This window comes from Micromonospora sp. DT231 (assembly GCF_049847025.1).
In the GTDB taxonomy this organism is placed as follows: domain Bacteria; phylum Actinomycetota; class Actinomycetes; order Mycobacteriales; family Micromonosporaceae; genus Micromonospora.
Window position 1 is genome coordinate 1 of the sequence record NZ_JBNCNO010000010.1, and the last position, 46,719, is coordinate 46,719.

Sequence of the window (46,719 nt, forward strand, 5' to 3'; positions counted from 1 at the left end):
GTCGGTCGTCACAAACTGATCCTCAACACCCTTCGTCTATCTCCACCACCCAGGGCCGTTAGGACTTACTCGTCTAGCTGGTGGCTGGCTGCGGCCGCTCGGCGGGCGACCTGGTCGAGTGCGCTGCGGGCTGTCGCCGGCGTGACCTCAGGCGAGCCGGATCGTCGGCCCCGTTTGACCGCTGCGTCGGGCACGCCGAGGCGGGCGGCCGCTACGGCCGGTCGTCTGAGGGTTGTGCCGCGTCGCGCCGTCGCAGTTCGACACGTGTCAGCCAGGCGAGCCCGCCGAGCGCGGCAAGCATGATCCAGCCGACGGGGTTCGTCGGAGCGATCACCAGGGCGGCGATGGCGGCCACCGCCCCGAACGCGCCGAAGAGCCACATCGTGCGGAGCGGCATCTCGCGCGGCGGTTGCGGCTCACTCGCGGCAGGCGCCGGAGGGTCTTCGGTGGTCATGCGCTGATCTTTGCCGTGGCCGGGTGCCCCGTCAACGCACGGGCTGCCGAGACCTCCCGTTGTGATTCCATCTCGGCAGGAGAGGCAGTCACCGTTCGGTGGTCCATCCGAGTGCCGCGAGGCGATTGATCAGTCGATCGACATTGAGTGTCCGAAACATCCACAGCTCACCATGATCGGCAACCTCGAACTCCAACCCGGCGCTGCGCCATCGTCGGATCGCCATCAGATTGTCGGCGGTGATCACCAGAGTGCCGGCCCAGATCTCCCGCAGCGTGATGGAGTGCGAGTCCGCCCGCAGCCTCGCCATCGGCCAACCCGAGTCCGCACGAACACCACCCCCGACCGTGGGAAGCATGCGGATGCCGCCACGCAACGAAAACCCATCTACGTCAGTCAACCTTCGATCCTCCGTGTCACGGCAGCATCCACACTGGCATCCGACCCGACGGGTGCTTCATACCGCCTTCTCTGCGGTTGATGTTGGGGTTGTTGGCGCTTAGGTCGATGCGGACGGTCGCGTACGCCGAACGTGTACGCCGCTGTCTATCACAAGCAAGGCGGCATGCCCTCGGATCGATGTCGATTACGCAAGCCACTTGACGGAGTGAGTACTCACTCCGCTATCGTGTGAGCATGACGGAGACACCAGCCCGGCGTAGAGCGCCGGGAATGAGCCCAGACGAGCGTCGGGAGATGATCGTGGCTGCGGCGATGCCGCTGCTGGTCGAGCACGGTGCCGCGGTCAGCACCGCGCAGATCGCGAAGGCGGCCGGGATTGGGGAGGCCACGATCTTCCGGGCCTTCGCCGACAAGGACGAACTGTTGGATGCCTGCGTGGCCGCTGCTCTTCGCAACGATCATGTCCTGGCCGAACTTGATGCCGTGCCGCTGGATCAGCCCTTGGCCGCCCGGCTGACCGAGGCGGCAGCGACCCTGCACGCCTATCTGGAGCGGATGGGCGCGGTGGTCGGCGCGGTCCACGCCGCCGGCCGCCGGGGCGAGCGCGGCACACCGCGTGACCGCACCGTGACCGGCGACCGGGCGACCGCGACCGAGCACACCCGGCAAGCGGTGATCCGGCTCCTGGAACCTGACCGGGCTGCGTTGCGACTGCCGGTCGAGGAACTCGCCGCCGTTCTCCTCGGCATGCTGTTCGGCCGGCGGGGAGCACCCGGCGGCGAGATCCCGATCGAGACGCTGGTCGACGTGTTCCTGCACGGCGTGGTCGACGGTCGGGAAGGTGCCCGATGAGCCGCATACGCCGCTTCCGAGCTGTGGCGGGGGCCGTCGGCCTGGCCGCGGCCATCTGGACGATCGCGGTGCCGCTGCTCGGGCACCGGCTCGTCGTCACCGGTGGACCAGCCGGCCAGGAATCCTTGGACATCGGCCTGGCCCCGGTGTGGTCATCGCGCTGATCGCTTCCCTGGCCGGCTGGGCAATGCTCGCGCTCCTGGAACGGCTGCTGCCCCGGACCGCTCGGCGGAATTGGACGATCACCGCCCTCGCGGTCCTGCTGATGTCCTTCGCGCCAGTGGCGGCGCCCGGCATGGACTCCGCGACCCGGTTGACCCTCGCCGCTATGCACGTCGCGGTCGCTGCCGTTCTGATCCCGGCCATGACCCGCGCCACCGTCCGTCCCGCCTTCACGACCGTTGGAGAGAACGCGTGACCATCACCTTGAACCACACCATCGTGCCCGCGGTCGACAACGAGACGGCCGCCCGATTCTTCGCCGGCATCATGGGACTGACCTACTCGGGCAACGTCCACCACTTCGCTCCCGTACGCGTCAATGAGCAGCTCACCCTCGACTTCATGACCGTCGATGACCCGGTCGGACTCCACCTGGCGTTCGACGTCGACCCGGCAACCTTCGACCAGATCCTGGCCCGGCTGCAGGCCGGCGGCGTGCCCTACGGCAGCGAACCGGACGAGCCCGACAACGGCCGCACCGACCATCCGTTGTGCGCCCGCGGCCTCTACTTCATCGATGACGCCCGCAACCTGTACGAAGTCATGTCACCGGCATGACCGGGCCGAGCCGACCGGCCGTGAGATCGTTCGCCGATAACTCTGCTGGATCAGGCGTCGCCCCGCCCGGCGGTTGCGGGTGTGTCCGCTGGGCTGGCAGGACCGGCTTGAGACGGAACGAGCCGGCGACCTTCTGCCGGTAGATCTCCCGAGTGGCGGGGTCCCAAGGGATGCGCCAGCGTCCGCTGGGGCCGCGCCGGGCGGGTACCTGGCCGAGTCGCAGCCAGTTGTAGACGGCGTCGGCGGGGATGCCCAGTTCGTCGGCGGCCTGCTTGACGCTGACCTCGCAGGCTTGGACGGCGACGGTGCGCGGGCCGAAGATCTTGTAGGCGTCGCGGACCCGGGCGACGCCGCCGGCGGTGAACGGCTTGCCCTTGCCGGTGGTCAACCCGGCGTTGTTCAGCATGTCGGCGATTTCGGCGCTGGTGTGGGTGGCGCCATGGTGGCGGATCACCTCCAACGCCGCGTGCGGGGTGCGGCCGGGGCCGGGGCGGGCGACGGCCAGTTCGTCGGTGACACCGGTGTGCCAGCGCACCCCGATCCGCATGGTGTGCGCATCCGGCTCGGGCAGCAGGGTGACGTCGGCGATCAGGGAGCGCAGCAGCCGTTTGCGATCGCGGGGGCTGGTGGTCTCGGCGTGCCACAGCCGCGGCAGATCCTGCGCGAGGGCCTGCAACGAGGTGGTGGCAGGCAAGGCCGCTTTGGTGGCCTGCGCGGTGGCCAACGCCGCCTCCGCCTCGGTCAGTGCGGCGAGTCTAGCCTCCGATCGTCACCCAGTCAGTCAACCGGCTCCTGCACGCATCGGGGGACGAGACAGAGAACCTTGCCCAGCTGATCTAACCTCGCGTCATGACGCGTGCACCGACGGAGAAGGCACTCGGCTGATGGCGTCGGTGATCCAGGCCGCCGACCTGACGATGACGCCGGGGACTTCCCGCTCAGCACTCGACTGGACGGGGGCGGCGGTGATGGCAGCTCCTAGACATGGAAATGCGCGCCCGCGCCGTCTCCCGCGCGCCGCCCACCAGGTGACAGCATGGCTTGGGTGACCGCGGCTACCGACTGGCACGACTGGCATCTGCCGTACGACGACGACACGTCGCCGCTGTCGCGCAGGCTTCGGCTCGTCCAGCAGCACATCAACGAGTGGCTGGACCGACGGTCGGACTCCTCGCTGCGGGTCGTCAGCGTGTGCGCGGGACAGGGGCGGGACCTCATCGGCGCCCTTGCGCCGCGCCCGGATGCTGATCGGGTACGCGCGGAACTGATCGAGTACGACCCTCGCAACGTGGCCGCCGCCCGGGCGGGCATCGCCGCCGCCAAGCTCACCGGGTTCACCGTCACCCAAGCCGATGCGGGCGACTTCGCCGCGTACCGGATGGTCGTCCCTGCCGACCTGGTCGTTCTCGCCGGGGTGTTGGGCAACATCAGCGAGCAGGACGTGCGGGCAACAGTCGACGCGTTGCCTCGGCTGTGCGCATCCGACGCCACAGTGATCTGGACCAGGACCCGCCGGGATCCGGATCTCACCCCGGCGGTACGGGGCTGGTTCGCCGCCGCCGGCTTCGCCGAGGAGGCCTTCGACGCGCCGTCCGACGTGCTGTTCTCTGTCGGCGTTCACCGGTTCCACGAACAACCGCGGCGGGCGCCGTCGAGCGGCAGAATCTTCACGTTCACCGGCTGAGGCTCACCGGGCCGCGCGCCTGGCGTGGGCGCTTCTGCGGTAGCTCGTTCAGAGCGAGCGGATCTCGTCGAGGACGACCCGGCCGCCCACCTCGACGGTGTCGTCCGGGCCTGGCCGGGTCAGGATCTGCGACCCCTTGCCCTGCGTGATGTCCAGCGCCCGGCGCAGCTCGGCGGTGAGCACGATCGCGGACGCTCCGGTCGCCTCGTCTTCGACGATGCGGTCGCCCCGACGGGGAAATCCCCTGGTACGCACCCGACCTGCGGTGGGGTCCTGCCACGCCCACGCGTACAGCCACCCGTCACCGGGCGGCGGAGCCGGCAGCGCGTCGACCTCCTCGGCTGAGGCGTACTGCTGCATGCGCCTGTCGGGCGCCCACTGCGCGCGACCCCTGATCCAGGTGAACTCACCGTCCTGCCAGGTTGGCACCGGACCCGCCGGCGGGTGCAGGAGTGCCGGCCTGGCGTGGAGCCGACTCAGCAACCAGGACGTGCCCACGAGGGGGTGCCCGGCGAACGGCAGCCGCACGCTGGGCGTGTGGATGTCGACGACCCCGGTGTCGACGTCGTCGACGAAGACGGTTTCGCTGAAGCCCAACCGCGCGGCCACGTCGTGACGGTCCCGCCCGGCGGCCACGCCATGACCGTCAAGAACAACGCCGAGCTGGTTTCCGTACTGACCGCCGGGACCGCAGAACACCCGAAGTACGTGGAGATCTGGCACAAGCGATGTTATCCACAGCGGGTATGGCACTGACCAGCCCGCCGTTACCCCGCGTGGCAGGATGAGAGCCGTGGCTGAGGAGACCGCCGCCATAGAGCGGCTCTACGAGGAGTTGCTGACCGCCTGGAACGACCGCGACGCGCGCCGGTACGCCGCCTTGTTCGCTGACGACGCCTCGCTTGTCGGTTTCGACGGCAGCCAAGTCAGCGCGTCGGAGTTGGAGGGACACCTGGCGCCGATCTTCACGGACCACCCGACCGCCTCCTACGTGTGGAGAGTGCAGGAGGTGCGTCCACTCGGTCCGGCGGTCGCGCTGCTGAGAGCGCGGGTCGGAATGGTCCCACCGGGCCAGACAGATGTGAACCCGGCGGTGAACGCAGTGCAGTCGCTGGTCGCGGTGCAGCAGAACGGAACGTGGCGTGTCGCGTTGTTCCACAACACACCGGCGCAATATCACGGCCGCTCCGACCTCGCCGACGAACACACAGCCGACATGCGAGCCGCCATGGCCGAGGCCAGCAGTCGCTCCTGACAACAGCCAACCGGTAACGGCATGGGCTGGACAACTACCTGCACGTCGAGCCCGAACGCATCCCCTCGCACATCAGCAATCCCAACGGCAACGCAGGGAAGGCCTTATGGGCTCACCGGTGGGTTGCCCCGACGCGGAGCCGGTTGCCGTCCGGGTCGACCACCTCGAACTCGCGTCCCCAGTCCTGCTGTCCGACCGCGCCCACACCGCAGGCGGCTGCCGCGGCATCGATGTCGTCGACGTACAGATACAACAGGGTGTCCGGCCGCGCGTCCCCGGTGTGCTCGGACAGATGGATCTCCACGTCGCCGCGGGCGATGCTCACGTACAGCGGCAGGTCAGGGGCGAACCGGTGCTCCCACTGCCGCACGAAACCAAGGCGGGAGTACCAGGCCGCCGCCGCGTTGGCGTCCGTGGTCCGGAGGACAGGCGCGAGGCGTTCGGTCACCCCGGCAGTCTTGCACCGAGTTGCGACGAGAGGGCGTCTGCGTTGATCGGACGCGCCCTACCGCCGCTCGGCGACCTGGTCGACGAACGCCCGCCAGGACGCCGCACCGAAGGTTAGTGCCGGGCCGGCAGGGTCCTTGCTATCCCGAACGCCGACGACGCCGGGCAGGTTGTCGGCGACTTCGACGCAGTTGCCCCCCGACGATCCGCTGCGCCGGGACTTGCGCCAGGTGGCGTTAGTGAGGTCCATGATCGCTGTGCACTTCCTTCATCAGCTCGTTGGACTGCCGGCGCGGGAGCGCTTCGTTTCGCACGTTCTCCCACCTCGTCTGAAGAGTATGTAGCCCATCTTCGCTGTCGACCACGATCCCGCCCAGCTGATTTTCGAGGTGCCCGACCCAGGTTCCGTCGTTGGCCCGCGCCAGCGCGAACGGGCCGGACAGCCCGATGTGGAGGCCGGCTCCCGCCGGGATCACGTGCACGTGAACGTGCGGCAACTCGGCGACGGTGATGAGGTGCGCGACCTGCTCCGCCATGATGCCGGCGTGCTCCTCGCCGGCGCGACGAAGCGTGGATTCGTCCAGCACGGCTACCACCTGCGGCGGTGTGTCGCCGGTCAGGATCTTGTGTCGGCTCATGCGAGCGCTCACCTGCTGGTCTACCTCGGTGGCTGACATGAGGTCGTTCAAGCGCATCACCACGCGGGCGTAGTTCTCGGTCTGGAGTAGCCCCGGAATCAGTAGTGGCTCGAAGAGGCGAAGTTGTCGCGCGCCGCGCTCGGCGTCCAGCCACGGCAGGAACCACGATGGTGCGCCGAGTTTCACCACCAATCGTCCGAACAGCCCGCCGTTGCTGAAGGCGCGGTCCGCTCCCCGGATGAAGTCGATAGTCAGCGCCCGGGTGCTGCTCTCCACGGCGCTGACATGCGACGCGCTGAAGCCCGCTGCCCGGCCGAACGCCTCTTGCGTCATCCCGGACGCTCCACGAGCGCGGCGGATCTCACTCACGATGAAGTCCGCTAGGGGACTTGGCACATCAGCCATGCAACGCTCCTCAAATCGGAGATCGGCTTTCCGAGATTCCTCATGCTTCGGGCCTGTTCTGCCAGGTCAGCCCGGACGCCGGGCGTACCTATCGAGCGTAGTCGTCTCCACAGCAGAGTGTCACCAGGCGGCGCGGCCGGGGGGATCACGAGGCCCGGTGGTCGCGTTCGTAGCGGGGCCGCTGCCGGCGGGCGAGCACTCACGGGAGCGGCCCCTTCCCAATAGACACCAGGGGGAGACCGTGCCCGAGAAGCCCAAGCCCGAGAAGCCCAAGCCAGCGAACCCGGCTGCGACGAACGCCACCTGCGGCCCCTGGCCGCCCGAGTCGGTGAGTCCCGACGTCCGGTGTTCGGGTGTGAGCCGCGTTTTCGCGTACCCCTGGGGGTTGTGGTGATCGCGACGATGAAGGCCGGCGACGTGGTCCTCCTGACCACGGCCGCGAGCGTGCAGTTCCTGCGCCCGATCTTCGTGCGTGTCATCCGTGAGTTGCCCGAGCGGCACACGTACGACGGCTGGGTGTGGATCGAGGCCTACGAGCTGAACGTCGCCGGCGACGCGGTGGCGCGGCGAGAGTTGTACGTGCGGCGTGGGGGCGTACGGTTCCAGGCCCAGCCCGCCGCGCCGACCACGCCCGCCAGGCGCCGGCCCGTCCGCAGAGGTCCGGTGCGGGTCGGATGACCCCCCGTCCTCGCCCACACCTGCCGATGCGCCCGGCGTGGCTGTGCCGCAACTGCGCCGCGCCCTGGCCGTGTGGCCCGGCACAGCTCGACCTCGCGGCCGAGTTCTACGGTCATTCGATCGCCCTGGCGTTCTACCTGGCCGCGTCGATGCACGAGGCGATCGACGACGTACACGGTCTGGGTCTTCGTCCGAACCTGCCGGCGATGCACGCCCGGTTCCTCGGGTGGTTGTCCCTGGCTCGACGGCCTCGCCGGTCCGGTCGAGCCTGAGGTGACGTGCTGGCCGGTAGGGGCTTTGACCCCGTGTCGGAAGATGATCAGGTGAAGCTGCGGCGCCCGTTCATCGACCGTGTGGTCGCGTTCCTGTTCGGGATGCTGCTGCTCGGCGGAGCAGCCTCGGTCGCTCACGGGGCGGTGACGGGAGGTCTCGGCTGGGTCGGTCTGCTCTTCTGCGCGGCGGTTGTGCTGTTCGGCCTGGCGATCGGTGGCCCGCTGGTGCGGCACGCGGTGCTGCCGTTCCGCGTCGACGTCGACGCGAGCGGCTGGTCGGTGCGGACACCGAAGGTCAACCGCTACCTGCGGTGGGACGAGGTCGCGGCCGTCGTGCTCGCCGATGCCCCCGCAACGGCCCGTCGGGGTATCACCGCGGCCCCTCGGCTGCTACTGGTGCCCGCGGTCGGGGTGAGCGTGGGAGTTCCGCTCACCGAGGCGAGTGGTCTGGGAGGCCAGGCCGCCGTGGAGCTGTGTCAGTTGAGTGAGGTGGACTACGGACAGGATCTACTCCTGCGGGACCTGGCCGCGCTGGCCGGTGACCGTTTCCACAACCTCTGCCGACAGCTGACACGGCCAGCCGGCGCGATCCCGTTGCGGCGCTTTCCCGACGAGCCTGACCATGCCCGGTTGACACGGTGGCTGGATCGGCGCAGGGCCCTGCTGTTCGCCGGCTGGTACCTGCTCGTCCTCGTCCCGGCACTGCTGCTCATCGGCGTGGCGACACACGGCGACGAGCTGCTCGGCGGGATCGTGCTTGTCGCGTGCGTGGTGGGGATCGTCGCCGCGACGATCAAGATCTGGCTCATCTTTGGCGACTGCCGGGACCTGGTGGACGGGTCAGCGATGATCAACGGGACGGATCTCGTGATCGGCGTGGACGCCCCCACCCACCCGACGAGCCTGCACTCCGGAATCGTCGACATCCTGCGACCGGGCTCGGTGCGGGGCTACGGCAAAGCTTGGCTGCTCACCCAGCCAGGACACAAGGGGCGTCCGATCGCCGACCTGCTGCTCAGCGATCCCCGCACCGGACGGCTACGCAGCCGGGACGACCTCCGCGCGTTGGAGGCGGTCCTGCGAGTCTCCCCGTACGAGCGGGACCGCGCCGCTGGGCAGCAACTCCAGGAACTGGCGATGGCGGCACCCGAGACGTCGCCCAGCACGCTCGCACCAGACGCCCTGCCCGCCTCCGCATACGCGAGAGCCCTCTGGCACGCGGTGCAGGGGGTGGGGCGTGCTGTGGTGCTGTTCGGCGTCGTGGGCACCGTCGGGATCGTGGGCGGTCGGGCGGGCGAGGACTCTGAAATTGTGGGCGCTGCCCTGATCATCGCCGCCGTCTGCCTGTTCGGCGTGTGGCTCCTGTACGCGCTGTACCGGACGTGGGGGCTCCTCGGCGTACTGCTCACGATCGCGGCGCGAGCGATCCGCGGAGCCAGGTAACCGAAGGGCCCGGCGCCGAGCCCGCCCTGCCGGCCATGCACGCCCGGTTCCTCGGGGGGTTGTCCCTGGCCCGACGGCCTCGCCGGCCCGGACGAGCCTGAGGCCGCGTGCTCGGGGCTTGCATCTGGTACCTGGGTACAGGCTTACCGTTGAGGGTATGAGTGCTCGCCACGTCCCGACGGACGACGCCTGGGTGCCGGAGGCCTGCACCCTCCCGACGGCCGAACGGCCGCTGCGGCTCGCCGAGTTCGATCAGTTCTGCACCGCTGCGGTGCAAGGACTGAACCGGCTGTCGGCGCAGCACCTGCGGTTGCGGCTCGATGGTGGTACGCGGACCGAGGAGATGGCGCGGGACCTGATGGCCCGTGAGTCGTCCTGCTGCTCGTTCTTCACGTTCGGTCTCTCCCGGCCGGACCCCGACTCGCTCTGGCTGGACGTCCGGGTGCCGGCGGCCCACGTCGGCGTGCTCGACGCCCTCGCCGAGCGGGCCGTGTCTCTGCGGGATCAGAGGTGACCGGGGCGGTCCTGCGCAGCGGTCAACTGGCCGATGCGGCGGGAGTCAACCAGCAGACGCTGCGCTACTACGAGCGTCGGGGCCTGCTCGACTCGCCGCAGCGGTCGCCGGGCGGGCACCGGCTCTACCCGGCCGAGACGGTCACCCTGCTGCGGGTCATCAAGGCCGCGCAACGCCTGGGCTTCACCCTCGACGAGGTCGCGGAGGTGCTGGACGCCGGCCGGCACCGGGGCCGATCCGACACCGGCCTCCAGGCGCGTGCCAGGGAGAAGCTCGTCGAGGTCGAGCAGAGGCTGACGGATCTGACTGTCATCCGCGACACCCTGCGCGACGCCATCTCGGCCGGTTGTGACGACCTGGTCGCCTGCGCCGAAAGCTCCTGCTGCCCGCTGCCTCTCTGCTGATCGGGTGGATCAGCTCCGGTGCGGGAAACGGCGCCCACGCCGATCAACGACGGTCCGAGTCGGGCTATGCGGGATCGCTTAGCCTCGGCTCGTGGACGACACACTGCTGCACCGGCTCCGGGTCGAACAGGCTCGAGCGCTGCTCGACGGCGTCGACCCGTACCACGCGGTGATGCTGGCCTGCGACCTGCTGGTGGCCGGCGTCGACGGCGAGGCCGTCGTGGCGCTCGCGTCGGAATCAGCTCGGACACTGCCGGCGCATGACGCGGATCGCCGTCTGGCGGCGGTCATCGCCGAGCTGGGCCTTCCGGAGCCGGACCTACCAACCGCGGTGGCACTGATCGCGGCCGACACCGCCGAGCGGATCCTCGACCGGAGCATCACCGCCGAGGTGGGAACACACGGTCTCTATGTGGTGGGTTACGAAGGCAGTCGGCTTGACGACCTGCTTCCGGCCGTGCAAGCGCTGGCCAGCCGTCTTGAGGACGACCTCGGCGGACGAGCCGACGACGAGCTACGGACCCAGCTCGCCGCGCTGGCGCGGAGCATCCTGCGCCGCACGCCAGCCGACGATCCGGCTTGAGGCGTCTGGCACCCCCAGCGCGGTCAGCAGCGGGGGGCGTCGATCGGGGCGGCACCGGCGAGCGCTTCGACTGTCGCCGTTGGCGCGACCGATTCGGCGGGGGTCGGCGAGGGCACGATGGACGGCGGCGCCGAGGGTGAACTGCTGGGCGTGGGCGTGGGGGCGGTGAGGACGGCCGTGCTGCGTTGGACCTGCTTCGTGACCATCCGGATGGCGGTGGCGGTCGCCTGACGCCCGTACACGTCGGTGACCCTGATGCTGTACGGCCCGGCGCCGAGGCCGCCCTCGACGGTCCAGTAGTTGTCGCTCTGGCGGGCCGCCTTGCGGAAGCCGCCGCCGGGCCCCTTCGCCTCGACCGAGCGGAGCGGGTTGCCGTGGTTGCCGACCTGCACCGCGAACCAGTACCGCGAGGCGCCGCCCTTCAGCCGGAAGGTGAGGCCGCCGTCGAGCGGAGGGTTCACCGCCGCCCGGTACGTCACCTGCGCTATGCCCTGCGCCCGGTCGGCGATCTTGGCGAACGCCTCGTCGGAGAGGTCGATCTTGCCGGTCCCGCACCCGCCGCACTGGTCCATGACCATGACCCGGACAGTCCCCTTCGGGCCGGTCACGTCCAGGTAGCTGCCGCAGGCCGCGGACCCGGAGTACGTCGACGAGCCGACGGCCACGTAGAGCCGGTTTGCGGGTGGGCCCGGGAAGGAGCAGTTGCCGCCCGAGCGGCCGGCGTCGTAGAAGCTGGCCTTCGCCTTGTGGACGGTGTTTCCCGTCGGTGGCGCGGCGCAGGCCGGGGTGGCGCCGCCGCGGACGGCGAGGGTGATGCCGAGTACGGCGGCCAGGGCGGTGACTCCGGCGCCGGCCAACAGGTGTCGGACCCGCCGATTCCGCCGGGGTGTGCCGTTGGTGCCGTCCGGGGTGTCGTTCGCGGGGTCCGTGCCTGGTGCCGTCACGGCGCCTGATGTTGCCGCACCAGCTCGCAGCAGTGCAACAACGCCGGCCTGACGTCCGCGCTGCCGTCACCGACCGTGTCGGCCGCGGTCACTCGCCCCAGTCGAGTTGGTGCTCCGGTACGCCGACGCGCCGGCCGTGCGCCACGGCGGCGTCGCGTCCCGCGCGGTCGCCCTTGGTGTAGCGGAAAACGCGGCCGGGGAAGACGACGACGTGATCGTCGCCGACCTCGAAGTCCGCGTACCAGCCCTGGTCGCCGACCAGGACCTCGGCCAGCGCCGCCGCCAGCTCATCTGCCGCGTCGTCGGGCGCCTCGAAATCCAGGAAGGTCCAGACCCGCGGCTGGCCTGCCGACGTGGAACTCGATACGTCGTGTCGGCCCACCCGCACGACGTGAAGTGCCGGGATGCGCAGGTCGGCACCGACACGCAGGCTCTCGGTCAGGAGTCGTCCCCGTAACACCAGGCGACCTTCTCACACGCCCGGCTGTACGAGAAGACGCCCGGGACGGCGCGGGCCGTCGGGTCAGTCGCCGGATCGCCGGGGGCGTAGTCCGTTCAGAGATCCAACCTGTTGCTGATCTGTTCTAGAGTCCCGGCTGTGAGCCGTCGACGGCCAAGCCGAACCTTCCTGCGGGTGTTCTCGACGTTCGGACTGGTCTTCGCGGTGGTGCTGACAGCCGGGGGCGGATGGTCCGTTGCGGACGAACGTCGGGGATCTGAGGCGGCGGCCGAGGTGCGGGACGTCGAGCATCGCCCAGGGCGAACATTGCTGACGATCCAGTTCACCACCGGGGGCGGAGAGGCGTGTGAAGCGACTCTGGTGCGATCCGGCAGGGGCCGGTCCGCGACTGTGGGTGAGCGCATCCCCGTCCGATACGCGAAGAGCGATCCTTGCCTGCGGGTGCGTGAGCCGGACGATCAGTCCGTTTGGGTGATCCTCCTTATCGCGGCGGTGCTCCTGGTGGCCTTTGCCATCATGAGCTACGTCGCGTGGAGCCGGCCTCGACCTCCACTGCCACTCCGCTACGCGGGCATGCCCTGAGAACGCAGACCCGCCTTGGTCCACTCGGCTTCAAGGAAAGCGCGGTGTCCTGGGGCCCGGGATGGGCCGGATTCATGGAAGACGAGTGGATCAAGCGGGCCGGCGGGGGCGTAGTCCGTTGAGGGCGGTGGTGACGACGAGGTCGGCGTACTCGGCGGTGAGCGGACCGCTGCGCTGCGACCATCGGCTGAACAACGGTCCCCAGATCAGGTCCACCGCCACGTCCAGGTCGATGTCCTCGGCCAGTTGTCCGGCCCGTTGGGCGCTGCGCAGGCGCTGCCGTTTGGCCTCCTTCAACGGCCCGTCCAGGCGTTCGGCGTAGGCCGCCGCCAGCTCGGGGTCGAGCGCGATCTCGGTGGCCAGAGCGCGCATCGGTTGCTCGTACCGGGGGTCGTTCATCTCCTCGACCGTGGCGCGGAGCACAACTGTCAGGTCGGCGGCCAGGTCGCCGCTGTCCGGCAACGTCGGCGGCCCACCCTCGGTGGCCTCGCTGAGCATGAGGAAGGCGTCGAAGATGACCGCGCCCTTGGACGGCCACCAGCGGTAGATGGTCTGTTTGCCGACGCCGGCGCGCGCGGCGATGCCCTCGATGCTGACCTTCGCGTACCCGATCTCCTGGAGCAGGTCGAAGGCGGCGGTGAGGATGGCGCGTCGGGAGGTCTCTCGCCGGCGGGCCGTGTTGGGCGTCATGGGGCACCACGATAGCAGTGGCGAGACGAACCGTCTCGTCTTGACGGCAGGGGTGGCACGGCCTAATCTCTCCTTCATAACGAGACGGACCGTCTCGTCTCGTCTGAGGAGTGGAGACCGACATGCGTACCTGGTTCATCACCGGCGCCAGCCGCGGCCTGGGCCGCGCCTTCGCCGACGCGGCGCTCGATCGCGGCGACCGGGTGGTCGCCGCCTCCCGGACCATCACCCGCGACGGCTTCGACGAGCGGCACGGCGACAGGCTGCTGGCCCTGACCCTCGACGTGACCGACCGGGCGGCGGTCTTCGCCGCCGTGGCCGCCGCCGTCGAGCACTTCGGACGACTCGACATCGTCGTCAACAACGCCGGCACCCTGTCCATGGGAATGGTCGAAGAGTTCACCGAGGCGCAGGCGCGAGCCCAGTTCGAGGTCAATCTCTTCGGCGCGTTGTGGGTCGGTCAGGCGGTGCTGCCGCAGTTGCGCGCCCAACGGTCCGGCCACATCGTGCAGGTGTCCAGCATCGCCGCGCTCGGCGGTTTTCCGAGCACCGGAATGTACAGCGCGAGCAAATTCGCCCTGGAGGGCATGAGCGAGGCGTTGGCAATGGAGGCGGCGGCCTTCGACATCACACTCAGCATCGTGCAGCCGGGCGGTTACTGGACCGACCTCTACACCAGTTCGAGCGCCACCAGTCCGATGGAGGCCTACGCGCCGCTGCGCACCGAACTGGAACGGCAGTGGGCGCAGGGATCGGTCGACAGCGAACCCCGACTGGCCGCCGAGGCGTTGCTGCGCCTTGTCGACAGCGACGACCCGCCGCTGCGGCTCCTGCTCGGGAGCATGGTGTACGACCTGGCGTTCGACATCTCCCGCCGGCGGATGGACACCTGGGCGGGCTGGGAGCAGGTCAGCCGAGCCGCCGAGCACGCGGTAGCCGCCCCCGGGCAGGACCGCTGAGGGACTGCTCGTATCGCCACGAGCCCGGGGCGCGGCGTTCTAGGCTCCGAGATATGGCGGCGGCGTGCCCATCTCGAATTGGCACACACGTCCGGGCAGAGCCTTCACCCCATGATTCCCCTCACGAGGCGCAAACCTAGACGGAGAGGAACACGCATGGCTGTCAAGACCAAGACTCGCCCCGGCACCACGGAGATTCGGCCGTTCTCGGTCGACATTCCCCAGGCGGACCTGGACGACCTGAAACGGCGCGTCGCGGCCACCCGTTGGCCGGACAAGGAAACGGTGGACGACCAGTCGCAGGGCGTGCCACTCGCGACCATCCAGGCCGTCGCCCGCTATTGGGAGAAGGAGTACGACTGGCGCAAGGTCGAGGCGCGCATGAACGCCGTACCGCAGTTCATGACCACCATCGACGGCGTCGACATCCACTTCATCCACGTGCGCTCGAAGCACGAGGACGCGCTGCCGTTGATCGTCACCCACGGGTGGCCCGGGTCGGTGATCGAACAGATGAAGATCATCGAACCGCTGACCGACCCCACCGCACACGGCGGCAGCGCGTCGGACGCCTTCCACCTGGTGATCCCGTCGTTGCCCGGGCACGGCTTCTCCGGCAAGCCGACCGCGTCGGGCTGGAACCCGGAGAAGATCGCGACCGCCTGGACCGAGCTGATGAAGCGTCTCGGCTACTCCCGGTTCGTCGCCCAGGGTGGCGACTGGGGCGCGGTCATCGTGGACCAGATGGGAAAGCAGGCGCCGCCGGAGTTGCTCGGCATCCACACGAACATGCCCGGTGCGGTGCCACCCGACATCGACCTGTTGTTCCAGGGCGACACCACGGGCGCGAACAACGCCATGGGCTCGCTGCCGTCCGGTCTGTCCGACGACGAGATGCGCGCCGCCGAGGAAGTCAACTACGTCTGGAAGCACGTCGCGTACGCCCTGATGATGGCGACGCGTCCGCAGACGTTGACCGGGCTGGCGGATTCCCCGGTCGGTCTCGCGTCCTTCCTGCTCGACCACGACGCGAAGAGTCTGGCCCTGATCGCGCAGGTCTTCGACGGGGCCACGGCGGGCCTCACCCGCGACGACATCCTGGACAACATCTCGCTCTACTGGCTGACGAACACCGCGGTCTCCGCGTCCCGGCTGTACGCGGAGAACAAGCTGTCGTTCTTCGCCGCCAAGGGCGTGAACGTCCCGGTCGCCGTGAGCGTCTTTCCCGACGAGCTGTACGAGGCGCCGCAGAGTTGGGCCGAGCAGGCGTACCCCAACCTCATCTACTTCAACAAGCTCGACAGGGGCGGGCACTTCGCGGCCTGGGAACAGCCGAAGATCTTCTCCGAGGAGCTTCGTACCGCCTTCCGGTCGCTGCGCTAGATGGCCGTGCACCTGCCCCCGCTGAACGGGGCGGCCGAGTGGCTCAACTCCGAGCCACTCGGCCCCGCCGACCTGGGTGGGCGCGTCGTCCTGGTCAACTTCTGGACGCTCACCTGCATCAACTGGCTGCGCCAGGAGCCGTACGTGCGGGCCTGGTCGCAGGCCTACCGCGAGGACGGGCTGGTCGTGATCGGGGTGCACACCCCGGAGTTCTCGTTCGAGCACGACGTCGACCGGGTGCGGCGGGCGGTGGCGGCCCGGTCGATCGACTACCCGGTGGCTGTCGACAACGACCACGCGATCTGGCGTGCCTTCGCCAACCAGTACTGGCCGGCGCTGTACTTCGTCGACACCGACGGGGTCATCCGGGACGAACACTTCGGTGAGGGCCGCTACGAGCAGTCCGAGCGGGTGCTTCAGCAACTGCTCGGCATCGAGCGGAAACCCCTACCCGTCCAGGGGCTCGGCCCGGAGGCGGAGGCCGACTGGGGCAACCTGCGCACGCCCGAGACGTACCTCGGTTTCAGTAGGGGCGAACACTTCGCGTCGCCGAACGGCCCGGCGCTCGACGAACGCCGCGCCTACGACCTGCCGGCGAGCCTGGGCCTCAACCAGTGGGCGCTGGCGGGGGAGTGGACGATCGGGCCGGAGAACGTCGTGCTGGACCGGGCCGGCGGTGGCATCGCCTTCCGGTTCCACGCCCGCGACGCGCATCTCGTGCTGGCCCCCGGGGCGGGACGGTCGATCCCGTTCCGGGTGCTGCTCGACGGCGAGCCTCCCGGCCCGTCCCACGGCGTCGACGTCGACGCCGACGGCAACGGTGTGCTGGCGGACGGCCGCCTCCACCAGCTCGTCCGCCAGGACGGCGTGGTCGGCGAGCGGACCCTGGAGATCACGTTCGGCGAGCCCGGCGCGACGGCGTACGCCTTCACCTTCGGATAGACCCGGAGAGCCACCTGCACCCGACCGATGCGGGCAGCGGATGTCGGGTGGGCCACCGACCCGGCCGCCTAGCGTCGGTGCTCGACAGGGAAGGAGGCCCGGGTGCTGGATCGGCTCAACGAGGCCATGGCGTACATCGAGCGGCATCTCGACCAGAAGATCGAGGTGGCCGAGCTGGCACGGATCGCGCTGACGTCGGAGTACCACTTCCGGCGGCTGTTCTCCGCGCTTGCCGGAATGCCGCTGTCGGAGTACATCCGTCGGCGTCGGCTCACCGTCGCCGGTGCGGACGTGCTGGCGGGGGAGCGGACGCTGCTCGACGTCGCGGTGCGCCACGGCTACGGATCGGCCGAGGCGTTCGCCCGTGCGTTCCACGCCGTGCACGGCGTGGGGCCCGGAGAGGCCCGGCGTACGGGGGCAGCGTTGCGCGCCCAGCCCCGGATGTCCTTCCGACTCACCGTGGAAGGGAGCGGCGACATGGAGTACCGAATCGTCGACAAGGACGCGTTCGCGCTGGTGGGACGCAAGGCCCGGGTCCCGCTTGTGCACGAGGGGATGAACCCGGCGATCGTCGCGTTCATCCGGAGCATCGACACGGAGACGGCCGGGCGGATCGAGGCGCTCTCCGATCAGGAGCCGGCCGGGATCGTCAACGTCAGCGACAACCTCGCCGACGGCCGCGAGGAGGGCGCCGAGCTGGACTACTGGCACGGGGTGGTGACCGGCGCCGTGCCGCCGGAGGACCTGGACGCGCTGCCGGTGCCGGCCGGGAACTGGGCGGTGTTCACCACCTCCGGTGCGTTTCCGCAGGCCGTGCAACACCTGTGGCGGGACGTGTTCACCCAGTGGTTTCCGTCCAACCCGTACCGCAGCCGGCCGGGACCGGAGATCTCCCGGGTGCGGGTGTCCGCGGACGGTGCCCAGGCGGACGCCGAGCTGTGGATTCCCGTGGAGCGGGTCCCGTCCTGACCCGCGGTGCCGGGTCGGCGGTGTGCCCGCCGACCCGGCGTCCGCCGTTCACCGCCACCGACCGGGCTGATGGTCGGGTCGCCGCAGATCGGCGAGTACGCCGAAGTGGTCGCTGGCCCAGACCCCGTCGACCGGCTCGTCGAACACCCGCCGGCAGTCCGCCACCGCCAGGGTCGGCCCGTGCGGGCCGCAGCGGACCATGACGTAGTCGATCCGACGTCCCGTCTCCAGCGGCATCGTGCCCGCGCGGACCAACGGATTGCGCGGGGTGAAGGTGTGCCCGGGATCGTCGGGGCGCGCCGCCGACCAGGCGTCCTGATAGGCGACGCTGCACCCGTGCAGCGACTGCTGACCACGCCAGAAGCGCACGCTGGCCGAGTCGGCGTCGTCGTCGAAGTCGCCGACGAGAACGACGGGCAGGTCCCGCCCGGCCAGCAGCGACTCGATGAAGGTCGCGGACCGGACGGCCTGCAACTCCCGCTCGTGGGCGTACCCGAACTGGTAGGTGGGTTTGTGGTGGGCGACCAGCACGGTGCCGACGGGCGGCGGGGCCTCGATCTCCACCACGACCACCGCCGACCAGGGCGTGTCGACCCGTTCGGTGACGTGCAGGTCGAGTTCGCGGATCGTCCCGACGGGCCAGCGGCTGACAAGTGCGGCACCGACCCCGTCGGCCGAGCGCCCGCTGTGACGTACCACGTGGTGGTCCGGGCCGAGCAGGTCGACCGCCTGGTCGTAGCCGTTGCCCCAGACGGTCTCCTGAAGGGCGACCACGTCCGGTCGCAGGCGGGCCAGGCCCGGCTTGAGGACGGCCCGGCGGCGTTCCCAGTCGGCGAATTCGGGGGTGAGCAGGTTGAGGGTCAACACCCGCAGCCCGGCGGGCTCGTCGTCCGTCGTCATGCCTCGGCGGCGTACCCGCTCCGGCCACGGTGGAATCCTGAGGCACCCTATGTAGAGTTCCGATACAGTGGTCGGATGCGGATCACGATTCCGGTCGCGAAGGTGCTCGCGGCGCTGCTCGCCGAGCCCGACGAGCAGCGCTACGGGCTGGACCTGATGCGATTGACAGGCCTGCCGAGCGGCACCCTCTATCCGGTGCTGCACCGGTTGCAGGGGGCCGGCTGGCTGGCCGCCGACTGGGAGGCGATCGACCCCGTATCGGCCGGCCGGCCCGCCCGCCGTTACTACCGCCTCACCGCCGAGGGCGTGGCGCAGGCCCGCCAGGCGCTCGCCGACCTGCGCGCCGCGATCCCCGACGGTCGCCCCTCCTGGGGCGGCGCCGAGCCCACCGGGGCACCGGCGTGGTGACCCGCCGGGCCGCCGAACTGCTGTTGGAGATGGCCGTACGCCGCTGGCCGGCCGAGGTTCGCGACGACCTGCGCCGCGAGTGGGCCGCCGAACTGCACGTGCTCGCCGAGAGCGGCCGCTGGACGACGATGGTGGGCTTCGCGGCGAGCCTCGCCGTCAGCCGCGCCGGCGCCCCGCTCGTCGACCGCACCCTGCTGCGTGGTCGGGCCGGCCGGACCGCCGCCGCGCTGCTGCTGGCTCCGATCGCCTGCGTCGGGATCGTGCTCGGCGGCGCTGCCGTCATGTACCGGGCCCAGATCTGGGTGTGGGTGAGCTGGCCGGAGCGGGCGCAGAAACCGCTCTGGGCGGCGTTCACCGTTGGGCTGGGCGTCCTGCTGGCGGTGTTCGCCGCACGCTGGGCCCGGCACACCGCACTCGACGGCCCGCTGCGCATCGCGCTCGGCGTGGTGCTTCCGGTCGGCGCGACAGTCATCGTGCTGAAGCACGGCATCGGCCCCGAGGGCCTAACCGCCGTATCCGGTCTGTTGCTCTGGTTGGCCGGCCTGACGCTCGCGCTCTGGGCCGCGGCGAGCCTCGCCGCGCGGGGTCGCCTCCACGCCGCGTGGTGGGTCGGTGTCGTCGGCGCGCTCGTCGCGGCCGATCTCGCGGTGATCCTGGCCGTTGTCGAACCGTTCCCCGCCGGCACCGGCGGTGGCCCTCTGGCACCGGACCACGTCGACCCGATCTCGTCGCCGCTGTGGCTCTTCGCCTCCTGGACCGACTGGAACTTCGGCCTGCCCCGGCCGATCCACTATGAAATCACCATGATCAGCAATCGGGTGCTTGTGGAGCCCATGCTCTACCTGGCCTGCACGCCGTACGCGCTCGCGTACACCATCCGGGCGGCCCGGTCGGCGCCCGCCGCACCCGTCGTCGCACCGACGGGCGCGCCGGCGTGGTGACCCGTCGGGTCGCCGAGATGTTGCTGGCAATGGCCGCGCGTCGGTGGCCCGCCGACGTCCGCGAGGAGCTGCGCCGCGAGTGGGCCGCCGAGGTGCACGTGCTCGCCGAAGGCGGCCGCTGGACGAGGATGCTGGGCTTCGCGGCGAGCCTGGCGGTCAGCCGCGCCGGCGCCCCGCTCGTCGACCGCCGCCTGCTGCGCGGTCGGGCCCGCCGTACCGCGGCGGCTCTGCTGCTGTCCCCGATCGCCTGCGTCGCGATCGTGGCCGGCAGCGCGGTGGCGATGAATCTGATCTACACCTGGCTGACGATGCGGGTGAGCTGGTCGACGCGGGCGCAACTGCCGCTCTGGTCGACGCTGACGGTCGGCTTCGCGGTGCTGCTGGCGGTGTTCGCGGCGCGGTGGGCACGGCACAACGCCCTCGACGGCCCGTTGCGCATCGCGCTCGGCGTGGTGCTCCCGGTCGGCGTGGCCGTCACCCTGGTCCTGTACCTCACCAACGCCGACAGCCTGACCCGCTCCGTACCCGGGCTGCTGCTCTGGTTGGCCGGGCTGACGCTCGCCCTGTGGGCGGCGGCGAGTCTCGCCGCCCGGGACCGCCTCCGCGCGGCCTGGTGGGTGGGCGTCCTCGGCGCCCTCGTCGCCGCGGACCTCGCGGTGATCCTCCTCGTGGTCGACACCATTCCCGGTGGCACCGGCGTCGTCACCGCCGACGGAATGCCGGCCGACACCGTCGACCGGATCTCCGCGCCGTTGTGGCTTCTCGTCTGCTGGACCGACTGGAACTTCGGCCTGCCCCGGCCCACCCCGTGGGAGATCTTCCTCGTCACCGACCAGGTGCTTGTGGAACCCATGCTCTACCTGGCCTGCACGCCCTACGCGCTCGCGTACACCATCCGGGCGGCCCGGTCCGCGCCCGCGTCGGTCGCCCTCGCGCCGACCACGGTGTGAACCTCAGTCGGGTACGTCGTCCCACGTCGTACCCGGCTCCAGATAGCCGGTCACCTGGTTCTCCCGCAGCGCGTAGGCGATGACAAGCAGGGCGTGCTTGTCCAGCTCGGGCAGCCGATCCAGCGCAAACCACCGCACGGCCAGCGACTCGTCGTCGTTGACCCGGGCGGTGCCGGCCACCAGCCGGCACAGGAAGCCCAGGTTCAGGTATTCGCAGTGGTCCCCGTTGGGGTACGTGTGCGGATGCGAGACGGCGCTGGACAACCGCACCGGCGTGACGTCCAGGCCGGTCTCCTCGCGGACCTCGCGGACCAGCGCGGTGGCCGGCTGCTCGCCCGGCTCGACGAAACCGCTGATCACCGACCAGCGCCCGTCGTCGGCGCGCTGGCCGAGCAGCAGCTCACCGGCGTCGTTGCGGATCACGGCGCTGACGCTCGGCAGCAACAGCAGGTCGTGACCGACGTGCCCGCGCATCCCCGCGATGTAGTCCGGTATCGCCATCGGGTGATCATAGATGCTCCCCACAGTGGGGCTCACCTGCGCATCTTCTGGAGTTCCAGTCCCACGCGTTTCGCCGTTTCGGCCCGGGCGGGCCGATGCATATCTACTGTGGAGAGGGTCGGCGACTTGCGCGATCCGGTGGCGGCCTGCCGGTTCGCGGTGCACAGTGATTCCCATGAGCGACAGCGAACGTGGTGGGCAGTTCTACTGGTGCACCCGGCATCACCGGGTCGAGACGGACGCCAACGTGTGTCCGGCGAAGCACGTTCTCGGCCCGTACAACTCGGCGGCCGACGCGGAGAACGCCCTGCAACGAGTGCAGGAGCGCAACGAGGCGTGGGATGCCGAGGACGCTCGTTGGGCCGGGGAGGACAAGTAGACGGCGCGGGACGTCCCGCGCCGAGGTATTTCGTGCTCCGCGAGGACGCACGCGAGAGCACGTCCCCAAGGAGGGAACCACGATGGCCGAAGCACAGCAGGCCACCACCCGCCCGACCGTCCGGCGCACCACCGCGAAGAAGACCGCCGCGGCGGAGCGAAACACGGCGGCGAGCCGGACCACCCCCGTGCGCAAGTCCACCGCGGGTGCGGCGGCCGCGAAGGCTCCGGCCCGGAAGGCCGCCGGCGGCGCGGGGCGCGCCCCGGCGAAGAAGACCACCACGGCGGCGAAGAAGGCCCCGGCCTCGAAGACCACCACGGCGGCGCGGAAGGCCCCGGCGAAGAAGGCCGCGACGACGACGGGCGTGGCGGCCAAGAAGGCTCCGGCGAAGACCTCGACCGCCGCCCGCAAGACGACGACCGCCGCGAAGCGGGCCTCGGCGTCCACGGCGCGGAAGAGCACCACCGCCGCGACCAGGACAACGGGTACGGCGAAGAAGACGACCAGCGCCGCGAAGAAGACGACGGGTACGGCGAAGAAGACCACGAGCGCCGCGAAGAAGACCACGAGCGCCGCGAAGAAGACGACGGCGTCGGCGGCGAAGCGGACCACCGCCGCGGCGAAGGCGCCCGCTCGCAAGGCCGCGACCAAGGCGTCAACCGTGAAGAAGACCGCCGCCAAGAAGGCCCCGGCGAAGAAGGCCCCGGCCAAGAAGACGGCGGCGAAGAAGACCGCGTCCACCCGCCCCAGCGGCGGCGTCCGCAAGGCCGCGGCGAAGAAGGCCCCGGCCGCGAAGGCGACAGGCACGTCGTCGACCACCGCTCGCAAGGCGGCGGCGAAGAAGGCCCCGGCGAAGAAGACCACCGCGGCCAAGGCGCCGGCCCGCAAGGTGACCGCCCGCAAGTCGCCGGCCCGCCCGGTCGCCGCCCGAGCCACAGCCCCCCGGAGTACGCGCAGCACCGCCCGGAAGGCCACCGGCTGAGCGCGGGCCGCCTCGGCTCCTCCGACGGTCGTGGCGGTGCGGTGCGCTGCTGCTGTCGTCGGGAAGCACCTCGCCGGCTTCGGTTCGACGAAGATGTCGGCCGGTCACCGGAAGCGGATCACCGTCGACGCTGTCAGGATTGACCCGTGGTCATCCGACGCGTACTCGCGCCCCGCATCGACTTCGGCGCGCTGCGCCGCGAACTCGGCCTGCCCGAGGGCTTTCCGGCGGCCGCCCAACGGGAGGCCGACGCGGCCGCCGCCGCGCCGCCGCGGCCGTCCGTCGACCGCACCGACATACCGTTCGTCACCGTCGACCCGGCCAGCTCGCGGGACCTGGACCAGGCGATGCACCTCACCCGCCGTGCGGGCGGCGGCTACCGGGTGCGGTACGCGATCGCCGACGTCGCCGCGCACGTCGACCCGGGTGGCGCGCTCGAGGAGGAGACGTGGCGGCGCGGGCAGACGGTCTACCTGCCCGACGGTCACGTGCCGCTGCACCCGCTGACGCTCAGCGAGGGCGCGGCCAGCCTGCTGCCCGACGATGACCGGGCGGCCGTGGTGTGGACCATCGACCTGGACGCCGACGGCGCCACGGTGGCCGTCGAGCTGGAACGCGCCCTGGTGCGCAGCCGCGCCAAACTCGACTACACCGGGGTGCAGGCAGCGGCCGACGCCGGACGACTGCCCGAGCCGATCGCGCTGCTCCCCGAGATCGGCGACCGGCTGACCGCCCGGGGGTTGCGTCGCGGCGCGATCAACCTGCCGCTGCCCGAGCAGGACGTGGAGCCCGACGGCGACGGCTGGCGGCTGGTGCTGCGGGGGCCGGTGCCGATGGAGGAGCACAACGCGCAGATCTCCCTGCTGACCGGCATGGCCGCCGCCGACATCATGCTGGCCGGTGGGATCGGCCTGCTGCGGACGATGCCCGCCCCGAAACCGGAGGCGGTGCAGCGGCTGCGGGCGGCCGCCGCCCCGCTGGGCGTGCAGTGGCCGGACGACGCGGGCCCCGGCGAGGTGATCGCCCGCCTGGACGCCGCACAACCACGCTCGGCCGCCTTCATCGACCAGGCAGCCGAGTTGATGCGCGGCGCGGCGTACACCGCCTTCGACGGCTCGCGGCCGGAGCACCCGGAGCACGGGGGCGTGGCCGCCGCGTACGCCCACGTCACGGCGCCGTTGCGACGCCTGGCCGACAGGTACGCCACCGAGGTCTGCCTGGCCCTGCACGCGGGCCGGGACGTGCCCGACTGGGCGCGCGCCGCGCTGCCCCGGCTGCCCGAGGTGATGGCCAGCACCGACCGGACGGCCTCGGCAGCCGCCCGGGGGGCCGTCGAGCTGGCCGAGGCGGTGCTGCTGGCGGACCGGGTGGGGGAGACCTTCGACGCGGCCGTACTCGACGTCGACGCACCGCCCAACGGCAAGTCCCGGCCCCGCCCGCCCGGCGGAACGGTGGCCCTGGACGCCCCACCGGTCCGGGCCCGCTGCCTCGGCGCGCTGCCGCTCGGCGAGCGGGTCCGGGTCCGCCTGGTCACCGCCGACCCGGCGGCCCGTACGGTGCTGTTCGAGCTGGCCTGAGCGAGGGCGCCCGGGTGGCGTCCCGGGCAGCGGGGATTGTCACAGCGTCTGACGCTGCTGACCGACCGGGCGGTTTGCGAGGATGAGCCCATGGCATACGACGCGAGCACGCTGCCCGACGTGTCCGGGCTGACGGTCGGCATCATCGGTGGCACCGGAGATCAGGGCCGTGGCCTCGCCTACCGGTTCGCCCGGGCGGGGCAGACGGTGCTGATCGGCTCCCGATCGGCGCAGCGGGCCGCCGAGTCCGCCGCCGAGATCGCCGCCCTGCCCCGGATGCCGGCCGACGCCCGCATCACCGGCGCGGCCAACGACGAGGTGGCCCGCCGCAGCGACGTGGTGATCATCGCGGTGCCGTGGGACGGGCACGCCGCGACCGTCGCCGCACTCGCCGAGCCGCTCGCCGGAACGATCGTCGTCGACTGTGTCAACCCGCTGGGCTTCGACAAGCAGGGCCCCTACGCGCTCACCGTCGACGAGGGCAGTGCCGTCCAGCAGGCTGCCGCGTTGCTGCCCGACTCCCGAGTCTGCGCGGCGTTCAACCACGTCAGCGCCCCACTGCTGGCCGACCCCGAGGTCGACCGGATCGACCTCGACGTGCTGATCTGCACCGAGGACCGTGAACTCGTCGACATCGTCGGGGCGCTCGCCGCGCGGATCCCCGGGATGCGCGGCATCTACGCGGGCCGGTTGCGCAACGCCCACCAGATCGAGGCGTTCACCGCCAACCTCATCGCGATCAACAAGCGTTACAAGGCACACGCCGGCATCCGCGTCACCGACCTCTAGGGTGCGGCCGTGACACCCGAACCACGGGCCGGGCCACCTTCGACGGCACGCACCCCCGGTCGTGTACCCGTGCGGGCGGTCTACCCCGGCAGCTTTGCTCCCTTCACCCCCGGGCATGTCGATGTGGTGAAGCGGGCCCGCGACCTCTTCGACGAGGTGGTGGTGCTGGTCGCGGTCAACAGCGCCAAGCATCCGGACGCCGACGAGGAGGAGCGCGCGGCCGCCGTCCGGGCCATGCTGCCGGTCGGCTGGACCTCCGTCTCCGTCGCGGCCTGGAACGGGTTGACCTCCACCTACTGCCGACGCCATGACGCAGGAGTGATCGTCCGCGGCGTACGTAACACCACCGATCTCTGGGCCGAATACCAACTCGCCGCGATGAACCAGTCGCTTGGCGTCTGCACGGTATTCCTGCCTGCGCGGCCCGAACTGGCCGCGGTGTCCTCGACCGCGGTGCGCGCGCTGAGGAAGTGACCTTCGTTCAGGCAGCCGTGGGCCGCCTCACGTTCGTCGGTGGTAGTGGTTGCGGCGGGGGAGTCGCTCGGGGTCGAGCCAGGCCGGTGGGGTGAATTGCGGGTGGCCGTCGTTGCCCAGCTCGACGGTCCAGTCGCTGTGGTGGAGGTGGCGGTGGTGGTAGCCGCAGAGCAGCACGGCGTTGGCCAGGCTGGTGGGACCGCCGTTGGTCCAGTGTTGGATGTGGTGGGCGTCGCACCAGTGCGCGGGGCGGTCGCAGCCGGGGAACGCGCAACCGCGGTCGCGGAGCACCAGGGCGCGTCGTAGCGGGCCGGTGACGAGTCGGCGTTGTCGGCCGACGTCGAGGGGTTGCCCAGCCCCGTTGAGGACGGCGGGGAGGATGGCGGCGTCGCAGGCGAGCCGGCGCACGGTCTGGGCGCTGAGGTGTAGGCCGGTGTCGAGAGCACCGGTGCCCAGCTGTCGAGTCAATCCGTCGTAGGTGGTGGTGACGACGACCTGGGTGGGGTCGCCGCCGTTTTCGGGCAGGTCGCCGGTGCGCAGGGCGAGTCGGCAGACGTCGGCGAGGGCGTCGTGCCGGCGTTGGCCTGGAGTGCGGTTGTCGTCCGGGCCGGACGGGGCTGTCAGCGGACCGATGGCGGCGCGCAGCACGGCGGCGGCTTCGGCGTCGAGGATGCCGCTGAGGCGTAGCCGTCCGTCGGAGTGCTCGCTGACGGTGACGTGCCGGTCGCGGGCGGCCCGCGACTCGGCCACCCGCAGTGCCGCTTCGGCGGCGGCATCGGCGATCTCGGGGGCGACGTGGTCGAGGATGCGGGTGCCGAGTCTGCGCAGCAGGGTGGCGTCGAACTGGGCTGCCCAGTCGACGAGGACACCGACGGCCTTGTCGGCGGCTTCAGGCCCGGCAGTGGTGTGCACGGTGGCGACGGTGTCGGCGATGACGCGGACCTGCTCCACGTCGACCGCCCCACCGGCCAGCGCGTCGCGCACCCGGGGCGGGGCGATGTCGAGCGCTGCGGCAAGCTCGACCAGGCGGCGGGCGGCACCGACGCCGAGATGTAACCGGTCGCGTAGCCAGACCGCCGTCGATGATGCGCCCTGCACGGTCGCGGTGCCTCGGCCGTCCAGCTCGCGCACCAGGGTCAGCTTGATCGCCGCGAGGCGTTGCTCAATGCGGTGTGCGGCGTCGAGCGCGGTGATCAGGTCAGGCTCGGTGAGAGCCCAGGCGGCGGCGGTGGTGCAGGCGGCGACCACATCCTCTGCCAGCGCCAACTCCTCGACCATGACCGAAGAATAGAACAGACGTACGACAGAAAGTGTTCACCATGATCGATTGATCGGTCGTCGGCGCCGGCGGCGCGGACGCCGACCAGTCCGCCCCGGACCAGCCCGGTCCGTGGACCAGGCTGGCCCGTGATCCGGGCTAGAAGGTGTGCTCGGCGGTCGGGAACTCGCCGCCACGGACCTCGTCGGCGAAACGGCGGGTGGCGTCGGTGAGGGCGCCGGCCAGGTCCGCGTACCGCTTCACGAAGCGTGGCGCCTTGCCGGTGCGCAGCCCGGCCATGTCCTGCCAGACCAGCACCTGCGCGTCGGTGTCCGGGCCCGCGCCGATGCCGACCGTCGGGATGGGCAGTTCATGGGTGATCCGCTTGGCCACCTCACCCGGCACCATTTCCAGCACCACCGCGAACGCGCCCGCCTCGGCCACCGCCCGCGCGTCGGCGAGCACCTCGTCCGCCGTGTCGCCCCGACCCTGCACGCGGTAGCCGCCCAGCGTGTGTTCGCTCTGCGGAGTGAAGCCGATGTGCGCCATCACCGGGATGCCGGCACCGACGATCGCCGCGATCTGCGCGGCGCAGCGACGGCCACCCTCCAACTTCACCGCGTGGCAGCCACCCTCCTTCATGAACCGGACGGCGGTACGCAGCGCCTGGGTCGGCCCCTCCTCGTAGGAGCCGAACGGCAGGTCACCGACCACGAGTGCCTGCCGGGTCGAGCGCACCACGGCCCGTACCAGCGGAAGCAGGTCGTCGGCGGTGACCGGCAGGGTCGTCTCGTAACCGAACACGTTGTTCGCGGCCGAGTCGCCGACCAACAGCACCGGCACGCCGGCCTGGTCGAAGATCCCCGCGGTGTACTGGTCGTACGACGTCAGCATCGGCCACCGTTCGCCGCGCTCCTTGGCGGCGATCAGGTCACGGGTGCGGACCCGACGGGTGACCGGTCCGCCGTACAGCGCGGTCACCTCGTTCGGAGTGGACTCCACCATCTTCGTCTCCCTTCCTCGAGGCCGCCTGCGCGGTCCCCGGGTTCCGTCGCGATCGTCGCACCGCGAGACGGGGTGACGGCAGAGCTCAGTGCGAGATATCACTGCACCGCGCGAGGTCCGCGCCACGCGGCCCCCGCGAGGCGGCGCCGGGCCGGCCGCACCGACCCGGCACCCCCGGGAGTACGCCTCAGCCGTGCTCGCGCCACCGGTTGGTGATCGGCAGACGACGGTCCCGGCCGAACGCCTTCATGGAGATCTTCGTGCCCGGCGCCGACTGCCGTCGCTTGTACTCGGCGGTATCCACCAGCCGCAGCACCTTGTCGACCACCGCCGGGTCGTGGCCCGACTCGACAAGCCCGTCGCGGCCGAGGTCACCGTCGACGTACCCGATCAGGATCGGGTCCAGCACGTCGTAGTCGGGCAGGCTGTCGCTGTCGAGCTGGCCCGGGCTCAGCTCGGCGCTCGGTGGCTTGCCGATCGAGTTCTCCGGAATCGGGGCGGTCTCACCGCGCCGGTCCGCGTCCCTGTTGCGCCACTTCGCGAGCCGCCAGATCAGCGTCTTCCAGACGTCCTTGACCGGGTTGAAGCCGCCCACCGAGTCGCCGTACAGGGTGGAGTAGCCGACCGCCAGCTCACTCTTGTTGCCGGTGGTCAGCACCAGGTGGCCCTCCTGGTTCGACAGGGCCATCAGGATCACGCCCCGGACCCGGGCCTGGAGGTTCTCCACGGCCACCCCGGACAGCGACAGGTTGGCCAGGAAGCCGTCCACCATCGGCTGGATCGGCTCGACGCGGTAGTCCAGGCCGGTGCGCTTGGCCAGGTCGGCGGCGTCGGACCGGGAGTGCTCGGAGGAGTGCTGGCTGGGCAGCGACACACCGACCACCCGGTCCGGCCCCAGGGCGTCGACGGCGAGCGCGGCCACCACCGCCGAGTCGATGCCGCCGGAGAGCCCGAGCACCACCGACGGGAACCGGTTCTTGTTCACGTAGTCACGCAGGCCCAACACGAGCGCCTGCCACACCTCGGCCTCGTCGGCCACCGGCTCGATCAACCCACCGGTGGCGGCCGGACCGGACGGCGTGGGCGGAACACCGTCCAGCGTGCAGTGCGCGACCCGCATCCCGTCGGCGATGGTCTCCGTGGTCGGCGAGGTGGTGGCGGCCGGCAGGTCGACGTCGTGCACGAGCAGGTGCTCGACGAACTGCGGGGCCCGGGTGAGCAGCTCACCGTCGGCGCTCACGATCATCGAGTCGCCCTCGAAGACCAGCTCGTCCTGGCCGCCGGTCATGTTGACGTACGCGATGGTGGCGCCCGCCTCGGCGGCCCGGCGGCGGACCAGCGGCAGCCGGATGTCGTCCTTGTTCAGCTCGTACGGCGAGCCGTTGATGTTGACCACCAGGCCGACCCCGGCCTGCCGGGCGGCGGCGAACGGCCCACCGGACTGCCACAGGTCCTCACAGATGGTCAACGCGACGTCCACGCCGCCGATCCGCACCACTGTCAACGTGTCGCCGGAGACGAAGTAGCGGTCCTCGTCGAAGACCCCGTAGTTGGGCAGGTGGTGCTTGAAGTAGCGGGCCGCGACGACGCCCCGGTGCAGCAGCGCGGCGGCGTTGCGGGCCCCCCGGCCCGGCTCGGCGTCCCCGCTGACCTGCGGCGGCCCGTCGGCATCCAGGTAGCCGACCACGACCGGCAGCTCGCCGAGACCGTCGGCGGCGAGGTCCGCGGCGAGCCGCTCGACGGCGGCCTGGGACGCGGCGACGAAGGAGCGCCGGAAGACCAGGTCCTCGACCGGATATCCGGTCACCATCATCTCCGGGAAGAGCACCAACTGGGCACCGGCGTCGGCGGCCTGGCGTGTCCAGCTGCGGACCAGGTCGGCGTTTCCGGCGATGTCGCCGACGCTCGGGTTGACCTGGGACAGGGCGAGACGCAGGGTGGGCATGTCCTCATCTTGCCCCAGGCTCGACCGGACAATCGCCACCGTCCGACGAGATGGCCGACACGCTGCCGGCATCAGGGGCGTGCAGCCGCGGCGGGTCGGCCCGTCGACGGCGGAGCGCGCGCCCGCCGAGCGGGAGGCGAGGGGACGGCGAGCGGTAGTTCGCGTAACGTCTGCGTAACCAGGCCCGGTAAGACTGGGCGATCAGGTCGGGTGCAGCCCGACCAAGGCGGACAAAAGAGCGTCGCGAGGGGTTGGGGAAGTGGACCGTCAGCAGGAGTTCGTCCTCCGTACGCTGGAAGAGCGGGACATCCGGTTCGTCCGGCTGTGGTTCACGGACGTGCTGGGCACGCTCAAGAGCGTTTCGGTGGCGCCGGCCGAGTTGGAGGCGGCCTTCGAGGAGGGCATCGGCTTCGACGGCTCGGCGATCGAGGGTTTCGCCCGGGTCTTCGAATCGGACATGGTGGCCATGCCCGACCCGACGACCTTCCAGGTGTTCCCGTTCGAGGGCGGGGTCAGCGGCGAGAGCGCCCGGATGTTCTGCGACATCCTGCTGCCCGACGGTGGGCCCTCGTGGGCCGACCCCCGGCACGTGCTGCGCCGCGCGCTGTCCAAGGCCGCCGAGAAGGGATTTACCTTCTACACCCACCCCGAGATCGAGTTCTTCCTGCTGGAGAACGGCCCCCAGGACGGCTCGGTGCCCACCCCGGTGGACACCGGCGGCTACTTCGAGCACACCACCCACGCCGTGGCGCGCGACTTCCGCCGCCAGGGCGTGCTGGCCCTGGAACGGATCGGCATCTCGGTGGAGTTCAGCCACCACGAGGTCGCGCCCGGCCAGCAGGAGATCGACCTGCGCTACGCCGACGCGCTCACCACCGCCGACAACATCATGACCTTCCGGCACGTGGTCAAGGAGGTGGCGCTCTCCACGGGTGTGCAGGCCAGCTTCATGCCGAAGCCGTTCACCGACCAGCCGGGCAGCGGGATGCACACGCACCTGTCGCTGTTCGAGGGGGAGCGCAACGCGTTCCACGACAGCGGCGACCCGATGAAGCTCTCCAAGGTCGCGAAGTCGTTCATCGCCGGCCTCCTGGTGCACGCCCGGGAATACACGGCGGTCACCAACCAGTGGGTCAACTCGTACAAGCGGCTCTTCCCGCAGGCCCTGCCGGACCGGATCACCGAGAGCCCGGCGTACGTCTGCTGGGGTCACCTCAACCGCTCCGCGCTGGTCCGGGTTCCCGCGTACGGCAAGCCCAACTCGGCCCGGGTCGAGGTCCGCTCGTTGGACTCGGCCGCCAACCCGTACCTGGCCTTCGCGGTGCTGCTCGGCGCCGGTCTCAAGGGCATCGAGGAAGGGTACGAGCTGCCTCCGGGCGCCGAGGACGACGTCTGGTCGCTGACCAGCGCCGAGCGGCGTGCCATGGGATACGAGGCGCTGCCGGAGAACCTCGCCGAGGCGATCGACGTGATGGCCGAGTCGGAGCTGGTCGCCGAGGTGCTCGGCGAGCACGTCTTCGACTTCTTCCTGCGCAACAAGCGGGCCGAGTGGGAGCAGTACCGCCGCGAGGTCACCCCGTACGAGCGGCAGCGCTACCTGGCGTTGTGAGCGCGGGGGGCTGACGCGGTTGCGCGCTGCCGCTATCGTCTCGATCACCGCGCCGGTACCCCTCCGGGCGGAGAGTCGGGAGGCAGTCGGTGCTGGAGGATCTGCTCAGCGGTGCCTGGCAGAGCGTCGTGTTCGGGATCGTGGGCGTCGGGCTGATGGCGGCCGGTTTCGGCCTGGTCGACCTGCTCACCCCCGGGCGGTTGCGGGACCTGATCTGGGTCGACCGCAACGCCAACGCGGGGCTGTTGCTGGCCGCCAACCAGCTCGGCATCGCCGGGATCGTCTTCACCGCGATCCTGACCAGCTACAGCGACTTCGGCAGGGGGCTCGCCTCCACTGTGCTGTTCGGGATTGTCGGCCTGGCCATCATGGCGCTGGCCTTCGTGGTGCTGGACCTGCTCACCCCGGGCAAGCTCGGCGAGGTCATCTGCTCGCCGGAGCCGCACCCGGCGGCCCGGGTCAGCGCCGCCACCCACTTCGGCGCCGCGCTCATCGTCTGCGCCTGCATCGCCTGACGGCGGCTGCCCGCGCCCGTGCTGGCTCGGTGTCGTTGTGCGGGCTCGGTGTCGGCGTGCGGCGCTCGGTGTCGGCGTGCGGGCTCGGTGTCGGCGTGCGGGCTCGGTGTCGGCGTGCTGGTTCAGCGTCGGCGTCGTTGTGCGGGCTCGGCCTCGGGGTCGGCGTCGTGCGGGCGGTCGCTGCGGGGCGTCGTACCTCGGCCGTAGCGTGCGGGGCATGAACCGTACGGATCGGCTCTACGCGTTGGTCGAGGAGCTGCGGGCGGTGTCGCCACGGCCACGCAGCGCGCGTTGGCTGGCCGTCCGCTTCGAGGTCAGCAGCCGAACCGTCGAGCGGGACATCGGCGCGCTCCAGGAGGCTGGCGTGCCGATCTGGGCCGAGCCCGGACGCACCGGCGGCTACGTCCTGGACCGCAGCCGTACTCTGCCGCCGGTCAACCTGACCGCGGCCGAGGCGGTGGCGATGGCCGTCGCGCTGCACCGGCTCGACGGCACGCCGTTCGCCGGGCCGGGCGCCACCGCGCTGCGCAAACTGGTGGCGGTGCTGCCGGCCGCCGACGCCGCCGAAGCGCACCGCCTCGCCGGCCGGGTGCATCTCGTCGGCGACGGACCGGCCACGCCCGTCCCGGCCATCGTCGCCGACGCGGTCGCCGCGCGGCGGGTGCTGCGCATCCGGTACGCCGACCGGGCCGGCGCGGACTCGACGCGCGACGTCGAACCGCTGGGCTACCTCGGCAACCCCCGACACTGGTACCTGCTCGCCTGGTGCCGGCTCCGCGGCGAACTGCGGTGCTTCCGTACCGACCGGATCCGCAGCGTCCAGGCGCTGCCCGACGTGGTGGTCCGGGAGTTCCGCACGACGGATCTGGACATCCCGCACGAACGGGTCCGCGCGCTGAGCCTGGTCTGACGCACCCCGAGCGTGCCGGCCCCGAGCGTCCCGGCCCTGAGTGCCCCGGCCCTGAGTGCCCCGGCCCTGAGTGCCCCGGCCCTGAGTGCCCCGGGCCCGAGCGTCCCGATGGCGGGCGTCCCGGCGGGGCGTCCCGGTCGCGAGGAACCCCGTCGGGTGATCCGGAAACACCGACAGGACGGTGTCGCGGAAGACCCCGAGACTGCTCCCGACGGCGGCCGAACGACCGGCACGCGAAACCTGGAGGCAGCAGATGTCAACGACGCCCATCACCTGGTTTGAGATCGGCACCGACCAGCCGGAGGAGGCGGAACGTTTCTACGGAGAGTTGTTCGGTTGGACGTTCGAGGAGCAGGGCTCGGCCGACGGCGGGTCGTACCGCGTGACCGGGGCCGGCGGGGACACCGGCATCGGCGGAGCGATCCGGGCGACCGACGGCACGTCGCCGAACTACGCGGTGTTCTACGCCGAGGTCGCCGACGTGGCGGAGACCTGCCGACGGGCCGAGGCGGCCGGCGGCCGGGTGCTGGTGCCGGTACGGACGGCCCCGAGCGGGCTCACGTTGGCCCACCTGCTCGACCCGGCCGGCAACCACCTGGGCGTGTTCACGCCCCCGCCGGCCTGACGCCCCCGCCGGCGGGGGGCGTGTGCCGGCCCTGGTGCCCGTGCCGGCCCTGGTGCCCGTGCCGGCCCTGGTGCCCGTGCCGGCCCTGGTGCCCGTGCCGGCCTGGTGCCCGTGCCGGCCTGACACCGTGATCGACTCGGTTTTCGTGATTCGGGGGTGTCGGGCGGTCGTGGATACCGCAGCATCATGGAAAGCGAGTGGATCATGCCTGGGGCAGGCCCGATGTGGCCTGGGCCTGCCCCAAAGGACTACGCGCCCGGCGTAGCCGCGGGGGCGCCGGCGCCGCCCGGACCGCCGTGACCGCCCGGACCGGCCGGACCGCCGTGACCGCCTGGACCGCGGTGACCGGCGAGGCCGGGGAAGACACCGGTCTCGACGGCCTTGGTAATGGAGTCGGCCTGCTCCTGGGTGAGCTTGCCGTCCTTGACCGCCTGGTCCAGCCGTTGCTTGAGCGCGGCCTGCCGATCCTCGGCCGACTTGCGCTGCGGCCGGTCGGCCGGCCGGTGCTGATCGCGGACCTTCTCCAGCGCCGCGGTCACCTTGTCGGTGGGAACGCCCAACTCCTTCGCGAGCGCCTCGGCGAACTCGTTCTGCCTGTCGGCCTTCGCGCCGGGAGCCGGGGCGGTGCTGGCGCTCGGTGTCGGCGTCGGGGTGTCCGCGGCGAAGGCGATGGTCGGGGCCGCGATCCCCACGCCGAGGACGCCGGCGGTCGCCAGGCCGGCCAGCAGATGCTTCCGACTGATGGTGCGGGACATGCTGTCCTCCAGAAGGTCGGTGACGCTGTTGTCATCACCGACAGTGACCAGCCAGCCTGGGCGCAACCCGTGGCGAACCTGTCAGCGGCCTGACAATCCGGGTGGATGGGCGGTCAAATCGGTTGCGTCGTCGCTGGCGGAGCCGCCAGGGTTGGCGGTTCACCGACGGAAGGACGCAACTGGTGTTGAACGTCGAGATTCGGGAGATACCGCTCGTCGAGCCCGGCGCCGGCCCGTACGGCATCACTGCCGGCCCCGACGGCGCGTTGTGGCTGACGCTGGTCCACGGCGGCGGGATCGCCCGCCTGGGGGCCGACGGCGCGGTCCGGACCTACCCGCTGGATCCGCCGGGCGGCCGTCCGTTGATCATCACAGCCGGGCCGGACGACGGCCTCTGGTTCACCCGCTCGGGGGACGACCGGATCGGTCGGCTCAGCGTCGACGGCGCGCAGCGCACGATCACCCTGCCGAGCGGCACCGGGCCAGGAGGCATCGCCGCCGGGCCCGATGGCGCACTCTGGTACGCCGGGATGACCTCCGACACGATCGGCCGGCTGGACACCGACGGTACGGTCACCGCGTTTCCGCTGCCGGTGACCGGCGGGTTCGCCTCGATGATCACTGCCGGCGCGGACGACGCTCTCTGGTTCACTCTCCACCAGGCGAACGCGATCGGGCGGATCGACCTCGACGGCGGGGTGACACTGCATCCGTTGCCCACCCCGGACGCCGGCCCGGTCGGCATCACGCTCGGTGGCGACGGCGCCGTCTGGTTCGTGGAGATCGCCGCCGGTCAGCTCGGTCGGATCACCCCCGATGGCCGGATCACCGAGCTGCCGCTGCCGGACCGGGCGGCCCGTCCGCACGCGATAGTGGCCGATCCGGCCGGCGGCGCCTGGTTCACCGAGTGGGGCGCCAACCGGATCGGTTACGTCGATCCCACCGGACGGATCGACGGCTTCGCCCTACCCACCCCCGGGGCCGAACCACACGGCATCACACTCACCGCAGACGGCATCTGGGCCGCCCTGGAAACCGGCGCAGTAGCCCACCTAACCCAAACCCAAACCCCCACCTGAACCCCACCTGAACCCCACCCCCACCTGAACCCGGCGTTGATCATGACGTTATTGCCACGACACGCCGTGGCGAGCGACTACAACCTCATGATCACCGGGGGAGGCGGCGGGGACCGGGGGAGGCCATGGGACCGGGGGAGGCCATGGGACCGGGGGAGGCGGCGGGCCGGGCGAGGCGGCGGGGGGCGGGGAGGGGGTCGGGGGGAGGGCGGGGCGTTACTGGACTGCGGGGGCCACCTTGAGGGTGTTGGTCTTGGTGTTCAGTGTTGCTGTGGTGCCGAACGGGACCGTCAGTTGGCCGTGGCCGTGGCCGATCGGCAGGCCGCCGAGCACCGGCACGCCCAGGTCGCCCAGGCGTTCGGTGAGGACGTCGACGACCGTGGTGTCCCAACCGTCGCCGCAGTCGGTGAACTGCCCGACCGCCACGCCGGCCAACCCGTCCAGGGCGCCCGCCCGGCGCAGGTGGGTCAGCATCCGGTCGATCTTGTACGGGGGTTCCTGCACGTCCTCGATCAACAGCACCGCACCGGTCAGGTCGGGCAGGTCCGGGGTGCCGATCGACGCGGCGATCATGCACAGGTTGCCGCCGAGCAGGGTGCCGGTGGCGTGGCCCGGGACGCGTACGCCGAAGGTGTCCTCGGTGGGCACTGCGGTGATCGACACCGGCTCGGTCGTCATCAGCGCCGCGTGCAGGGACTCGGCGGAACGCAGCGGGGTCCGCTCGTCCCGCCAGGCGGCCCCGGGGCCGTGCACCCCGGCCAGCCGGGCGCCCCGCCACAGTGCGAACTGCAACGCGGTGATGTCCGAGAATCCGGCCACCACCTTAGGGTCGCGGCGGACGGCGGCCATGTCGATGGAGTCCACGATCCGCTGGACGCCGTACCCGCCCCTGGTGCAGATCACCCCGCGTATCCGCGGGTCGGCGAACGCCGCGTTCAGGTCGGCGGCGCGCAGGTCGTCGGTGCCGGCGAGGTAGCCGTGGCGGGCGTACGCGTTCGGTGCCGGCACCGGCCGCAGTCCCCAGCCGATGAGCAGTTCCATGCCCCGGGCGACCCGCTCCGGCGAGGTCGGCCCGGACGGTGACACCAGCAGCACCGTGTCACCCGGTCGCAGCACGGGCGGGCGGACGGCGGCCATGTCCTCGTTGATCACAACCGCAGAGCCTAGCGACCCCACCTGATCCGAGGCCGACGCCCGGCGCGCACGTCCCGAGCCACCGCCGAGCATCCCCGCAAACGGACCGCCCCCACGGCCGACAGCCGCACCGCCCGGTGGCGGGGCGTGGCGTCCCGCTGTGCACCGGCTAGCCTCGACGGGTGGCAACCGCGCTGGTGATCGAGAACGACCCGACGGACGACGCGCGCCGGTTGGGTGAGTGGCTGACCGAGGCTGGGCTGGAACTGTCGGTGGTTCGCCCGCACGCCGGCGACGAACTCCCCGCCGACCTGGAGGGGTACGCGGCGCTTGTGGTGCTCGGCGGCGACCAACAGGCCTACCCGCTGTCGGACGGCTCCCCCGGGGCACAGTGGTTCCCCGCCGTGGAGGGCCTGCTGCGCAAGGCGGTGCGGTACCGGGTGCCCACCCTGGCGGTCTGCCTGGGCGCGCAGTTGCTGGCCACCGCGCACGCCGGGCTGGTCGAGCGGAGCCCGTCCGGGCCGGAGATCGGCCCCGGCGTGGTCGGCCGGCGTGACGCCGCCGAGAACGACCCGTTGTTCCGGTACGTGCCGTTGATCCCGGACGTGCTCCAGTGGCACTCCGACGAGATCACCGAGCTGCCCCGGGGCGCCACCCTGCTGGCCGCGTCCACCCGCTACCCACACCAGGCGTTCCGGCTCGGCGACCGGGCCTGGGGGTTGCAGTTCCACATCGAGTGCGACGCGGCGATGATCGCCGACTGGGCCACCGATTCGGCCCTGCTCGCCGAGCTGGGCTACGACCCGGAGCTGGTGGTGGCGGCCTGCTCCTCGGTGTTGGCCGACGTCGAGGAGGTCTGGCAGCCGTTCGCCGCCCGGTTCGCCGCGCTGGCCCTCGGCGAGTTGGACGACAGCACGGTGCGGCGCGGCCTGCCGCTGCTCGGGCACTGATGAGCCGGCCGACCAGGGCACCGGGCCGGCTCGCCCGGTACGGCTTCGGCACCGCCGAGGGCGACGGCGGCGCGCGCGCCGCGGACCTGCTCGGCCCGGACGGGCTGCGGCTGTGGCAACCGGAGGAGCAGGAGCCGGCCGACGAGGCCGCCGCGGAACTGCTCGCCGCGCTGTCCCGGGCCGCCGACCCGGACCTGGCGCTGCGGCAACTACACCGCATCGTGGAGGCCGAACGCCGCTCCAACGGCGGCAGCGCCGAGGGCCGCACCAACGGCGGTAGCGCCGAGGGCCGCACCAACGGCGGTAGCGCCGAGGGCCGTGCGAGCGGCGGTAGCGCCGAGGGTCGTGCCAGCGCCGAGTCGTCGCTGCTCGCGGAGCTGCACACCGACCCGGGGTTACGGCGGCGGCTGGTCGCGGTGCTCGGCGCGTCGGCGGCGCTCGGCGATCACCTGGTGGCCAACCCCGACCACTGCCTGGCGCTGCGGACCGCCCCGGACGGGCTCGCGCCGATCGCGGAGGGCCGGCTGGAGCCGACCGGCGGCGGCAACACGGTGGCGGCGCTGCGGACCGCGTACCGGCTGGCACTGCTGCGGATCGCGGCGGCCGACCTGACCGGCGGGCGCGGCCTGGAGCAGACGATGGGCGCGCTGTCGGCGCTTGCCGACGCGACGCTTGCCGCGGCGTACGAGATCGCCGTGACCGAGCTGGCCGAGGGCACCGAGCGGCCCCGGCTCGCGGTCGTGGCGATGGGCAAGTGTGGCGGCGGGGAACTGAACTACGTCTCCGATGTGGACGTCATCTTCGTGGCGGCCGAGGACGCCGACCTGCCGGCGGCGACCCTGGTGGCGACCCGGCTGATCCACATCTGCGGGCTCGTGGCCTGGCCGGTGGACGCCGCGCTGCGCCCGGAGGGCAACCGGGGTCCGCTGGTGCGAACCCTGGCCAGCCACCTGGCCTACTACCGCCGGTGGGCGCGCACCTGGGAGTTCCAGGCGCTGCTCAAGGCCCGCCCGGCCGCCGGTGACGTGCCGGTGGCCCAGGAGTGGATCGACCAGCTCGCGCCGCTCGTGTGGCGGGCGGCCGAACGGCCCGAGGCGGTCGAGGACGTCCGCGCCATGCGGCGCCGGATCATCGACCACATCCCGCCGAAGGAGCTGGAACGCGAGATCAAGCGTGGTCCCGGCGGGCTGCGCGACATCGAGTTCGCCGTCCAGTTGCTGCAACTGGTGCACGGCCGCGTCGACGAGACGCTGCGCGAACCCGGGACCATCCCGGCGTTGCGCGCGCTCGTCGCTGGCGGCTACGTCGGTCGGGCCGACGGCGAGGCGCTGCTGCGCGGCTACCGCTTCCTGCGCAGCGTCGAGCACCGGCTCCAACTCCAGGCCCTGCGGCGTACGCACACCGTCCCGAGCGAGCCGGGCGCGTTGCGCTGGCTCGCCGCCGCGCTGGGTTTCACGGCCACGCCGGGGCGCAGCGCCGTGGAGAGCTTCCGGGCCGAGTGGGTCACCCACGCCGCCGAGGTACGCCGACTGCACGCCAAACTGCTCTACCGGCCGCTGCTGGAGTCGGTGGCCCGGGTGCCGGCCGACGGGTTGCGACTCACCCCGGAGGCGGCCCGGCACCGGCTGGAGATCCTCGGCTTCGCCGACCCGGCCGGGGCGCTGCGCCACCTGGAGGCGCTCACCGGCGGGGTGAGTCGCACGGCGGCCATCCAGCGGACACTGCTGCCGGTGCTGCTCAGCGAGTTCGCCGACGCGCCGGAACCGGACCGGGGGCTGCTCAACTACCGCAAGGTGTCCGACAAGCTGGGCAGCACCCCCTGGTATCTGCGGCTGCTGCGTGACGGCGGCCCGGTGGCCCGGCGGTTGGCCCGGGTCCTGGCCCTGTCCCGGTACGTCGCCGACCTGCTCGCCCGCGACCCGGAGGCGCTGCGGCTGCTGGCCGAGGAGAACGAGCTGGCGCCCCGTCCGCCCGAGGTGCTCCGGGAGGGGTTCCTCGCGGCGGCGGCCCGGCACACCGACCCGGTCGAGGCCACCCGCGCGGTGCGGGCGCTGCGTCGTCGGGAACTGGTCCGGGTGGCCTGCGCGGACGTGCTCTGCCGAGCCGGCGCGCTTGCACCCGCCCCGAGTCGGCCGGACGGCGCGAACCGGCCCGCCCTCGGGCTTGTCGACATCACCGAGGTCGGCACGGCGCTCGCCGACGTCACCGATGCCACGTTGGCCGCCGCGCTGCGCGCCGCCCGGGCAAGCCAGCCGGCCCCGGAGGGTCTGCGGTTCGCCGTGATCGGCGTGGGGCGGCTCGGCGGGTACGAGTCGAACTACCTCTCCGACGCCGACGTGCTCTTCGTCTACGACCCGCCCGCCGGGGCCAGTGAGAGCGACGCCAGCGCCGCGGCGCACGCGATCGCCGAGGAACTGCGGCGGCTGCTCGGCGTACCCGCTCCGGACCCGCCGCTCGGCGTCGACGCCGACCTGCGCCCGGAGGGGCGGCAGGGTCCGCTGGTACGCAGTCTCGCCGCGTACGCGCAGTACTACGCCCGCTGGTCGCGGGTGTGGGAGGCGCAGGCGCTGCTGCGGGCCCGGTTCGTCTGCGGCGACGCCGACCTGGGCGCCGAGTTCGAGACGATGATCAACCCGGTGCGGTACCCGGCCGGTGGGCTGACCCGTGAGCAGGTCGTCGAGATCCGCCGGATCAAGGCCCGGGTGGAGACCGAGCGGCTGCCGCGCGGCGCCGACCCGGCCACCCACACCAAGCTGGGCCGGGGCGGGCTCGCCGACGTGGAGTGGGCGGTGCAGCTCGTCCAGCTCCGGCACGCGGGCGCGGTCCCGTCGCTGCGCGACACGCGTACCCTCGATGCCCTCGCGGCCGCCGAGCGGGCCGGCCTGATCGACCCGGCGGACGCCGCCGAGATGGCCGCCGGGTGGTCCCTGGCCGCGCAGGTCCGCAACGCGTTGATGCTGGTCCGGGGCCGGGCCGGCGACCAGCTACCCCGGCATGGCGTGGAGCTGGCCGGGGTGGTCCGGCTGCTCGGGCGCGACGACCCGGGGGAGTTCCTCGACGAGTACCTGCGCACCGGCCGCCGCTCCCGCGCCGCCGCCCAGCGCGTGCTGGAGGCGTAGCGCGTCAGCTACCGAGGGTGTACTCGCCGGGGCCCGGCACGGTGACAGTGGTCCAGTCCCCGTCGGCGCTGACCGTGGCGTCGCCGGACGCGACGAGCCACCGGCTGTGCCGGACCCGGACCGCCACCGGGCCGGCGGCCGGGGCCCGGAAGGTCACCGCCGCGCCGTCGGCGCGGATCACCTCGGCGGGTACGGCGACAAGCGGCGTCGGGTCGACCACCGCCCAGACCCGCCAGTGTGACCCGGACCAGACCGGCGTCAAATAGGGCAGGCCGCCCTCGACAAGCTCCGCCTCGGCCCGCCCCACCCAGGACAGCGGGGCGTCCGGCAGCGCCACGTACTGCACGGCGTTCTCCGCCAGCCAGGCCCGGTAGCTGGCCGGGGTCAGCGCTACGCCGGTGCCGGCCGCGCCGGGCACCGTGGAGAAGAACAGCGGGTTGCGGTCGATGTCGGCCTGCCGCAGCCAACCGCGGGCCAACGGCACCTCACCGAGCCGGGCCGCCTCCCAGTAGTTGCGGGTCGGCGGCACCTCGACCCGGCCGGTGAGCCGCTGGCCGGCCAGGAACGCGCGCAGCGGCGCGTGGTAACCCGGCGCGCTCGTCGGGTCGCCGATGCCGCGCAGGTCGGCGGGGACCGCCGGCGGCTGCCAGACGCAGATCGCCACCAGCAGCGCGGTCAGACCCACCGCGCCGCGCAGCCGAGCCCATCGCGACCGCCCCGCCGTCGCGGCGCGCGCCGCGACGACGCTGGTCGGGGTAGCGCTCCCCGGGGTCGTGTGCTCGGCCGAGCGGCGGGCCAGCCGGTCGGACAGCCAGGCGGGCGGGCGGGCTGCGGCGGCCAGCACCGGCAACGCGAACATCGTCACCAGTCGGGTGGCGTTCAACCCCACAGGCGTGTGCACCACGGCGGCGGCGAGCACCCCGGCCGCGGAGAGCAGCGCACCGAAGCGCACCGGCCGGTACGCCACGAGCGCCGCCACCACCAGGCTGGTCAGCACCGCGCGCACCGCGTCGGTGCGGCTGATGTTCATCCAGCCGCCGTCGCCGAAGAGCAGCGCCGTCGCGGCCAGCGGCACCGCCGCCGCGACACCGAGCGCCAGGCCGTCGGCGTACCGGCGGGCCAGCAGCAGCGCGACGGCCGCCAGGCCGACGAAGAGACCGGCCACCGGGCTGGTCGCCGAGGCCAGCAGCGCGCCGAGCGCGGCGAGCCCGAGCCGCATCCGCCCCCGTCCGGCTCGGCGAGTCAGCACGAGCAGCGCGGCCAGCCCGAACGCCACGCCCAGGGCGTAGGTGACCCGGCCGGAGACCAGGTTGCCGGCCAACGTGACCACCCCGACCAGGCTGCCCAGCAGCGGTCGGGGCACCTCGGTGCGGACCAGCAGCGCGGCCAGCGCGGCGGCCGACGCCACGAGCGCGAGCGCACCTGTCACCCGTACGCCGAGCAGGGCCATCACGGGCTGGGAGAGCAGGCTGTAGCCGAACTGCTGCACCCCGGCGTACCAGCGCAGGTCGACAGGTGTCGGGCCGTGGGCCGCGAAGAAGTCCGCCCGAGCCACCTGCGCGGCGAGGTCCGACCCCATCAGCGGCAGGGCCAGCCAGAGTGCGCCGAGCACGACCGCGGAAGCGGTGGTCACCGCCACCACCCGACTGCGCCGCATGCCCACCTCCGTACCGCGACCACCGTACTGGCAGCATGTCCGGCGTGCCTCACCACCTCGCGCGTTGGACCGGACTGGCAGGATCGGCATTGCTCGCCGTCGCCGCGTTCCTCGGCGGCGCCCTGCCCGGCTCCCCCCTGCGCGCCAACCCGCTCAGCATCTGGCAGGGCCCGCACGGGCCGCTGGTCCTCGCCGCCTGGCTGGTCGGCACCGCGTTGCTGGCCTACGCCTGGTGGGCGCTGCGCGACTCGGTGCCGTCGACCCGCTGGGCGTTGACCACCGTCGGGCTCTGGCTGCTGCCGCTGCTCGTCGCACCGCCGCTGGCCAGCCGGGACGTGTACGCGTACGCCTGCCAGGGCGCCAGCTACGCCGCCGGGATCAACCCGTACGAGCAGGGCGTGTCCGCACTGCCGTGCCCCTGGCTGGACAGCATCTCGTTCATCTGGCGGGACACGCCCGCGCCCTACGGGCCGCTGTTCGTGGTGCTCTCCGGCGCGGTGGTGAAGGCCACCGGCTCGCTGACCGGCGCGATCGTGATGTTCCGGCTGATCGCGGTGGCCGGGGTGGCGTTGACCGCGGTCAGCCTGCCGGTGCTGGCGCGACGCGTCGGCGTACCCGCCGAACGGGCGATCTGGCTCGCGCTGGGCTGCCCCCTGGTCGCCGTGCACCTGGTCTCCGGCGCGCACAACGACGCCCTGATGGTCGGCCTGCTGGTCGCCGGGCTGGCGGTGATCGCCTCCCGGCCGGGCCGCCCCGGCCCGCTGCTCGGCGGCGGAGCGCTGCTCGGACTGGCCGCCGCGATCAAGGTGACCGCGCTCGTCGTGGTGCCGTTCGCGGCGCTGGCCGCGATCGTCGGCGCGTACTCGATCCGGGCTCTGCTCCGCCACGGCGGGTGGGTGGTCGGCGGCGCGGTCGCCGCCGTGGGCGGGGTGACAGTCGCGGCGGGGCTCGACTTCGGCTGGGTCGCCGGGCTGGCCAGCGGCAGTGACGTGATCGCCTGGACGTCGCCGTCCACCGCGATCGGCCAGACCGTCGGCTACCTGGCGGTGCCGTTCGGCGGGCACATCGACGCGCTCCCGGTCACCAGAGGGATCGGCGTGGCGGTGCTGGCGCTGCTGCTGGTCTGGCTCTGGTGGCGGGCCCGCACCCGGGAGCCGCTGTGGCACGCCGCGGTGGCGCTGGCCGCCACCGTCGCCCTCGCGCCGATCTTCCACCCCTGGTACTGGATCTGGCCCCTCGCGGTGCTCGCGGCCACCGCCCGACGGACCGGATGGTTCATCGTCGTCGCGCTCGTCGCGTCGTTCCTGGTGCTGCCCGACGGCACCGGCCTGCCCCGGTTCACCAAGACGGTCGGGGCGCCGCTGATGACGCTGTTGGTGATCGCCCTGGTCATCCGGTTGGTACGGTCGGCTCGGGCGGCCCGTCAGCCGGTCGTCGCCGACTGAGGGAAGGTGCGCCGGTGACCGCTCCCGGTCCGCCGGCTTCTGGACCGCCGCCGTCTGGTCCGTCGGCTTCTGGTCCGCGGCCTTCTGGACCGCCGGCTTCTGGTCTGCGGGTGGCACGCCTGGCCCGATACGCGGGACTGGTCGGCGCGGTCCTGCTCGCCGTTGCCGGGTACCTCGGTGGGGCACTGCCCGACGCCCCGCTGGGCGCGACACCGGAGTCGATCTGGCGAGCCCCGGGCGGCCCGGCGACGCTCACCTGCTGGCTGGTCGGCACCGTGCTGCTGGTCGGGGCGTGGTGGTCGCTGCGCGCGGGAGCGCCGTCGACCCGGTGGGCGTACGGCACCGCCGGACTGTGGGCGCTGCCGCTGCTTGTCGCGCCGCCGCTGGGCAGCCGGGACGTCTACTCGTACGCCTGCCAGGGCTGGACGTACGCGCAGGGCGTCGACCCGTACGCCGTTCCGGTGGCGGCGGCGGGCTGCCCGTGGCTGGACGCGGTGGCGCCGATCTGGCGGGACACCCCGGCACCGTACGGGCCGGTGTTCGTGCTGCTCGCCGCGCTCGCGGTGACCCTGGGCGGCGGGCTCACCGGGACCATCGTCGCGCTGCGGTTGTGCGCCGTGGCGGGGTTGCTGCTGGGCGCGCTCTGCCTGCCCGGGTTGGCGCGCGCGGCCGGTGTGCCGGCCCGGCGGGCGGCCTGGCTGGCGCTGGCCGGCCCGCTGGTCGGGGTGCACCTGGTGGCCGGGGCGCACAACGACGCGGTGATGCTGGGCCTGCTGCTGTCCGGACTTCTACTCGTGGTCCGCCGGCCGGGTCGGTCGTCGTCATTGCTGGTGGCCGGGGTGCTGCTCGGGCTGGCGGTGACGGTGAAGGCGAGCGCCGTGGTCGTGCTGCCGTTCGCCGCCCTGGCGGCGGTGCGGGGCCGCCACACCGTCCGGGCACTGCTGCGCGACGGCGGCTGGCTGGCGGGCGGGGTGCTCGCGGCGCTGCTGGTCACGTCGGCGCTCTCCGGTCTCGGGCTGGGCTGGGTCGGCGGGCTGACCCGCAGTGGGGACTCCGAGCAGTGGACGTCGCCGCCCACTGCCGTCGGCCTGGTGGTGGACTACGCCGGCGCGCTGGCCGGGCGGGACCCGCAGGCGGTGCCGGTGGTCCGGGCGGTGGCGCTGCTGCTGCTCGCCGGAGTGCTCGCGGTGCTGTGGTGGCGGGCCTGGCAGGCCCTGCGGGCCTCGGGTGATCCGGCCTTGGCTCGCCCCCGGATCGCGCTGCACGGCGCGGCGTCGGCACTGGTCGCCACCGTGGTCCTGTCCCCGGTCTTCCACAGCTGGTACGCGACCTGGCCACTGGCGCTGCTCGCGCTCTCCGCCACCCGGACCACGTGGTTCGTGCTGCCGGCCGCCGCGGCGGCCTTTCTCGCCCTGCCCGACGGCACCAACCTGGCCCGCTTCACCAAGGCCCCCGGCGCGATAGCGATGACCGCCCTGCTCGTGACCGTCCTCCTGTACACCCTGCGCCGGCGCTCCCGACCGCGTTGATCATGAGGTTGGCGGCCCTGTAGATCTCCGAACACCCCGCCAACCTCATGATCAACTCACGGTACGCGTCAGGATCGAGCGCCGCAGGTGGGACAGGCGCGCCTGGCGCTGGGGGTCCGGCGGGTGCGGACGAGGATGGTCAGGAGTAGGACGGCGGGACCGGCCAGCGCGACGGCGATGGTGCTCGTGGCCAGCGCCGCGAAGCTGACGTCGCCGCGGATCGGGTCGATGGCATCGCCCAGGGCGGGCACCGCCAGGAAGCCGGCAGGGGTGAGCAGCGTGACGAGCGCCCAGCCGCCGCGGGTGTCCCCGCCGATGGCCAGACCCATGGCCAGCAGAGCCCCGACGACCAGCAGCAAGCCACCGACGGTGGGCAGGAATCTCGACGCGGTGAAGCCGTAGTAAATGAGACCATCGTCCATTCCCACCAGGTATTCCGTCGCCGCTGCCGCCGTCACAGCGGAGAGCAGCGGTGCAAGGCGGATCGCCGTCGCGGGCCGGTCGGGCAGAGCCAACGCCAGCAGGCCGAGTACGACCTGCGGCAGCAGCACGAACAGCGGCGGCCGGAATGCATCGAGCACTGCGGCCAACGGCGGCAGCGCCAGCGTGAGCAGGAGGGCGAGGGCGATGGTCAGCCGGGCGATCCGGCGCGGCGCGACGGCGGTGGCGATCGCGGCCAGCAGCCAGCCCGCCCAGGCGATGACACCGATCGAGACGAACGGGCCGACGTGGGGTACACCCCATTCGATATTCGCCGGATGCAGCTCTGTCGTGCCCCAGACGCCGGCGAGGACGCTCGCGGTGACCATGGACAGCAGCGCCGCGAGGCGTACCCCGGGGGTCAGGCTGGCGACGCCCGCGGCCCGCAGCCGCTGACGCGCGCCGCCGCGGAGGAGGTCCGCAGCGTCCGCGGGCGAGGGCCAGCGGCGACCCGGCGCGGCCAGATCCAGGTAGGTGCCGACGATCTCGGCGCCGCGGGAACGCCGGTACTCGGCGGGGTACGCGCGCAGCAGTCGCAGGTAGCGGCGCTCCAGGTCGGTCATGCCAGCCCTCCGGCCACGCGCGGGGTGGTCGGCCGGGTGGCACGAGCGCGCCGGGCCAGCCGGGCGGTGGCGGCCTCGACGTTGTGCCGGAGCCGCTCGGTCTCGGCGGTCAGGGTGGCGTCGCCAGCGGGGGAGAGCCGGTAGTAGCGGCGCAGCCGGCCGTCCACCACCTCCTCCCGGTCGACCTCGACCAGGCCGGCGTCGACAAGCCGGTCGAGCGCGCCGTAGAGCGTCCCGGGGCGCAGCGACACCCGTCCGTTGGACAGGGCGGTGACCTCGCCGATCAGCCCGTACCCGTGCATCGGCTCGCCGGCGAGCGCGGTGAGGATCAGGAACGTGGGTTCCCGCAGCGGTGTGTCCATGGTCGCAATATAACGGACGCGAAGATATGACGGTAGGCGATACCTCTGGTGGGCGGAGAAACGGAACCGGGCCGGCGGCGCCGCAACCGGAGCCCGCCCCGGCGGCGGTTCAGGAACTGCTGAGCAGTCGGGCTAACT

At 72.0% G+C, this 46,719-nt stretch carries 54 protein-coding genes; 34 read left to right on the forward strand and 20 right to left on the reverse strand.

Features of this window, described 5'->3' with window-relative positions:
• Nucleotides 1–211: 211 nt before the first annotated feature.
• Together ACPXBU_RS23605 and ACPXBU_RS23610 are read right to left on the reverse strand one after the other, a co-directional pair.
• Nucleotides 212–454 (reverse strand): hypothetical protein, encoded by a 243-nt coding sequence (locus ACPXBU_RS23605; RefSeq protein ID WP_425759702.1) that lies wholly within the window; start codon nt 452–454, stop codon nt 212–214.
• Nucleotides 455–542: 88 nt separating this feature from the next.
• Nucleotides 543–764, reverse strand: coding sequence for a hypothetical protein (locus ACPXBU_RS23610; protein ID WP_425759703.1), 222 nt, complete (start codon nt 762–764; stop codon nt 543–545).
• Between the two features lie 326 nt (nt 765–1,090).
• On the opposite strand from ACPXBU_RS23610, the gene ACPXBU_RS23615 reads away from it, so the two are divergent.
• The 4 genes from ACPXBU_RS23615 to ACPXBU_RS23630 are packed head-to-tail and all read left to right on the forward strand — an operon-like array spanning nt 1,091 to nt 2,488.
• The gene (locus tag ACPXBU_RS23615) at nt 1,091–1,708 is read left to right on the forward strand and encodes a TetR/AcrR family transcriptional regulator (protein WP_425759704.1); all 618 of its coding nucleotides are present in this window, start codon (nt 1,091–1,093) and stop codon (nt 1,706–1,708) included.
• A complete protein-coding gene (locus ACPXBU_RS23620) occupies nt 1,705–1,872 on the forward strand; it encodes a hypothetical protein (protein ID WP_425759705.1) in 168 nt (55 codons plus the stop codon). The genes ACPXBU_RS23615 and ACPXBU_RS23620 overlap by 4 nt, the downstream gene beginning before the upstream one ends.
• On the forward strand, nt 1,857–2,126 hold the full coding sequence (locus tag ACPXBU_RS23625) for a DUF6069 family protein (protein WP_425759706.1): 270 nt from the start codon (nt 1,857–1,859) through the stop codon (nt 2,124–2,126). Before ACPXBU_RS23620 ends, ACPXBU_RS23625 begins: the two co-directional genes overlap by 16 nt.
• The gene (locus ACPXBU_RS23630) at nt 2,123–2,488 is read left to right on the forward strand and encodes a VOC family protein (RefSeq protein WP_425759707.1); all 366 of its coding nucleotides are present in this window, start codon (nt 2,123–2,125) and stop codon (nt 2,486–2,488) included. Before ACPXBU_RS23625 ends, ACPXBU_RS23630 begins: the two co-directional genes overlap by 4 nt.
• On the opposite strand, the gene ACPXBU_RS23635 is transcribed toward ACPXBU_RS23630, so the two are convergent.
• Complete coding sequence (locus ACPXBU_RS23635) at nt 2,472–3,182, reverse strand: helix-turn-helix domain-containing protein (protein WP_425759708.1); 711 nt, start codon at nt 3,180–3,182, stop codon at nt 2,472–2,474. The two genes, ACPXBU_RS23630 and ACPXBU_RS23635, sit on opposite strands and share 17 nt — an antisense overlap.
• A 351-nt stretch (nt 3,183–3,533) precedes the next feature.
• Between ACPXBU_RS23635 and ACPXBU_RS23640 the strand changes: the two genes are divergently transcribed.
• A complete protein-coding gene (locus ACPXBU_RS23640) occupies nt 3,534–4,172 on the forward strand; it encodes a class I SAM-dependent methyltransferase family protein (RefSeq protein WP_425759709.1) in 639 nt (212 codons plus the stop codon).
• Nucleotides 4,173–4,220: 48 nt separating this feature from the next.
• On the opposite strand, the gene ACPXBU_RS23645 is transcribed toward ACPXBU_RS23640, so the two are convergent.
• Nucleotides 4,221–4,988 (reverse strand): PhzF family phenazine biosynthesis protein, encoded by a 768-nt coding sequence (locus ACPXBU_RS23645; RefSeq protein ID WP_425759710.1) that lies wholly within the window; start codon nt 4,986–4,988, stop codon nt 4,221–4,223.
• Between ACPXBU_RS23645 and ACPXBU_RS23650 the strand changes: the two genes are divergently transcribed.
• Complete coding sequence (locus ACPXBU_RS23650; protein ID WP_393363805.1) at nt 4,966–5,427, forward strand: SgcJ/EcaC family oxidoreductase; 462 nt, start codon at nt 4,966–4,968, stop codon at nt 5,425–5,427. The genes ACPXBU_RS23645 and ACPXBU_RS23650 overlap by 23 nt on opposite strands.
• A gap of 112 nt (nt 5,428–5,539) precedes the next feature.
• Here the strand turns inward: ACPXBU_RS23650 and ACPXBU_RS23655 are convergent, their stop codons facing one another.
• Genes ACPXBU_RS23655 through ACPXBU_RS23665 form a run of 3 tightly spaced genes read right to left on the reverse strand, consistent with a single transcriptional unit; the run spans nt 5,540 to nt 6,917 of the window.
• The gene (locus tag ACPXBU_RS23655; protein WP_425759711.1) at nt 5,540–5,875 is read right to left on the reverse strand and encodes a glyoxalase superfamily protein; all 336 of its coding nucleotides are present in this window, start codon (nt 5,873–5,875) and stop codon (nt 5,540–5,542) included.
• Nucleotides 5,876–5,932: 57 nt separating this feature from the next.
• Nucleotides 5,933–6,124, reverse strand: coding sequence for a DUF397 domain-containing protein (locus ACPXBU_RS23660; protein ID WP_425759712.1), 192 nt, complete (start codon nt 6,122–6,124; stop codon nt 5,933–5,935).
• On the reverse strand, nt 6,111–6,917 hold the full coding sequence (locus ACPXBU_RS23665; RefSeq protein WP_425759713.1) for a helix-turn-helix domain-containing protein: 807 nt from the start codon (nt 6,915–6,917) through the stop codon (nt 6,111–6,113). The genes ACPXBU_RS23660 and ACPXBU_RS23665 overlap by 14 nt, the downstream gene beginning before the upstream one ends.
• Nucleotides 6,918–7,307: 390 nt before the next feature.
• Between ACPXBU_RS23665 and ACPXBU_RS23670 the strand changes: the two genes are divergently transcribed.
• The 6 genes from ACPXBU_RS23670 (at nt 7,308) to ACPXBU_RS23695 (ending at nt 10,811) form a co-directional block, all read left to right on the forward strand.
• Complete coding sequence (locus ACPXBU_RS23670; protein ID WP_425759714.1) at nt 7,308–7,595, forward strand: hypothetical protein; 288 nt, start codon at nt 7,308–7,310, stop codon at nt 7,593–7,595.
• Nucleotides 7,592–7,867 carry a hypothetical protein gene (locus tag ACPXBU_RS23675; protein ID WP_393363794.1) on the forward strand — a complete coding sequence of 92 codons (276 nt, stop codon included), beginning with the start codon at nt 7,592–7,594 and terminating at the stop codon, nt 7,865–7,867. The genes ACPXBU_RS23670 and ACPXBU_RS23675 overlap by 4 nt, the downstream gene beginning before the upstream one ends.
• Nucleotides 7,868–7,918: 51 nt before the next feature.
• Nucleotides 7,919–9,310, forward strand: coding sequence for a hypothetical protein (locus ACPXBU_RS23680; RefSeq protein ID WP_425759715.1), 1,392 nt, complete (start codon nt 7,919–7,921; stop codon nt 9,308–9,310).
• A gap of 157 nt (nt 9,311–9,467) precedes the next feature.
• Nucleotides 9,468–9,824, forward strand: a complete 357-nt coding sequence (locus tag ACPXBU_RS23685; protein WP_425759716.1) for a hypothetical protein — start codon at nt 9,468–9,470, stop codon at nt 9,822–9,824.
• Nucleotides 9,821–10,228 (forward strand): MerR family transcriptional regulator, encoded by a 408-nt coding sequence (locus tag ACPXBU_RS23690; RefSeq protein WP_393363788.1) that lies wholly within the window; start codon nt 9,821–9,823, stop codon nt 10,226–10,228. Before ACPXBU_RS23685 ends, ACPXBU_RS23690 begins: the two co-directional genes overlap by 4 nt.
• Before the next feature lie 91 nt (nt 10,229–10,319).
• Nucleotides 10,320–10,811, forward strand: a complete 492-nt coding sequence (locus ACPXBU_RS23695; protein ID WP_425759717.1) for a hypothetical protein — start codon at nt 10,320–10,322, stop codon at nt 10,809–10,811.
• Nucleotides 10,812–10,834: 23 nt separating this feature from the next.
• On the opposite strand, the gene ACPXBU_RS23700 is transcribed toward ACPXBU_RS23695, so the two are convergent.
• Both ACPXBU_RS23700 and ACPXBU_RS23705 read right to left on the reverse strand, forming a co-directional pair.
• The gene (locus tag ACPXBU_RS23700) at nt 10,835–11,755 is read right to left on the reverse strand and encodes an expansin EXLX1 family cellulose-binding protein (RefSeq protein ID WP_425759718.1); all 921 of its coding nucleotides are present in this window, start codon (nt 11,753–11,755) and stop codon (nt 10,835–10,837) included.
• An 88-nt stretch (nt 11,756–11,843) separates the two neighbouring features.
• Nucleotides 11,844–12,215: a hypothetical protein gene (locus ACPXBU_RS23705; RefSeq protein ID WP_425759720.1), complete on the reverse strand. Its 372-nt coding sequence runs from the start codon at nt 12,213–12,215 to the stop codon at nt 11,844–11,846.
• A gap of 174 nt (nt 12,216–12,389) precedes the next feature.
• On the opposite strand from ACPXBU_RS23705, the gene ACPXBU_RS23710 reads away from it, so the two are divergent.
• Nucleotides 12,390–12,797, forward strand: coding sequence for a hypothetical protein (locus ACPXBU_RS23710; protein ID WP_425759721.1), 408 nt, complete (start codon nt 12,390–12,392; stop codon nt 12,795–12,797).
• Nucleotides 12,798–12,887: 90 nt separating this feature from the next.
• Here the strand turns inward: ACPXBU_RS23710 and ACPXBU_RS23715 are convergent, their stop codons facing one another.
• On the reverse strand, nt 12,888–13,487 hold the full coding sequence (locus ACPXBU_RS23715; RefSeq protein ID WP_425759722.1) for a TetR/AcrR family transcriptional regulator: 600 nt from the start codon (nt 13,485–13,487) through the stop codon (nt 12,888–12,890).
• Nucleotides 13,488–13,609: 122 nt separating this feature from the next.
• On the opposite strand from ACPXBU_RS23715, the gene ACPXBU_RS23720 reads away from it, so the two are divergent.
• The 4 genes from ACPXBU_RS23720 to ACPXBU_RS23735 all read left to right on the forward strand — a co-directional run bounded on the left by ACPXBU_RS23720 (nt 13,610) and on the right by ACPXBU_RS23735 (nt 17,740).
• Nucleotides 13,610–14,446: an SDR family oxidoreductase gene (locus tag ACPXBU_RS23720; protein WP_425759723.1), complete on the forward strand. Its 837-nt coding sequence runs from the start codon at nt 13,610–13,612 to the stop codon at nt 14,444–14,446.
• Between the two features lie 156 nt (nt 14,447–14,602).
• Entirely contained in the window at nt 14,603–15,829 is a 1,227-nt protein-coding gene (locus tag ACPXBU_RS23725) for an epoxide hydrolase family protein (RefSeq protein WP_425759724.1), read from the forward strand.
• On the forward strand, nt 15,830–16,771 hold the full coding sequence (locus tag ACPXBU_RS23730; RefSeq protein WP_425759725.1) for a redoxin domain-containing protein: 942 nt from the start codon (nt 15,830–15,832) through the stop codon (nt 16,769–16,771).
• Between the two features lie 102 nt (nt 16,772–16,873).
• Nucleotides 16,874–17,740: a GyrI-like domain-containing protein gene (locus tag ACPXBU_RS23735; protein ID WP_425759726.1), complete on the forward strand. Its 867-nt coding sequence runs from the start codon at nt 16,874–16,876 to the stop codon at nt 17,738–17,740.
• A gap of 48 nt (nt 17,741–17,788) precedes the next feature.
• Here ACPXBU_RS23735 and ACPXBU_RS23740 read toward each other — a convergent pair whose 3' ends face one another.
• Nucleotides 17,789–18,640: an endonuclease/exonuclease/phosphatase family protein gene (locus tag ACPXBU_RS23740; RefSeq protein WP_425759727.1), complete on the reverse strand. Its 852-nt coding sequence runs from the start codon at nt 18,638–18,640 to the stop codon at nt 17,789–17,791.
• Nucleotides 18,641–18,715: 75 nt separating this feature from the next.
• Here ACPXBU_RS23740 and ACPXBU_RS23745 point away from each other — a divergent pair, with 75 nt between their 5' ends.
• From ACPXBU_RS23745 to ACPXBU_RS23755, 3 genes are read left to right on the forward strand one after another with little or no spacing between them, the layout of a single operon-like run.
• On the forward strand, nt 18,716–19,048 hold the full coding sequence (locus ACPXBU_RS23745; protein ID WP_425759728.1) for a PadR family transcriptional regulator: 333 nt from the start codon (nt 18,716–18,718) through the stop codon (nt 19,046–19,048).
• On the forward strand, nt 19,042–19,989 hold the full coding sequence (locus tag ACPXBU_RS23750) for a hypothetical protein (protein WP_425759729.1): 948 nt from the start codon (nt 19,042–19,044) through the stop codon (nt 19,987–19,989). Before ACPXBU_RS23745 ends, ACPXBU_RS23750 begins: the two co-directional genes overlap by 7 nt.
• Nucleotides 19,990–20,006: 17 nt before the next feature.
• On the forward strand, nt 20,007–20,939 hold the full coding sequence (locus ACPXBU_RS23755) for a hypothetical protein (protein ID WP_425759730.1): 933 nt from the start codon (nt 20,007–20,009) through the stop codon (nt 20,937–20,939).
• 3 nt (nt 20,940–20,942) lie between these two features.
• On the opposite strand, the gene ACPXBU_RS23760 is transcribed toward ACPXBU_RS23755, so the two are convergent.
• Nucleotides 20,943–21,440 carry an NUDIX hydrolase gene (locus tag ACPXBU_RS23760; protein ID WP_425759731.1) on the reverse strand — a complete coding sequence of 166 codons (498 nt, stop codon included), beginning with the start codon at nt 21,438–21,440 and terminating at the stop codon, nt 20,943–20,945.
• Between the two features lie 175 nt (nt 21,441–21,615).
• Between ACPXBU_RS23760 and ACPXBU_RS23765 the strand changes: the two genes are divergently transcribed.
• From ACPXBU_RS23765 to coaD, 5 genes are all read left to right on the forward strand, one after another.
• Nucleotides 21,616–21,819 (forward strand): hypothetical protein, encoded by a 204-nt coding sequence (locus ACPXBU_RS23765; protein WP_357244995.1) that lies wholly within the window; start codon nt 21,616–21,618, stop codon nt 21,817–21,819.
• An 82-nt stretch (nt 21,820–21,901) separates the two neighbouring features.
• The gene (locus ACPXBU_RS23770; protein ID WP_425759732.1) at nt 21,902–22,801 is read left to right on the forward strand and encodes a histone; all 900 of its coding nucleotides are present in this window, start codon (nt 21,902–21,904) and stop codon (nt 22,799–22,801) included.
• 146 nt (nt 22,802–22,947) lie between these two features.
• Entirely contained in the window at nt 22,948–24,378 is a 1,431-nt protein-coding gene (locus tag ACPXBU_RS23775) for an RNB domain-containing ribonuclease (RefSeq protein WP_425759733.1), read from the forward strand.
• A gap of 90 nt (nt 24,379–24,468) precedes the next feature.
• Nucleotides 24,469–25,167 (forward strand): NADPH-dependent F420 reductase, encoded by a 699-nt coding sequence (gene npdG / locus ACPXBU_RS23780; RefSeq protein WP_393363737.1) that lies wholly within the window; start codon nt 24,469–24,471, stop codon nt 25,165–25,167.
• 69 nt (nt 25,168–25,236) lie between these two features.
• The gene (gene coaD, locus ACPXBU_RS23785) at nt 25,237–25,641 is read left to right on the forward strand and encodes a pantetheine-phosphate adenylyltransferase (RefSeq protein WP_425759734.1); all 405 of its coding nucleotides are present in this window, start codon (nt 25,237–25,239) and stop codon (nt 25,639–25,641) included.
• A gap of 27 nt (nt 25,642–25,668) precedes the next feature.
• On the opposite strand, the gene ACPXBU_RS23790 is transcribed toward coaD, so the two are convergent.
• The 3 genes from ACPXBU_RS23790 to ACPXBU_RS23800 all read right to left on the reverse strand — a co-directional run bounded on the left by ACPXBU_RS23790 (nt 25,669) and on the right by ACPXBU_RS23800 (nt 29,849).
• Nucleotides 25,669–26,919: a DUF222 domain-containing protein gene (locus ACPXBU_RS23790; protein ID WP_425759735.1), complete on the reverse strand. Its 1,251-nt coding sequence runs from the start codon at nt 26,917–26,919 to the stop codon at nt 25,669–25,671.
• Nucleotides 26,920–27,058: 139 nt separating this feature from the next.
• Nucleotides 27,059–27,904: a 3-methyl-2-oxobutanoate hydroxymethyltransferase gene (gene panB / locus ACPXBU_RS23795; protein ID WP_393363734.1), complete on the reverse strand. Its 846-nt coding sequence runs from the start codon at nt 27,902–27,904 to the stop codon at nt 27,059–27,061.
• Between the two features lie 187 nt (nt 27,905–28,091).
• Nucleotides 28,092–29,849, reverse strand: a complete 1,758-nt coding sequence (locus tag ACPXBU_RS23800) for an NAD+ synthase (protein ID WP_425759736.1) — start codon at nt 29,847–29,849, stop codon at nt 28,092–28,094.
• 259 nt (nt 29,850–30,108) lie between these two features.
• On the opposite strand from ACPXBU_RS23800, the gene glnA reads away from it, so the two are divergent.
• From glnA to ACPXBU_RS23820, 4 genes are all read left to right on the forward strand, one after another.
• The gene (glnA, locus tag ACPXBU_RS23805; protein ID WP_357809817.1) at nt 30,109–31,458 is read left to right on the forward strand and encodes a type I glutamate--ammonia ligase; all 1,350 of its coding nucleotides are present in this window, start codon (nt 30,109–30,111) and stop codon (nt 31,456–31,458) included.
• Between the two features lie 89 nt (nt 31,459–31,547).
• Entirely contained in the window at nt 31,548–31,973 is a 426-nt protein-coding gene (locus ACPXBU_RS23810; protein ID WP_393363728.1) for a DUF350 domain-containing protein, read from the forward strand.
• A 217-nt stretch (nt 31,974–32,190) separates the two neighbouring features.
• On the forward strand, nt 32,191–32,883 hold the full coding sequence (locus tag ACPXBU_RS23815) for a helix-turn-helix transcriptional regulator (RefSeq protein ID WP_425759737.1): 693 nt from the start codon (nt 32,191–32,193) through the stop codon (nt 32,881–32,883).
• Between the two features lie 253 nt (nt 32,884–33,136).
• The gene (locus ACPXBU_RS23820) at nt 33,137–33,508 is read left to right on the forward strand and encodes a VOC family protein (RefSeq protein WP_425759738.1); all 372 of its coding nucleotides are present in this window, start codon (nt 33,137–33,139) and stop codon (nt 33,506–33,508) included.
• 248 nt (nt 33,509–33,756) lie between these two features.
• Here ACPXBU_RS23820 and ACPXBU_RS23825 read toward each other — a convergent pair whose 3' ends face one another.
• Entirely contained in the window at nt 33,757–34,263 is a 507-nt protein-coding gene (locus ACPXBU_RS23825) for a hypothetical protein (protein ID WP_425759739.1), read from the reverse strand.
• A gap of 182 nt (nt 34,264–34,445) precedes the next feature.
• On the opposite strand from ACPXBU_RS23825, the gene ACPXBU_RS23830 reads away from it, so the two are divergent.
• Complete coding sequence (locus ACPXBU_RS23830) at nt 34,446–35,342, forward strand: virginiamycin B lyase family protein (RefSeq protein ID WP_425759740.1); 897 nt, start codon at nt 34,446–34,448, stop codon at nt 35,340–35,342.
• A gap of 216 nt (nt 35,343–35,558) precedes the next feature.
• Here the strand turns inward: ACPXBU_RS23830 and ACPXBU_RS23835 are convergent, their stop codons facing one another.
• The gene (locus ACPXBU_RS23835) at nt 35,559–36,479 is read right to left on the reverse strand and encodes a S66 peptidase family protein (RefSeq protein WP_425759859.1); all 921 of its coding nucleotides are present in this window, start codon (nt 36,477–36,479) and stop codon (nt 35,559–35,561) included.
• Nucleotides 36,480–36,658: 179 nt separating this feature from the next.
• Between ACPXBU_RS23835 and ACPXBU_RS23840 the strand changes: the two genes are divergently transcribed.
• Nucleotides 36,659–37,426: a type 1 glutamine amidotransferase gene (locus ACPXBU_RS23840; protein WP_425759742.1), complete on the forward strand. Its 768-nt coding sequence runs from the start codon at nt 36,659–36,661 to the stop codon at nt 37,424–37,426.
• Nucleotides 37,426–40,545, forward strand: coding sequence for a bifunctional [glutamine synthetase] adenylyltransferase/[glutamine synthetase]-adenylyl-L-tyrosine phosphorylase (locus ACPXBU_RS23845; protein ID WP_425759743.1), 3,120 nt, complete (start codon nt 37,426–37,428; stop codon nt 40,543–40,545). Before ACPXBU_RS23840 ends, ACPXBU_RS23845 begins: the two co-directional genes overlap by 1 nt.
• A gap of 4 nt (nt 40,546–40,549) precedes the next feature.
• Here ACPXBU_RS23845 and ACPXBU_RS23850 read toward each other — a convergent pair whose 3' ends face one another.
• The gene (locus tag ACPXBU_RS23850) at nt 40,550–42,202 is read right to left on the reverse strand and encodes a hypothetical protein (RefSeq protein ID WP_425759744.1); all 1,653 of its coding nucleotides are present in this window, start codon (nt 42,200–42,202) and stop codon (nt 40,550–40,552) included.
• Between the two features lie 44 nt (nt 42,203–42,246).
• On the opposite strand from ACPXBU_RS23850, the gene mptB (ACPXBU_RS23855) reads away from it, so the two are divergent.
• Nucleotides 42,247–43,647: a polyprenol phosphomannose-dependent alpha 1,6 mannosyltransferase MptB gene (gene mptB, locus ACPXBU_RS23855; RefSeq protein WP_425759745.1), complete on the forward strand. Its 1,401-nt coding sequence runs from the start codon at nt 42,247–42,249 to the stop codon at nt 43,645–43,647.
• Between the two features lie 110 nt (nt 43,648–43,757).
• Nucleotides 43,758–45,176: a polyprenol phosphomannose-dependent alpha 1,6 mannosyltransferase MptB gene (gene mptB / locus ACPXBU_RS23860; RefSeq protein WP_425759746.1), complete on the forward strand. Its 1,419-nt coding sequence runs from the start codon at nt 43,758–43,760 to the stop codon at nt 45,174–45,176.
• 68 nt (nt 45,177–45,244) lie between these two features.
• Here mptB (ACPXBU_RS23860) and ACPXBU_RS23865 read toward each other — a convergent pair whose 3' ends face one another.
• A complete protein-coding gene (locus tag ACPXBU_RS23865) occupies nt 45,245–46,219 on the reverse strand; it encodes a hypothetical protein (protein ID WP_425759747.1) in 975 nt (324 codons plus the stop codon).
• The gene (locus ACPXBU_RS23870) at nt 46,216–46,581 is read right to left on the reverse strand and encodes a PadR family transcriptional regulator (RefSeq protein WP_425759749.1); all 366 of its coding nucleotides are present in this window, start codon (nt 46,579–46,581) and stop codon (nt 46,216–46,218) included. Before ACPXBU_RS23870 ends, ACPXBU_RS23865 begins: the two co-directional genes overlap by 4 nt.
• Between the last annotated feature and the right edge of the window lie 138 nt (nt 46,582–46,719).

Excerpts from the sequence above, each read along its gene's own strand:
- ACPXBU_RS23845 (WP_425759743.1), top strand. The coding sequence starts at position 37,426 with ATGAGCCGGCCGACCAGGGCACCGGGCCGGCTCGCCCGGTACGGCTTC.
- ACPXBU_RS23835 (WP_425759859.1), bottom strand. The coding sequence starts at position 36,479 with ATGGCCGCCGTCCGCCCGCCCGTGCTGCGACCGGGTGACACGGTGCTG.
- ACPXBU_RS23800 (WP_425759736.1), bottom strand. The coding sequence starts at position 29,849 with ATGCCCACCCTGCGTCTCGCCCTGTCCCAGGTCAACCCGAGCGTCGGC.
- ACPXBU_RS23770 (WP_425759732.1), top strand. The coding sequence starts at position 21,902 with ATGGCCGAAGCACAGCAGGCCACCACCCGCCCGACCGTCCGGCGCACC.
- ACPXBU_RS23620 (WP_425759705.1), top strand. The coding sequence starts at position 1,705 with ATGAGCCGCATACGCCGCTTCCGAGCTGTGGCGGGGGCCGTCGGCCTG.
- ACPXBU_RS23675 (WP_393363794.1), top strand. The coding sequence starts at position 7,592 with ATGACCCCCCGTCCTCGCCCACACCTGCCGATGCGCCCGGCGTGGCTG.
- ACPXBU_RS23685 (WP_425759716.1), top strand. The coding sequence starts at position 9,468 with ATGAGTGCTCGCCACGTCCCGACGGACGACGCCTGGGTGCCGGAGGCC.
- ACPXBU_RS23745 (WP_425759728.1), top strand. The coding sequence starts at position 18,716 with ATGCGGATCACGATTCCGGTCGCGAAGGTGCTCGCGGCGCTGCTCGCC.
- ACPXBU_RS23850 (WP_425759744.1), bottom strand. The coding sequence starts at position 42,202 with ATGCGGCGCAGTCGGGTGGTGGCGGTGACCACCGCTTCCGCGGTCGTG.
- ACPXBU_RS23790 (WP_425759735.1), bottom strand. The coding sequence starts at position 26,919 with ATGGTCGAGGAGTTGGCGCTGGCAGAGGATGTGGTCGCCGCCTGCACC.
- ACPXBU_RS23725 (WP_425759724.1), top strand. The coding sequence starts at position 14,603 with ATGGCTGTCAAGACCAAGACTCGCCCCGGCACCACGGAGATTCGGCCG.
- ACPXBU_RS23720 (WP_425759723.1), top strand. The coding sequence starts at position 13,610 with ATGCGTACCTGGTTCATCACCGGCGCCAGCCGCGGCCTGGGCCGCGCC.
- panB (WP_393363734.1), bottom strand. The coding sequence starts at position 27,904 with ATGGTGGAGTCCACTCCGAACGAGGTGACCGCGCTGTACGGCGGACCG.
- ACPXBU_RS23755 (WP_425759730.1), top strand. The coding sequence starts at position 20,007 with ATGTTGCTGGCAATGGCCGCGCGTCGGTGGCCCGCCGACGTCCGCGAG.
- ACPXBU_RS23615 (WP_425759704.1), top strand. The coding sequence starts at position 1,091 with ATGACGGAGACACCAGCCCGGCGTAGAGCGCCGGGAATGAGCCCAGAC.
- ACPXBU_RS23870 (WP_425759749.1), bottom strand. The coding sequence starts at position 46,581 with ATGGACACACCGCTGCGGGAACCCACGTTCCTGATCCTCACCGCGCTC.
- npdG (WP_393363737.1), top strand. The coding sequence starts at position 24,469 with ATGGCATACGACGCGAGCACGCTGCCCGACGTGTCCGGGCTGACGGTC.
- ACPXBU_RS23820 (WP_425759738.1), top strand. The coding sequence starts at position 33,137 with ATGTCAACGACGCCCATCACCTGGTTTGAGATCGGCACCGACCAGCCG.
- ACPXBU_RS23825 (WP_425759739.1), bottom strand. The coding sequence starts at position 34,263 with ATGTCCCGCACCATCAGTCGGAAGCATCTGCTGGCCGGCCTGGCGACC.
- ACPXBU_RS23865 (WP_425759747.1), bottom strand. The coding sequence starts at position 46,219 with ATGACCGACCTGGAGCGCCGCTACCTGCGACTGCTGCGCGCGTACCCC.
- ACPXBU_RS23660 (WP_425759712.1), bottom strand. The coding sequence starts at position 6,124 with ATGGACCTCACTAACGCCACCTGGCGCAAGTCCCGGCGCAGCGGATCG.
- ACPXBU_RS23815 (WP_425759737.1), top strand. The coding sequence starts at position 32,191 with ATGAACCGTACGGATCGGCTCTACGCGTTGGTCGAGGAGCTGCGGGCG.
- ACPXBU_RS23610 (WP_425759703.1), bottom strand. The coding sequence starts at position 764 with ATGGCGAGGCTGCGGGCGGACTCGCACTCCATCACGCTGCGGGAGATC.
- ACPXBU_RS23740 (WP_425759727.1), bottom strand. The coding sequence starts at position 18,640 with ATGACGACGGACGACGAGCCCGCCGGGCTGCGGGTGTTGACCCTCAAC.
- ACPXBU_RS23760 (WP_425759731.1), bottom strand. The coding sequence starts at position 21,440 with ATGGCGATACCGGACTACATCGCGGGGATGCGCGGGCACGTCGGTCAC.
- ACPXBU_RS23665 (WP_425759713.1), bottom strand. The coding sequence starts at position 6,917 with ATGGCTGATGTGCCAAGTCCCCTAGCGGACTTCATCGTGAGTGAGATC.
- ACPXBU_RS23715 (WP_425759722.1), bottom strand. The coding sequence starts at position 13,487 with ATGACGCCCAACACGGCCCGCCGGCGAGAGACCTCCCGACGCGCCATC.
- ACPXBU_RS23645 (WP_425759710.1), bottom strand. The coding sequence starts at position 4,988 with ATGGCGGCGGTCTCCTCAGCCACGGCTCTCATCCTGCCACGCGGGGTA.
- ACPXBU_RS23765 (WP_357244995.1), top strand. The coding sequence starts at position 21,616 with ATGAGCGACAGCGAACGTGGTGGGCAGTTCTACTGGTGCACCCGGCAT.
- ACPXBU_RS23605 (WP_425759702.1), bottom strand. The coding sequence starts at position 454 with ATGACCACCGAAGACCCTCCGGCGCCTGCCGCGAGTGAGCCGCAACCG.
- ACPXBU_RS23730 (WP_425759725.1), top strand. The coding sequence starts at position 15,830 with ATGGCCGTGCACCTGCCCCCGCTGAACGGGGCGGCCGAGTGGCTCAAC.